This window comes from Salibacterium qingdaonense, assembly GCF_900114715.1.
GTDB lineage: Bacteria > Bacillota > Bacilli > Bacillales > Marinococcaceae > Salibacterium > Salibacterium qingdaonense.
Map to the genome: position 1 here is coordinate 126957 of NZ_FOTY01000001.1, position 57671 is coordinate 184627.

Sequence of the window (57671 nt, forward strand, 5' to 3'; positions counted from 1 at the left end):
TTGTCTCTGACATACAGCAGCACGGCGCGAAAGCAATCGCGCAACTGATGCACGCCGGTGCCCAGTCCCAGGGAAATTATTACAAAGACACATCGGTCGCTCCCTCGGCCTTCCAGCCGCCCGGCGGAAAAGTATCGGTGTACGGCGGCGAAGGGGAATTTCCGACAGCGGAACCTCTTTCCAAAGAAGGTATTGATGAGGTGAAACAGGGATTCCTCCAGTCGGCACGTCTTGCCCGTGATGCAGGATTTGACGGCATCGAACTGCATGGTGCCAATGGCTACCTTCTGGACCAGTTCTTGTCGGAAACCATCAATGTCCGGGAGGATGAATACGGAGGATCCGTCGAAAACCGGCTCCGCATGCTGGTTGAAACGATTCATGACGTGCGGGCGGAAGTCGGTTCGAATATGATGCTTGGCATCCGCATCTCCCAGCTGAAAGCAACAAACCCGCATTTCCGCTGGTCCGGCGGTGAAGAAGATGCACGAATCATCTTTACCGCACTTGGTGCCTCCGAAGTCGACTACATTCATATTTCAGATATGGACGCAACGGCTCCGGGATTCGGAGAAAATACGATGACGATGACCGAAGCCGCCCAAAAACACAGCGGCAAGCCTGTGATAGCATGCGGCAGCCTGTCTGATCCGGAGACAGCATCATCGCTTATTGAAAACAACGTCGCTGATTTCATCAGTATCGCCCGTCAGGCACTGGCCAATCCGGATACACCAATCCGCGTCAAGCGGGGGCTTTTGCTGGATGAGTTTGATAAAGAAGCGATCATGAAGCCGAAAGCCTACATTAAAGACAGTGAGCTTGAAAAAGAGCTGGCCGAAGATAGATAAAGACATGTTTTTGATCAACCGTACAATGGTGCCATGCTCTGCATGTGCTGTTGTACGGTTTTTTGATGGAGGACTGACTGTTTGATATCTGCCTCTTTTGCCACCCCAATCAAGCGGATGATGTGACATGACGGATATGCTGACGGATAAAATGTCTGCAACGTTGAGGTTAGACCCATTTTACATATGAAAATGGGTCTAAAATAAATATAGTGGACATTTTGGGAGCTTCCGGCTGTGAAAATGGCTGTAATATTATTTTTACGGCCATTATCCTGTGAAAAATGTCCATAAAACGTTTCCATCCGTCAGGAGAGCTCTTTATGAAAAACAATGCAAAACCCTGTGGCATAGAAACTCAAAGAAATCATGAGAAAAAAAGAGAAACGAAGGGATGACGAACGCTTTCATTTCTGATGTTTTCGTTTTCATGCCTAACACCTGCTTTTGAGATTTCAGCCGGTGTAAGACATAATGAAAACAGCATAAACGAAGAAAGTGGGGATGAATCATGAAAAAATTTCTTAAATCCGTAGGCAGCATTATCGTAGATGCAAGCGAACTGCAAAAAGAAGCAGAAAGACGCTTTCCACATACAAACGTTCAATAAATAGATAGAGGAGTTTTCCCATAAAGGAAAGCTCTTTTTTTATGCCCGATTCTCCCAAATCAGTGTGGTCCGTGCGACGGTAACGCCGGCTGTGCTGTTCCATGTTATAATAAGCCCAGCATGCCATGAAGGAGTACACGCTGGATGATGTATAAACAGATTGAAACGAAAAAAATCGCAGAAATTGTCCGCGAGCAGATTGAGGACATGATTAAAAACGGCGATCTGCAGCCGGGAGATAAACTGGAATCTGTCGTCACGCTGTCGGAACAATTTCAGGTCAGCCGTTCGGCGGTGCGCGAGGCACTGAGTGCGCTCCGTGCGGTCGGCATTGTAACGATCAAGCAGGGCGAAGGCACGTTTGTGAACCAGTATGATTTCTCCGGCGTACTTGATCCGATGAAACCGGAGCGTATTATTTCCAACAAAGAAATGCTGGAACTATTTGAAGTGCGTAAAATCATGGAAGTGGGCGCCGCCGAACTGGCCGCTGAAAAACATACGACGGAGCAGCTGGAACAGATGAAGCAGGCGCTTGCGGAGATGGATACTGCCTCGGAGGAAAACAATGTTGGTGAAGCGGCGGATGTTGCTTTTCATATGGCAGTGGCCGAAGCGTCTCATAACCAATTGATGCTAGACATGATGCACGAGCTTTCGGACACGCTCCGCAGGACGATGTTTGAAAGCCGCCGCATCTGGCTGTTCTCGGAAAAGAAAAGCCTGCAGCGGCTTTATGATGAACATGAGAGAATTTTAAAAGCAATCAAAAACCGGGACGCTGCTGCTGCTAGAACGGCAATGCTGGATCATCTTACACAAGTGGAAGCTGCGCTGCAGCTCCAGCAGACGGAAGGGCAGGAAGGATAAACGATCCGGAACAACCGAATAGAGGTCAGCTCATAATCCGAACCATGACACAGAATGCGGTTCTTGGCATATGTCATCGTTCGGATATTTTTGTCGATAAGAATATGCAGCATATTGCATTTTTGGTCATCAGCTTCAGTCCCGGCTGCTCGAAGGGAAAGGGATAATAGGGACCCGCCAATACGTCAAAAGAGATAATCAGCAGCGAGATCCCATAAAAAAGACGGAAGCGGGATTCTGCTCCCCAACTCCGTCTTTTCTAATAAACTCTTTTGTCCCGGTATTTCTCTATTACGGTATCTTCCGTGATAAGGCGCCGGTAACCCAGAACACGGCGGCAAAGATGATCAGTGCTGTGGCAGCAGGGCCGACTGCCAGGTTGACGAACTGATACGTCCATGGATCCTGGAAGTTCACTATATAACCCGCAGCACTTCCCGCAGCGCTGATGACAACAGGAATGTAGACGGCTTTTCTTCTGCGGCGCAGCAGAAAGATGAGCGAAATCCCGAACATCAGATACAACGCGGCAGTGACCGTATTGTTCATGAAAAAGCCGGCAGTCGCTCCCAGGAGAACATGCTTTTGTATTCCTGTTACTTCCGGTTCGAGAGTTGTGGCATTGCCGCTTGCTACATCCATGGACCGGAGGTGGTAGTCTGTGGCTGCCTTTGGCCAGTTCATGTCCTCCATGTAGAGGATGCTGTTCGATTCATGATAAAACACCGGTGACTCCACGTTGGTCGCAGCCGACGTTAATCGCTGCGTCTGTCCATCGTTTTGATCGAGCAGAAAAAGGTCATATTGGAAGTTCCCATTGCTGCTTGTATCTGTCACGGCGGTGTAAGCAACATGTTCTCCGTTTGGTGAAAGGGAAGCGCCGTACATTCCACTTGGCAGCTGCCGGTAAGGGACAGGAATGTCTGTCCCTTCCGTAAGCGGCGTGGTTTCGACGCTTTCTTCGGTTCCGCTGCTTACTGTGAACATGAGATAATCACCGGAAGGGGAAACGGATAAATTGTTCATTAAGTAGTAATCCTGTTCTGTGATCTGGGATACATCGCCGGATTCTCTGTCTATTTCATAAATATCGAATCCGGTGGACGATTCTGCGCTGGTGGCCATCCATTCATCTGCGGGCATACCAATGGCATATACCGACTGTCCGTCTGGAGAATATACAGCGTCTTCGAAGTGCATCTCTTCTCCTGATGGGTGCAAGATTTCGGTTTCCCTGTTTTTTACCGTATACAACGATTGGATATCCGTTGTCGATGTCCCAAGAAACAGGAGTTCAGAGCCGTCTGGTGAAAAAGCCGGAGCCGTTTCTTTGATGCCGGCTTTCCTTGTTACGCGTTCAGCTTCTCCACCATCGATGGAAGTTCGATACAATTTGGTGGTACCCTGGACATAATAAGTGAAAACAATGCCCTCATCCTGCGGCGCAATCGCTGCTTCCTCGCCCATGCCGGAATAAAACCTATCGTTATCAAAAGCAAAAGATAAAAGAAGGGAGACAGTCAGCAGGACGCCGGTCAGTAAGGCAAATGAAGGTATCAAAAAAGAACGTTTCATATGTAACCGCCTGCCTTTGATATCATTCCAACCTCTATCATAGCACTTACGCGATAAAGAACATAGTTGTCCTTCTGTTTTTAGGAAAAAGGATGGAGAAAAATAACCGAAAGGAACGATGGATATGATACAAACGAGAAGATTGAGCGTGGAAGATGCCGACGCTTGCGCTGCGCTCCGTGAAGAAGCACTGCTTGCTTCTCCGGAGGCTTTTGCGGTAACACACGAAGAAGAAGCAGTAGATGGCGATTTTATGGGAATTGTGCAGGAACGCTTGTTGTGGAGACACGCGGTGACGATTGGCGTGTTTGAAGACGACACTTTGGTCGGCACAGCTATGCTTTTAAAAAACACACTGCAGAAAATGGAGCATAAAGCAGATCTGGAGGGGATGTACATTACCACGTCTTTTCGCGGGAGAGGAGCGGGTTCCAAACTGATGAACGCTCTCCTGGAGCAGGCACGCCTTTGGGACGTGGAACAGCTTCAACTGGCGGTTGTTTCTTCGAATAAGCAGGCGAAATCTTTTTACGAGTCGGTTGGATTTCAGACGTTTGGTACCGAATCCAGGGCTCTTAAATGGCAGGGAAGCTACTGGGATGAAGAACATATGGTTCTGTTTCTTTGATGAACCACCACACACATCGGCGCTTTCAAGCGTTTTCCGCAAATTGTGGAACAAGATGAAAACGTTCTGTGCCGGTATTTGCTATACAATAAAAGTGTAAGGGATTTCAAAAAAGGAGGGAGGTGAAAAGGTGGAACAGCTGAATGCACGGCAGGTCCGGTTATTGCTTTATCTGCTTCATTATGAAGGGTTTCATGCATCCCAGGAACTCGGGAGGGGTTTTCAGGTTACATCCCGCACGGTCCGTAATGATGTGGACCGGATCGCGGAGTTTATCGATGATTTGGAACTTGATGCAGAAATCACCAGAAAACCAAGTGAAGGGATTCAACTGCAGACATCCATCAAAACAGCTCAGATTATAAAAATGGCATTGCGTCCGCATCCGGATACGCTTGATAAAACGTTAAGAGACCTTCTTTTCGAATTCGCTTCCAAGGCGTCTTACATTCATATGCAGGATGTGATGGATCGTTATTTTGTAAGCCGCTCCAAAGCAGTTCAGCTATTGGGTGAATTGGAAACATGGCTTAAGCGTTATGGTCTGGAGCTGGAACGCAGGAAACAAAAGGGCTTCCGTCTCCTGGGGGAGGAGTGGCAACTAAGGCAGATGATGAAAGACGTCTCTATAGAAGAGAAGAAAAGTCATAACTCGGATTACGATTTTCAGTTGGTTTTTCAGGAATTTAAACAAATGGAACAGCACCTTCAATTCCCTCTGACAGACCGGGCTCGTAATAATCTACTGTATCATACGCTAATATTTATACAACGCCTGAGACTGGGGAATGTTATTGAAGAAGATGAACGAAAAGCGGACGATTCGTTGTACCGTCATCCTGAGTATCAAACGGCCTGTCACTTTGTCTACCGCCTTGCCGACCTTCTGCAGATTCGGATTCCCTCACAGGAGGCAGATTATTTTGCCCTGCATCTGCTTGGCAGCAAGCGCGAGAGAATGAGTACTCCGGAAACAAATGATAAGGGCTGCTGGAATCTTTTTGACAATAAAGCAACAGCAATGATGGAGACATTTATAGAAGCGGTTGCTGCTGACTTTTCAGAGGATATGGCTCGTGACGATGATTTTAAAAGTGCACTGATTCTTCATTTTCAAACGACACTGCACCGTCTTCGGTATGGCCTGCGTGTGGAAAATCCAATTCTTCAGGAAATAAAAGAAGAGTATGAATCGTCATTTGATTGGGTGAATTATTGGCTGCAGAACGTGGAGGATCCACTTTTGAAAGATGTTCCGGAAGATGAAGCAGGATTTCTTGCGATTCATCTTCAATCGGCTATAGAGAGACACCGGCAGATGAATGAACCAATCCGGAAAGTACTCATCGTCTGTGAAAGCGGCATGGGAACCGCCTATCTGATAAAAGAAAAATTCAATAATCTATTCCCCGGAACGCGGGAGACGGAGGTCTCTGCGGTCCATGAGTGGAAAAGAAAAAAGGAGTGGATGCATCCGGACTTGATACTTTCCACAGTAGCGATTGACGATGAGCACGTGTTTCAGGTCTCTCCGGTCTTTTCCAGAGAAGATCAGAAAGCACTGATCCGTTGGATGAATACAAAAGAAGAGACAATGCCCGCTCTGATTAAATACGGCAGTGCTTCGCTGTTTTTCTCCGGTATGGAGGCTGTTTCCAGAAACGATGCGATTGAACAACTCGCAGATGCCTTGGTTGAACAGGGGTATGCACGTTCCTCCCTGAAAGAGCATGCACTGGAACGCGAAACACTTGGAAGTACTGCTATCTCCTCCCAGATAGCCATCCCGCACGGACACAAGGAAGATATTATTCATTCGGTCATAGCTGCAGCGCTGTTAAAAAAGCCTGTTAACTGGGGAGGTCAGGCTGTTTCGATCTTATTTTTTATTTCTGTTGATTACCATTCCCCGGGTGAGGCGGAAGCTCTTTTTAAAGAACTTTTTCACCTATCCGGGAATGAAGATCTAACCGCCGCTTTAAAAAAAGCGGCAACGTATGAGGAATTCACTGCAACGCTGAGACAGAGAGAGGAGAGTTCGTGATGAAACTAGTCGGTATTACATCATGCCCCAACGGTATTGCCCATACGTATATGGCAGCAGAAGGCCTGAACAAAGCTGCGCAGGAAAAAGGCATGGACATCAAAGTGGAAACGCAAGGATCTATAGGGGTTGAAAATGAGCTGACAGAAGAAGATATTGAACAGGCGGACGGTGTCGTGATAGCAGCGGATAAATCGGTTGAAAAATCACGTTTTCAAGGGAAACCGGTGCTTGAAACGGATTCTTCGGAAGCTATTAACAATGCAGGAGAACTGCTCGCCAGATTTGAAACCGGAGATGTGGAAGTATACGGTCAGCAGTCAGGCAAAGAAAAAGCAAAAGAAAAAATAGATGAAGAGAAGTCAAAAAAGAAGAAAAAGCAGAATCCGGTATACCGGCATTTGATGAACGGGGTCTCCTACATGATTCCTTTTGTTGTAGTAGGCGGCTTGTTAATTGCCATTTCTCTCAGCCTGGGCGGAGAACCGTCCGCAGACGGCCTTGCGATTCCGGAGGACTCTTTCTGGAGTTCCATTAATCAAATGGGAAGTACAGCATTCAGCCTGATGGTACCGATTCTGGCAGGATTTATTGCGATGAGTATTGCAGACCGTCCGGGTCTTGCACCTGGTATGATCGGCGGCTTTATCGCAAACGACGGAAGTTTTTACGGAAGTGAAGCAGGTGCCGGCTTTATCGGAGGTATACTTGCCGGGTTTCTTGCGGGGTATATTGCGAAATGGATTAAGGAAGTGAAAGTACCGGAAATCATTCAGCCGATCATGCCGATTCTCATTATTCCCATTTTGGCATCGCTTGCCGTTGGTCTGATTTTCATTTATGTTCTGGGAGCACCGATTGCCGGTTTGATGGAAGCACTGACAAACGGGCTGGAAGGAATGGAAGGCGGAAGCCGGATATTACTTGGTATCATACTGGGTGCTATGATCAGTTTTGATATGGGAGGACCTTTCAATAAAGTGGCTTTCCTGTTTGGTGCCGCCCTTATCACCCAGGGGCAGCCTGAAGTGATGGGAGCTATTGCTGCAGCAATCTGTACGCCTCCTCTCGGCATGGGTCTGGCTTCTCTTATGTTTAAAAGGAAATTCAAAAATGATGAACAGGAAGCCGGCAAGGCCGCTGTAGCGATGGGACTTGTCGGTATAACAGAAGGGGCCATCCCGCTTGCTGCAGCCGATCCATTCCGTGTCATCCCGAGTATTATGGCTGGAGGAATGACCGCCGGTGCCATTGCCATGATGGGAGGCGTTGCCGACCACGTGCCGCACGGCGGACCGATTGTCGCGGTGTTTGGTGCAATAGACAATGTTCTCATGTTCTTCCTTGCCATTATCGTCGGTACGATTGTAACAGCTGTTCTTGCGAATATCCTGAAAAAACCAACTGTGGAGGGATCCTGAGATGGACATCGAAGCACTATTACACAAAGAATCCGTAGATACATCGCTTGAGAACACGGGTAAAGAAGGAGCGCTTGAGGAAATGGCGGGATTACTGCCGGAAAAGGTGCTGAGTGATAAACAACAGTTTCTGCGTGACGTGCACGCACGGGAGAATGAAGGAAGCACCGGTATTGGATTCGGATTTGCCATCCCCCATGCCAAATCAAGTGGCGTCAAGGAGGCTGCTATAGCGGTTGGGAAGTCTCCTGCCGGCATTGAATGGGCAAGCATGGACGGTCAGCCGGCCGAAGTTGTCTTTTTAATTGCCGTTCCTGAAGAAAGCGCCGGGGATGAACACCTGAAAATACTGCAGCAGCTGTCGAAAAAAATGATGGACGAAACATTTCGCAGCGAACTCAAGCAGGCCGGAACGAAAGAGGCCGTCATCGATATCCTATCCGGGATATAATCACAAAAGCGGAGGTGCCGTGAAGCGCCTCCGCTTTTTAAATGATGTCAACATACATGTTGCCTTATTCCATCTTTCATTTTATTGATATCACTGCCATTAAGCCTATATGATGAGACTATACGCTATTCATCTTAGATATTGTCATGATTTATTATAAGGAGGGGTTTATGTGAGTGCAGAAGAAAACCAGAAGTCCGGGGGAGCGATCCGGGCGAAGGTGCAGAAGTTCGGAAGTTTTTTGAGCAGCATGATTATGCCGAACATCGGTGCTTTTATTGCCTGGGGGATTATCACCGCGCTGTTTATATCAGACGGCTTCTTCCCAAATGAAAACCTGGCTTCGCTCGTCGATCCGATGATTAATTATCTGCTGCCGTTGTTGATTGCCTACACCGGCGGTAAGATGATACACGATACCCGGGGCGGTGTCGTTGGTGCGATCGCAGTGATGGGTGTCATTGTAGGAGCGGAAGACCCGATGTTTCTCGGTGCCATGATTATGGGACCGCTGGCCGGGTGGATCATGAAGACATTTGACGATGCCATTGACGGAAAAATCCGCCAGGGTTTTGAAATGCTCGTCAACAACTTCTCCGCCGGTATCTTCGGCGGTGCGCTCGCTGTTCTTGGCCTTTATGCTGTAGGTCCTGTTATGGGAGCCTTCAGCAGTGCTCTTGCTGCAGGCGTGGAAGCCATTATGAACGCCGGACTGCTCCCGCTTGCCAGTATTCTGATTGAACCGGCGAAAGTACTGTTCTTAAATAATGCCATTAACCACGGTATACTCACACCGCTTGGACTGCAGGAATCAAACGAAACGGGTACGTCGGTCCTGTTTATGCTGGAAAGTAACCCGGGACCAGGTCTTGGTGTCCTGCTTGCTTACACGGTGTTCGGCCGGGGAGCTTCGAGAAGTTCAGCACCGGGTGCAGCATTGATTCAGTTTGTGGGAGGTATCCACGAAATTTACTTCCCGTATATCCTCATGAAGCCGCAGCTGCTTCTTGCGGTCATCGCAGGCGGCATGAGTGGTGTTTTCACGTTTGTTCTGTTTGACGTCGGACTTCGTGCCGCAGCGTCGCCGGGAAGTATTCTTGCCTACTTTGCTATGACACCGCCGAATAAGTATGTGTTCATGGTACTTGGTGTTCTCGTTGCTGCTGCGGTTTCCTTTATCATTTCCGCTATCATTTTGAAGGCGGGCCGTTCTGACGAAGAAGATCTTGGATCCGCTGCGTCGAAAATGGAAGAAATGAAAGGGAAAGAAAGCAACGTTACGTCCGGCTTGAAAGAAGAAGGAGCCGAAAATCAGGAAAGCAGCGAATCAGAAGAGCTTTCCGGAAAAGATATCAACAAAGTGATCTTTGCCTGTGATGCCGGCATGGGATCAAGTGCGATGGGAGCTTCCGTCATGAAAGACAAAGTGAAAAAAGCAGGTCTTGATATGGAAGTGACCAACTCTGCAATCAATCAGATTCCAGATGATGCGGATGTTATCATTACCCACAAAGACCTGACCGACCGGGCCAGAGGCAAACGTCCTGATGCCGAACATGTTTCGGTGGATAATTTCCTCGGAAGTCCGAAATACGATGAGCTGGTCGAGCGCTGGAAGTCAGATCAGGAACAATGATAGGATGGTTAAAAAGGGGGTATGCCCTTGGCTGTCGATTATATGACTGCCCGGGAACGGGAACTGATCCGGTACCTGCTGCATCAGGACAAAGAGATTCCGGTGGCAGACGCCGCAGCAGAGCTGGAGGTCAGTTCCAGAACCGTCCACCGGGATCTGAAGGGACTGGGTAAAACCCTCCGTCGTTATAACCTGAACTTGATAAAATCCGCCGGTAAAGGCGTGAAAATCGAAGGAACCCGCGAAGATAAACAAGAGCTGGAGCTGTCGCTGCTCCAGCCTTCGGTCGTCGAGTACACCGCAGAAGAAAGGCGCACGCTGATTCTCTGCCGCCTGCTCGAGAGTGTGGAGCCGCTGAAACTTCAAACTCTCGCCCGTGAGCTCAAAGTAACAAGTGCAACCATTAGTTATGATTTGGATCAGTTGGAGACATGGTTTGAAACAACCGATTTATCGTTAACGAGAAGACGGGGCTACGGCGTTACAGTAAGCGGATCGGAATCAGCAAAGCGGGCCGCAATGAGCAGCCTGCTCGCAGAAAATTTCGGTGAGAATGATTTATTTCGTCTCATGAGGGAAAATATTAAGAGTAAAAACGGATCCCCGGAGTCCGGAGAGATATCACAGAGACTTCTCGGGCTGGTCGAGCAGGATAAATGGCTGACCGTGGAGAAAATACTGGCAGATATGAAAGATGAGCTTCCATACCATTTTGCCGACAGTGCCTATGTCGGGCTGGTCGTTCATCTGACGCTGGCGATCGAGAGAATTTCGCAGGGCGAAAAGATAGAAATCAATGATTCCTATCTCAAAACGCTCGAGGATACGAAAGAATATGATACCGCCGTACTGCTCATTGAAAAGCTCGAAAAAGTATTTCGGCTCTCCATCCCAAAAGCGGAAATCGGCTATATTACGATGCACCTGCGCGGGGCGAAAATCAGGGAGGACCAGGATTACCTTCCGGATCTTGATCATCTGTCGGCAGCGGTCTATGCCAAAGCGTTGATGGATTATATGCAAAGCGCAACCGGACAGCCGCTGAAAGAAGATGATTCCTTGTACCAGGGGCTCGTGGCCCATCTTGATCCCGCGCTGTACCGGATCAGCGAAAACATGCGTATTTACAATCCGCTGCTTAACCAGATCAAATCGGATTATAAAGACTTGTTTCTTCTTGTGACAGAAGCAGTGGAGGAATCGCTGGACCGGACACTGCCGGAATCCGAAGTGGGGTATCTCACGCTGCATTTTGGTTCAGCGCTTGAGAAACTGCAGAACGACGGCAGAGTGAATGCGCTCGTCGTCTGCTCCAGCGGTATCGGATCCTCCAAAATGCTGATGACAAGGCTGCGGAAAGAAATACCGGAAATCGAAAGTCTGAAAAATATCTCTATGATGGATCTTGAAGAACACCAGGGAGCCGGTTATGATATCGTGATTTCCACGATGGAGCTGCATGACGATGTGTTTCCGTATATTGTCGTCAATCCGTTTCTGACAAAAAAAGATATTGAAAAAGTGAAGCTGTTCATCAGAAAGCTTCCGCCCTTCGAATCAAGCAGCACCCGGACAGACAGTCAGCATGGAACCGAACCTGAAGATCTGACCGGACAATCCGGTGACGTGTCAGAGGAACTGCGCCGGATACAGGTGTATACCGAGCTGATTGTACAAGTGATGGAAACATTCAAGGTGCTGCCGCCGGTCGAAGGCGGTGATATCTATCAGATACTGACAAAGGCCGAAGCGGGTGTACAACAGGAAGGAACGCTGCAGGACAGCGAAACGGCCGCTGATGCACTCTGGAATAGATACCAAAAAGGCGGGACGGCGGTTCCCCAAACGAACCTCGCTCTTTTTCATGCCAGAACCGAAGCGGTACATGCCCCGTGTTTTCATATCCAGCCGCTCATCCGGCCGGTCTCCCTGAAGGCGATGGACGGAACAAAAACAGACGTGGAGCATCTGTTGATTCTGCTTGCCCCGGCTGGAGACAAACCGGAAACATACGAGGTGTTGAGTGCGGTAAGTGAACAGCTCGTGGCAGGGAAGAAGACGCTTGATTTATTCGCTTCCGCCGATGAAGACAAAATAAAAAGCCACATGGGACAGGCGTTCCGTACGTGGTTAAAAGAAAAACTATAATATGATAGGAGTGGAGTATCATGGCAAAACCAATTCTGCAGGAAGAAAACATTGAAATAAACGCATCCTTAAAAGGGAAAGAAGAAGCCATCCGCGAAACAGGGCGTATTCTGGTGGAGCAGGGCTATGTGGAAGAAGCTTATATTGATGCCATGCTGGAGCGCGAAGAAATGACATCGACCTACATGGGGAACTACGTGGCTATTCCGCACGGTACCGAGGAAGCGAAGTCTCTTATTAAAGAATCCGGTCTATCTGTCGTGCAGGTTCCCGAAGGGGTGGACTTCGGCGGGAGCACGGTGAAAGTGCTGATCGGCATAGCCGGAAAAGAAAACGAGCACCTCGAAATTCTGCAGAAAATTGCGCTTATCTGCTCCGAAGAGGAAAACATCACAAAGATGTTGCAGGCACCGGATAAAGCATCTCTCCTGGCACAGCTGAATGAGGTGAATTAAATGAAAGCTCTGCAGATTGGAGCCGGTAATATCGGCCGGGGATTCATCGGACAGCTGCTGTATGAAGCAGGATGGGATCTTTGTTTTGCCGATATTAACGACGAGTTGATTCAGAAACTGAAAGCAGAGCAGCAGTACAAGGTGGAACTGGCCGGAGAAGAGCAGCAGGTCGTGCAGGTGGATGAGGTCGACGCGGTGCACAGCGCAGAGGAAGAGGAAGAACTGCTTACGCGTATCGCCGAGGCGGATCTCATCACAACCGCCGTTGGACCGAATGTGCTGAAAGGCATAGCTCCGGCAATGGCCGCCGGCCTCCGGAAACGGCTGGATGCCGGAGCCGCTCCGGTTAATGTTATCGCCTGCGAAAACATGGCAGGCGCTACAGACCAGTTGAAATACTATATTTTCGAGAACGTTACGGCCGAAGAGCAGGAGCAGATAGCTTCCTTCACCGGATTCGCAAACGCCGCAGTCGACCGCATTGTGCCGCAGCAGCCGGCTGAAAATGAACTGGACGTTACGGTGGAGCCGTTTTTTGAGTGGGTGGTCGAAACCCCTGCATTAAAAGGCGGTCCCCCGGATATTCCTTCTGTTACCTTCGTGGACGACCTTACTCCGTATATGGAGCGGAAGCTGTTCACCGTTAACACCGGTCACGCCGCGCTTGCCTACCATGGATTCGCCGCAGGCATCAGTACCATCAAGGAAGCAGCAGAAAATCCAGCGGTCGCAGAAAAACTGGACAACGTGCTGCAGGAGACAAGCACCCTGCTCGAACTAAAGCATGGATTTTCCGCCGAAGAGATGGAGAGGTATCGTTCCAAAATCACAGCCCGTTTCCGTAATCCACATATTTCAGACTCTGTTGAACGCGTCGGGAGGGGTCCGGTCCGAAAGCTCGGCCCAAGCGACAGACTCGTCCGTCCGGCGCTCGAGCTGATGGAGCGCGATATTACGCCGGATGCGCTTGCCGGTGTCATCGCCGCGTGCCTGGAGTTTGACGTGAAGGAAGACCCGGAATCTGTGGAACTGCAGCAGAACATACAAAAAAACGGAAAAAAACAGACGCTTGCCTATTACACAGAACAGGACGTGCATCATCCGCTGCTTGAGAAAGTATCTGCAATGTAATATTCCCCCTGCCGCTGCCACCTGGTTCTGACCGGAGGCAGCGGCTTTTTGGTTTTGTATTCAAACCATTTACAGCTGTAGTATACTATAAGTAAACGACGCTCCGGATGGGGGGAGGGAACCTTGGCATGACAAAAAAGTCAGGAGAACAACAGGTACGTGAAGTTAAACTTTATGAAAGCAAACATAAGGAAAAAGATCTGGTGCAGACCCACCACCATACAACGCATCAGATACTCTATGTACTGGATGGAACCGGGCGGTGCACGCTGAATCATAAAGATCATACGCTGGAATCGGACAACGTGGTGCTCATCGCGCCGTACACGAATCATTCGATTCTTTCCTCATCAAAAATGACTGTTCTCGTGCTGGAATTTAACGAATCGTTTTTAAGTGAAGAAGTACGCACCGAACTGCTGCCGCTTGTATTCGAAACGTCTGATGTACTTAAGATGAGCCTGTTTGACAGCAGTGAACTCCGGCAGCTGCTCCGCAAAATGCTGTATGAGCAGTCTCACGGGGATAACCTGCGTATGCTGGCAATGAAGACTTTTCTGGCAGAGCTTCTGTTTGTCATGAAACGCTCGTACCAGTCGAATCAGATCGCCGATACGAACAAGCTGCGGGTTGAATGGCTCCGGAATTACATCAATACCCATTATTACGAAATCACCGCGTCGGAAGATCTTTCGAAAAAAATGGGAATGAGTACGCGGTACGTGCACAGCATATTCAAGGAATACTACGGCAGAACACCGATGCAGTATCTGACGGAAGTCAGGCTCGAACTCGTCAAGGACATGCTGCTTGAAACCGACAATGACATTGCTTCCATCTGTTTTGAAGTCGGCTTTGAATCCGTGTCGACATTTTACAGAGTGTTTAAAAAATATGTCGGTATCCCCCCAAACCAATACCGTACCTCTCACCACGAACCAGGACACGGAGAAGACTGAGCGCTTCTTCGTGTCTTCTTTTTTTGTTCCGATTTTGAGACGGCGGTTCCCTAACTAATAAGACATAATGTATGCGTTTTTATAAGATATAGGTACATTGAATAGAAAAGAGGGGATTCTCGATGGCTGTACAGAAAATCGGCATTATCATGAATGGTGTAACAGGCCGGATGGGCACGAATCAGCATTTGATCCGTTCCATCAAGGCAATACGGGAACAAGGCGGCGTAGCACTTGGAGATGGAGAATATCTCATGCCGGACCCGGTTCTTGTCGGACGCAATGAGAAAAAACTGCAGGTGCTTGCCGAAGACCACAATATTGACCGCTGGACAACGGATCTTGATGCGGCACTTGAAGATTCCTACAACCAGATCTATTTTGATTCCCAGACAACGGTCCGCCGCGCAGAAGGCATCAAGCAGGCCATCGCAGCCGGTAAACACATTTACTGCGAAAAACCGACAGCCACTTCTGTGGAAGAATCCATTGAACTGGCGCGGCTCGCCAAAGAAGCCGGCGTGAAAAACGGTGTCGTGCAGGACAAACTGTTTCTGCCGGGTCTCATGAAACTCAAGCGTCTCATTGATGCCGGTTTCTTCGGAGAAATGCTCTCCGTACGCATGGAATTCGGCTACTGGGTATTTGAAGGAGATTGGCAGGAAGGACAGCGTCCGTCCTGGAACTACAAAAAAGAAGAAGGCGGCGGCATTATCGTCGACATGTTCGCCCACTGGAGATATGTAATCGATAACCTGTTCGGTAACGTCCAGTCGCTCTCCTGCATCGGTGCGACCCACATTTCTGAGCGGGTGGATGAGAACGGCAAGCGGTATAAAGCTACAGCCGACGATGCAGCGTACGGGACGTTTGAACTCGACAACGGGGTTATCGTCCAGGCGAACTCGTCCTGGGCGGTACGTGTCAACCGCGATGACCTCCTGACCATCCAGGTTGACGGCACCGAAGGAAGTGCCGTGGCGGGACTGCGTGAATGCAAAACGCAGCACCGGGTCAATACACCGAAACCGGTATGGAATCCGGATATCGAAAATCCTTTTGATTTTGAAGACCAGTGGCAGGAAGTACCTGACAATCAGGTTTTTGACAACGGTTTTAAAGTACAGTGGGAAATGTTTCTGAAGCACGTACACACCGGCGAGCCGTTCCCGTGGGATCTTCTTGAAGGCGCGAAAGGCACCCAGCTGTCTGACCTCGGCCTGCAGGCCTGGGAAGAACGCAAATGGGTGGACGTACCGGAAATCAAACTGTAGGAGGTTGAAAATCATATGGTTCAATCATTGATACTGCCAAAAGCGGGTGGAGAATTATACACGTATACCCCTTCGGAGAAACCGGCTTTTAAAGTGGAAAAAGGGAAGTCGTTTGAAAAACGGACGGCGTTCTCAGCTGCCCACGTGGTCTGCGATCCGATGGCGGATGCCGATCCGCTGAATAACGCACAGATTGACTGGCAGGCGACGATGGAATATCGTCATTATCTGTGGTCTCTCGGCTTTGGTGTAGCAGAAGCGATGGACACGTCGCAGCGCGGCATGGGGCTGAGCTGGGAAAGCGCGAAAGAACTGATCCGCCGTTCTATTCCGGAAGCCCGTTCTGTAGGCGGACGGATCGCCTGCGGCACCGGAACGGACCAGCTCACCCCGTCTCCGGACCTGACTCTTGAACAGGTGGAACAGGCGTACATGGAGCAGTGTGAATTCGTAGAAGGCGAAGGTGGTCAGATCATTATGATGTCGAGCCGCGCGCTTGCTGCCTGCGCCAAAAGCCCTGAAGATTATGAAAGGGTCTACGGCAAAGTTCTCGGCAGTGTCTCCCAGCCTGTGATTCTGCACTGGCTCGGCGACATGTTCGACCCGAACCTGAAGGGGTACTGGGGATATGAAGACCTCGACAAAGCAACCGAGGTATGCCTGAAAGTCATTCAGGACAATGCGGCCAAAATCGACGGTGTGAAAATATCCCTGCTGGATAAAGACCGCGAGATTGATATCAGAAACAGACTGCCGGAAGGTGTGAAAGTATATACCGGTGATGACTTTAACTATCCCGAATTGATCAAAGGCGACGAAAACGGCTACAGCGATGCGCTTCTCGGTATTTTCGATGCTATCGCGCCAGCTGCCGCAGCCGGCCTGCAGGCGCTCGATGAAGGCAATATAGAACGCTACCACGACATTCTGGATAAAACGGTGCCGCTTGCCCGGCATATTTTCCAGCATCCGACGTTTGCCTACAAAACCGGCGTCGTCTTCATGGCGTACCTGAACGGGCATCAGTCCCACTTCCGCATGATCGGCGGCGCGGAAGGTTCACGCTCCATAATCCATCTCAGCGACCTCTTTGTGATGGCAGATGAAGCCGGACTTCTTGAAGATCCTGAGATGGCCGTTGCGCGGATGCGTCCGGTATTCGAGCAGGCGGGAGTGAAACAGGGGGTGCAGACGTCATGAGTGGTACACCATCTTTGGACCGGATCAGCCTGAATCAGATTACAACCGAGCACTGGTCGCTCGAAGAAGCAGTGGAAGGATGCCTTCGTCATGATGTGCCCTGGATTTCCGTCTGGCGCCACAAGATTCATGAAATTGGTCTTTCCAAGAGCCGGAAACTTATTCAGGATGCCGGTTTGAACGTATCAAGCATCTGCCGGGGCGGTATGTTCCCGGCTCCGACACCGGAAGAGAGACGAGAGCGGATTGAAGATAATAAACGCGCCATTGAAGAGGCCGCAGAGCTAGGTACTGATGTACTTGTACTCGTCTGCGGCCCGGCTCCGGACAAAGATATCGACAGCGCCCGGAAGTGGGTGGAAGAAGGAATCGAAGAATTAATTCCGTTTGCCCGGGAGCATGGCATCAAGCTCGGTATAGAACCGCTTCATCCAATGTATGCCGCGGATCGTTCCGTCATTTCCACCCTCGGCCAGGCCAATACCATCAGTGAAAGACTGCAGTCCGATTATGTTGGTGTGGTTGTGGATGTTTTCCACGTCTGGTGGGATCCTGATCTGTACCGTGAAATAGAACGCGCACGAGGCAGCATTCTCGGCTTTCACGTATCCGACTGGGTCGTCCCGCTTCCTGATATCTTTAAGGCAAGAGGTATGATGGGAGATGGCGTGATTGAATTAAGACGGATGCGCCAAGCTGTTGAAGCAGCCGGCTACCACGGCCCGATTGAGGTTGAAATCATAAACGACGCCATTTGGAATCAGCCCGGTGACGAGACATTGAAGCAGATGAAAGAACGGTATGTAGAACACGTTTAGGCATGTAACAAGAAAAAGAAGCTCCTTTTCTCTATAATAGATGAAAAGGAGTTTTTTTCGTCTTCCATTGTTTTTTCTTCTTTTTGAAATAGGTGCGATAGAAATGTCGATTCCACTTAAATACAGAAATACTTCTGAAAATGATAAAACAGTTCTTATAGTAATAAGAATAGACCAACATAAACAGATATAATTAAAAACAAACAAATGCAAAGGTCTTTGTAAGGGGTTTCAGATTTTTCTTGGTAAAAACTATTTATGGAGGAATCAATGTGAAAAAACTATTTCTTTCAAGCATTTTCGTCATGCTGATGCTGATAGGTGCTGCCTGCGCTTCTTCCAGTACAGAGACATCCGGTGCGGGTGAAAATGGAAGCGATAACACAGGCATTCAGGAACGCAGTCTTACACTCGCCCATATTCACGGATCGGCCAGTCCGGTATACGAAAGTCTGGAGAACTTTGAAAAAAAGGTTGAAAATCGTTCCGACGGCAAGATTCAGATTAATATCTACGGCCAGGGGACTCTCGGAGGAGAAACAGAAATGCTGGAACTTTTAAAGACGGGAGTTCTTGACATGGCGAAAGTGAATGCCGGTAAGCTGGAAAGTTTTTCAGAGCAGTTTTCCGTATTCAGCCTTCCGTATATATTTGAAAACACTGAGCATTTTCAGAGTGTCATGCATTCGGATACAGTAGAGCAGATGTATGCTGATCTGGAATCGAAAGGTTTGCGTGGCATTACTCATTATAGAGCAGGAAAGCGCAGCTTTTATACAATAGATACTCCGATTGAGAAACCAACTGATCTGGAAGGTCTGAAAATCAGGGTTATGAATAACGCTACGTCGATTCGGACGATGGAACTGCTTGGGGCGTCCCCTACTCCGATGGCGGCTTCAAACGTATACTCCGCCATGCAGCAGGGTGTCATTGACGGTGCGGAAAGCAGTCACATTGCACTGACTGATGCGAACCACGGCGAAGTCGCCAAAGCTTTCTCTTATGACGAGCATACACGGATCCCCGACTTTTTGACGATGAGTGAACAGACGTGGAACAGTTTCACGAACGAGGAAAAGCAGTTGATCCAGAAAGCTGCGGATGAAACGTCCGATGGTCACAGTAAGCGCTGGGAAGAATTAATGGCCCAAAGTAAGGAAAAAGCCAAACAGGAAATGAATGTAACATTTTATGAGAATATCAATAAGGAACCATTCCGTGAAAAAGTACAGCCGCTGATTGAAGAACGTCGTGAGAATGATAGAATTGCACAGATTTTGGACAGGTTTAACAGTTTGAAAGAAGAAAGCAGCCAATAGAAGCTGGAAGGAGGAAACGTACCTATGCAGAAAACTAAAAAAGCTATCGACAACTTTCTACTGATTACAGCCAGTATCCTGCTTTTGGTTTTGACTCTGGTGACGCTTTGGCAGGTATTCACCCGTTTTGTGCTGGGAAGTCCGAGCGTGGCAACAGAAGAAATAGCAGGCTTTTCCCTCATTTGGATAGCCATGCTCGGCGCAGCGTATGGGTTTGGCAGTGATGAGCATTTATCGCTGGATTTTATCAGGGAAAGATTCCAGGGAAGAGCGTATCTTGGAGTTCGTGCCGCTATAGATGCAGTGGTGCTGCTGTTTGCCCTGTTTGTACTGGTCATTGGAGGAGGTATCCTGGTCAACGTAACATGGAGTGAAGTATCTCCGATCATGGGTTTTTCCATGGGGGCCGTGTACAGCATCGTGCCGATTTCGGGAGTATTCATTATCATTTATCAGGTAATGAATGTCTTGACTAGAAACAGTGCAAAAGGGGAGGAACAAACATGAGTGTTACCATTTTGACAACTATCGTATTATTTGGAGTATTCTTTATCCTACTGTTTGTAGGGGTTCCGATATCGGTCAGCATCACTGTAGCTACTATTTTGGCCGGCCTGATTGTACTGCCGATGGATTCCTCTCTGCTTGTCGCATCCCAGCAGATTATATCAGGCATTGACAGTTTCGTGTTGGTGGCGCTTGTCTTTTTCATGCTTGCGGGAAGTATTATGAACAACGGGGGGATCGCTCAGCGCCTGATTAATCTGGCAAAACTGGTCGGCGGAAGAATGTCCGGCTCCCTGGCCCATACGAACGTTGTAGGTAACGTGTTGTTTGGATCCATTTCCGGTTCAGCCATCGCATCTGCTGCCACGATGGGAAAAGTGATGGGACCGCAGCAGAAAAAAGAAGGATATGATCCTGCCTATTCTGCAGCGGTGAACATTGCCTCTGCTCCAACCGGACAGATTATACCACCAAGCGGTATTCCCATTATCTACTCTCTGCTCAGCGGTGGAACATCTATTGGGGCACTCTTTATAGCAGGATATGTGCCGGGGATTTTGATGGCACTGCTTGTGATGGTTGTGGCCTATATTCTCGCCAAACGTAATAATTATCCGGTGAGCGGCGGGGCAACCATGAGCGAAGCGGTCAGAGTGATCCTGCAGGCCATCCCGAGTCTATTTTTGATTGTAGTCGTTATCGGCGGTATTGCAGGAGGAGTATTCACTGCAACAGAGGGCTCCGCGATTGCTGTATTGTACGCTTTGGTGCTTAGTATGATTTATCGTGAAATATCGTTTAAGGATATACCGAAGATCATGAAAGAAACGGTCGCATTCTCCGGTATGATTCTTCTTCTTGTCGGAGCTTCCACTGCAATGTCCTGGGTTATGACATATGCCCAGATTCCACAAACGTTAACCAATGCGCTGCTTGGACTTTCGGAAAATTACTACGTTATTATGCTGATTATCGCATTGCTGCTATTGTTCGTGGGAATCTTTATGGACGTAGCTCCGGCACTGCTTGTGTTCACACCGATCTTATTCCCGGTTGCAACAGAGCTTGGCGTAGATCCGGTTCACTTCGGCATGATCATGACGATGGGGCTTGCTATCGGGGTGACAACACCACCGATTGGAACCGTCTTGTTTATAGGAAGCAGTGTCAGCGGAGTAAGTATCGAAAGGATAGTAAAACCTTTGCTCATATTCTATATACCGCTGGTCATTGCGTTGCTGCTTGTTACATTTATTCCTCAAATTAGTCTATGGCTCCCGAGAACTTTGGGAATACTGGGATAGACGCAGCCAAGAAGCCGGAACAGATTTATTCTGTTACCGGCTTTTTTAAGTTTAAGCTTTACTTATATACATGTTCCAGCCAGGTGGATGCCATCAGCATATCTCCTTTTGTGTTCATATGAACACCGTCTGTCGTCAGCGCCGTATCGGTTTTTGTATTCAGATAATTGAGAAACGCCTGGTGGGTCGGTACAAGTACCGCTTCAAATTGTTCTGCCAGGTGTTGTACTGCTTTCACGTACGGCTGGAGAAGCTTATTGCCTTCTGAAGAAGAGTCTTCATGGATAATGGTGGGTTCCATCAAAATCAGCCCTGCATTGGTATGTTCTTTCGTCTGCATAAGCAGTTTTTCATACATTTCTTCGAAAGCTTCCGGGTAAACCTGGTCGATCCAGGGACGATCCAGCTGTCTCCATACATCATTGATTCCGATGGAAATGCTCAGCCAGTCCGGCTTTAGTTCCAGCACATCTTTTTTCCAGCGTTCTTTTAAATCAGTAACACGATCTCCACCGATGCCTTGATTAAGAATATCAAGCTGCAGAGAAGGATGCCGTGTCAGCAGATAATCGTGAATCAATCGAACATATCCCTGCCCGATACTTTCTGAATCCTGCAGTCTCCCGTTTTCGGTAATACTGTCTCCTATCAATACAAGTCGGTCTTTTGTACCCCAGTTCATCATCATCATTCCTCCCTTTTTAAAATAGCAATGTATTCAGATGAATTCGGGGTGAGAAGGGGGAACACCTCCTTTTTTCGTTCAAAAAAACTGTATGATGGCATAAAGGTAAAAATCTGTATATTCCAGAATATACTTAAATATGGTAGGCTACAACAAACTATATTAAATTAATGAACAAAAAAGGGAGTGATTTTGTGAAAGCGATTTCTGATATTCTTCCCCACATAGCCTATGGCGGCGACTATAACCCGGAACAATGGAACGAAAAAGTGTGGTATGAAGATGCGGCTTTGATGCAAAAGGCAGGGGTCAATCTCGTGTCAGTCGGGATATTCAGCTGGGCGGTGCTTGAAAGAGAAGAGGACAGGTTTGATTTCACCTGGCTGGATAAAGTGATGAACATATTGCATGAACACGGCGTCGGAGTATGTCTTGCGACAGCAACGGCATCTCCTCCCGCGTGGCTGTCACGGAAATATCCTGAGACGCTGGCGGTTGATGATAAAGGGGTACCGTATTCGTTTGGCTCGCGTCAGCACTATTCCCCGAACAGCTCCATTTACCGCCGTGCGGTAAAGAAACTGGTGACGAAGCTGGCAGAGAGGTATAAAGATCATCCAGCGCTGAAGATGTGGCATATCAATAATGAATACGGGTGCCACGTGTCTGAATGCTACAGTCAAGATTCACTGGAAGCATTCCATGCCTGGCTCCGCCGTCGTTATCAAACCATCGATACATTGAACGAAAAGTGGGGAACAAACTTCTGGAGTCAGCGCTATAATTATTTCGATGATATCACATTCCTGAGTAACACACCGACATTTCCCAATCCCGGTCAGCAGCTGGATTACAAACGGTTTATGAATGACTCTCTGCTTGAGCTCTATATGGTGGAGAAAAAAATACTTCGCGATATAACTCCGGATGTGCCGGTATTTACGAACTTCATGTTTGAATTCAAGCCGCTGAATTATTTTTCCTGGGCACCGGAGCTTGATGTTGTTACATGGGATACGTATCCCGATCCACGTGAAGGTACACCGGAGGCACATGCCCTGCAGCATGATTTGATGCGGAGTCTGAAACACGGACAGCCGTTTCTCGTGATGGAACAGGTGACAAGTCACGTGAACTGGCGCGATATTAATGTACCGAAAAAACCTGGAGAGATGCGGTTGTGGAGTTACAGCGCGATAGCCCGGGGCAGTGACGGTATTATGTTTTTCCAGTGGAGGCAGAGCCGGGCCGGCGCCGAAAAATTCCACGGCGCGATGGTTCCGCATTCGGGGGATGAACAAAGCAGAACGTACCGGGAAGTGCAGCAGCTCGGACAGGAGCTCAAGCAGCTGGATTCCCTGACCGGCGCCGTTGTGCCGGCGAGAGCAGCCATCATTTTTGACTGGGAGAACTGGTGGGCTGTAGAGATGGAAGGGAAGCCTCATAACAAGTTGTCCTATCTGGAACAGGTGAAAGCCTATTACCACACGTTTTACAGACGAAATATCGCTGTGGATTTTGTCCAGCCGGGTGGTGATTTGTCTTCTTACGATCTTGTCGCAGCACCGATGCTGTATATGGTAAAGAACGGAGAAAAGAAAAACCTGGAACAATTTGTAGAGAACGGAGGGACGCTGGTTGTCAGCTTTTTCAGCGGTATAGTAGATGAAAATGATCGTATTCATCCTGATTACTACCCGGAACCGCTGCGGCACATTCTCGGGATACACGTAGAGGAATTTGTCCCCATGGCCGGAGGTGAGTGGAACCAATTATCAGCAGGCACAGACCATTACCGCTGTACCACCTGGAGTGATGTGATACATCTGGAGACTGCAGAAGCCGCAGCATATTTTACCGAGGACTGGTATCAGGGCAGACCGGCTGTTACGACGAATTCGTACGGAAAAGGGAAAGCAGTGTATGTAGGTACGGAACCTGAGCAGGCCTTTATTGATGATATTTTAACAGGTTTGATGCGGGAAAAAGGCATAACGGCACCGGCTTCCGCTCCTCCAAATGTAGAAATCGTGGAGCGCACATCCGGGAAAGGAAATCACCTTGTTATAGTAAACCATAATCAGGAAGAGGCGCGTATCGAACTGGATTCAGGCCGTTCGTATGTCGATCTTTTGGCTGGCACAAAGGTGGAAAATGAGGTGATTGTGCAGGCGGTGGATGTACTTGTGCTGCGTCAAACAGAGCAAAAATAAAAACGAATAAACACAACGATTAAAAATGTGTTACTTTTCAAAATATAGTTAACATTTGTTATATACTTTTTATTTTCGAAAGCGCCTATAATGGAAATGTAAGCACTTACAAAAAAGAGGGGGACTGGTGTTGAGAAAATGGAAAAAGTGGGCCGCTGTTTCACTTTTGACAGTAATGGCTGCCGGATGTAGTCCAGGGGGGCCGGATGAAACCAGTGATGCAGGAGCTGATGGGGAAAGTTCAGGTGAAGGGCAGACTTCCATACGGTTTTCCTGGTGGGGAAATGATGAGCGCCATGATTTGACGCAGGAAATGCTGGATTTGTTTGAAGAAGAGCATCCGGATATTACGGTGGAAGCGGAATTCACCGGCTGGGACAGCTACTGGGAAAGACTGACGACCCAGGCAGCCGGAAGCAATCTTCCGGCAGTGGTGCAGATGGATAATTCCAAACTCACAGAATATATCTCCAATGGTCTGGCTCTCGATCTGAATACGATGATTGAAGAAGGAACCATTAACATGGAAGATGTCAATGATGTGTATCAGGATATGCTCGTCGTGGATGGAAGTACCTATGCAATATCAGGAGGCTCCAACGGTCTTGCCACGATTTATAATCAGGATTTGTTTGAAGAATATGATATAAACCTGGAACCAGGGTACACGTATGAAGAACTGGGAGAGGAAATGGCCCGTGTATCGGAAGCAGAGGGAGAAGGTTTCTGGGGTTATGACTTTGTGAAGGCAGATTATGAAACATTCCGCCATTATGCCCGCCAGTTTGATCAGCACTTCTATAACGAAGATGGCACAAGTGTAGGCTTTGAAGCAGAGGTGCTCGAGGGCTTTCTTACGACCGTGACTACGTGGATAGATGAAGGTGTTGCCACACCATATGATGTGACGGCGGAAGTTAATGAGAGCGGCGAATCTATGGTTGCCAATGAAGAAGCAGCAATGGCAAGCGCGGCAAGTAATGGTCTCGTTGGGGTTCAGACACTTGCTGAAGCAGACCTTGGCTTGAATGTTATGCCGAGTGCTTCGGATGGAGAAAAATCAGGAAACTGGGTGCGTCCGAGCATGTCCTTTATGATCTCCAGCAATGTCAGTGAAGCGAAGCAGGAAGCCGCCGCCGAGCTCATTGATTTTATTACCAACAATCAGGAAGCCAATGAAATTCTACGGGCGGAACGCGGGGTTCCAATCGCTGCTTCCGTAAGAGAAAGCCTGGCTGGTCAGGTGGATCCAACAGTTCAGGAAACATTTGAATTTCTTGAGGTGCTGGAAGAGAGAGCCGGGGATCCGGAACCACTGCCGCCTCCTGGAGAATCTGAAGTCCGGGCTGCCTTTGACCGGATGCTGGAAAGCGTGAAATACGATGAAATGTTGATAGAAGAAGGAATCGACAGCTTTATGCAGGAAGCGGATCAGATTTTAAATCAATAGTTACAGCGGCGCCGGGCGAATAGTTTTCAAAGAAGAAAAAAGGCGTTGAATATAAAGGCGGGCTCATAATGGCGGGTCTGCCTTTCTCTTTTGCTTTTTGCATCGGTACAGACGTGAATGAATGGTATAGGAGAGGTGATTATGAAAACGAGTGAACCGTTGACAGAGAAAGAAATCACGCCTGAATTTGTAGAAAAAGAACGGAAAAGAAGAAACCTGCGGGAGTCGCTCACAGGGTACGCGATGATTTCGCCGTGGCTGATCGGTTTTTTTGGATTGATTATCGGCCCGATGATTTATTCTTTTATTCTGTCTTTCACCGACTATGATATGTTAAGTGCCCCGCAGTGGACTGGTTTTTCCAATTACGTGGAACTTTTCACAAATGATCCCAGGTTTATTCAATCGCTGCAGGCGACATTCACCTTTGTTGTGATTGCCATTCCATTGAAACTCGCCTTTTCGTTATTTTTGGCGCTTTTGTTTAACACCGGCAGGAAGGGTTCGGGAATATTTACGACCATTTATTATGTACCCTCCATTATCGGCGGGAGTGTGGCTATATCTGTTGTATGGCGGCAGATGTTCGGCAGAGACGGTGCCGTCAATACGATGCTGGATGCCTGGGGGCTCGATACGATCAGCTTCTTCGGGAATTCTTCTGCAGCGATGTCCATCCTGATTATTTTGATCGTGTGGCAGTTTGGTGCGCCGATGATTATTTTCCTTGCCGGGCTGCGCCAGATTCCCGATGATTTGTATGAAGCAGCCAGTGTAGACGGCGCGGGAATGATAAGGAAGTTTATAAAAGTTACGATTCCGATGCTCACGCCGATTATATTTTTCAATCTCGTGATGGAAACCATCAATGGCTTTATGACATTTACGCAGGCTTTCCTTATTACGGGCGGCGGACCACGGGATTCCACCCTGTTCTACGCCGTGTACCTTTATGAAGTCGCTTTTGAATTTCTGAACATGGGATACGCGTCAGCGATGGCATGGATTTTATTGGTTATAATCGGCGCCTTTACGCTTCTCATCTTCAAATCTTCCACGTTCTGGGTCCATTATGATTAATAAGAAAGGAAGGAAAGACGATGAATAGACGAACCACACTCTCTGATGTCATCTATTATATCTTTGTCATTGCTTTCAGCTTCTTGATGCTGTATCCCATACTGTGGATGTTCGGTACTTCGTTTAAGCCGGAGACCGAAGTCTTTTCCAACGCTGCATCCCTTATTCCGATGGACTGGGACTGGCTGAACTATCCAGAAGGATGGGACGGCTTCGGGGGAGTTGGTTTTGATGTGTTTTTCCGTAATTCCCTGTTTGTCACGGGGAGTGTTGTGATTGGATCTTTGTTATCGTGCAGTATTGTCGCTTACGGGTTTGCCCGGATTAATTTCAGGTTCCGGAAGCTTTTATTTGCGTGTCTGATTTCCACTGTTTTGCTTCCCATTCAGATTATACTCGTTCCACAGTATCTTTTGTTTGAACAGCTGAACTGGGTCAACACGTTTTATCCGCTGATTGTTCCGCACTTTCTCGGGGGAACGCCGTTTTTCATCTTTCTGCTTATACAATTCATCCGCGGCATTCCGCGTGAACTGGATGAAGCCGCGATTATTGATGGTTGTTCGAGGTTCGGGGTGTTCTGGAGGATTGTACTGCCGATGCTTAAGCCCGCGCTGGTGACTGTAGCCATTTTTGCTTTCATGTGGTCCTGGGATGACTTTCTGACACCTCTTATTTATCTGAACAGTGTCGAAATTCAGACTGTGTCACTCGGTCTGCGGAACTTTATGGATGCAGAGGCCGGTACTTCGTGGGGGCCGCTTCTGGCGATGTCTTCTTTGTCTTTACTCCCGCAGTTTATTTTGTTTTTGTTCTTCCAGCGCTACTTGGTAGAAGGAATTGCAACGACTGGTATCAAATAAGTATAAAGGGTGAAGAAAATGATCGAACGGTTGGGGAACGGGGCTTTTTCGATTTGCGAATGGCTGGCACGTCTTGCGGTTATCAATATGTTCTGGCTTCTCTTTACAGCGGCAGGGCTGGGATTGTTTGGCTGGGCTCCTGCGACAGCTGCCGCATTTGCGGTGATGCGCAGTGCCTTTTTGAATGGCGGGCTGGCTGATCAGGATACACGCTCGGTGTTCCGGGAGTTCAAATCCGTCTTTCAAAACGAGTTTGTTCCAGCGAACATTATAGGATTTCTGCTCTTGTGGGGAGGAGCCCTGCTTATTTTGAGCGGCTGGTCGATGGAAGCGATGGAAGTCTCCCTGCTCCCTCGTCTGGTTCTCATCGGTGCAGCCTCCATGTTCCTGCTCGTGCTGCTTCTCGTTTTTCCGGTACGCACCCACATGGAAACATCGATTCAGGGCGCGGTCCGGTATTCCCTGATGATCGGTCTTGCTAATCTTCCTTCCATGTTTATCGTATTGATTTCAGTGGCTCTGATGCTCGTACTTTTTGTCATGATTCCCGGCGTTCTTGTGTTTTATGGAGCAAGTCTGCCTGCGGCGGCTGTGATGTTTATGAGTCTGAAAATCTTTTCGAAAACAGGTTTGAATCCGATTTCCTATTAAAAAACAGCAGATGAAGCGGAGCTGACACGATGGAATTGTTTAAAAAATATAAAATCCAGAATATATTTTTTATAAGCTTTTTTCTGTTTGTGACGGTTCTGCTTGTGATCATTATCTATGTTACCTACCATTTGTCGGCACGGGAAAATATCACCACAACCATGGCACACCAGGAAGAAAAACTGAAACTGCTCGGGGAGGATTTGAGCAGCGAGCTGACCAATTACCATGAAACATCCATCGGGATGTCCCGCCAGAATGCATTTCATGATCTGCTCCACGGGGCGGGAGGCAGCGAATATGAGAAACGCCGCCTGCGCTCCTCCATGAATCTTGACTTTTCCAATATTACGTACAGTGTGCCGGGCCTTCATTCTGTTTCCATTTATATGAAGGAACCTCCAGTGAGCGGACCGCATCCTGTCCGTTATCATTCTTTTTCGGCACTGCCGGGAAGCTGGAAAGAAAAATTGAAAAATACGAGCTCGACATGGCTGGGAGAAAGAAGTGTGCAGCTCTCCTTTAACTTCGAAAATGAAGAAGTGGTCAGTTACGGAAGAAATGTCTACTCAGCCAGTGGAGAACTGCAGGCTGTATTAGTACTCAACATCAGAATATCATTCATTCAGGAATGGATGCAGAACCGGAGTGAAAGGTCCCGCTTGATGCTGATGGATGGGGAAACATCGGTATTATCCCGTACCACCTCTTTGTCGATACCGGCCGAAACGAGAGACTATATGGAAGAGACCGCCATGCGTTTTCAGGAAGAAAACGGACTCACGGATACAGCCGCCAGACAGGAGGGGCACCTGGTCGTTTCCGCGGCTGTTCCATCGGCGGACTGGACGTTGATCGAAGTTACACCGATGGAGGAATTGACGGCAGGAAGCCGGGAACTAACGGGCTGGCTGTTGTTGATCGGTGCGGTATCCGTTGTTGCTGCTTTTTTTGCCACGTTGTATCTGACAAAACGATTCACAGACCCAATCGTGTATTTAACCAAGGTTTTAAATCAATATCCACTGAAGAGTATCCCGGCAGAACTTCCCGATGACTACCAAAACGAATTCGGGCAGCTGTTCCAGGGATACCGGCAGTTAATGTACCGCAGTGACATGCTGTATCAGTCGTTAATTGATAATAACAGACGGCAGCGTAAAGCGGAGATACGGGCCCTTCAGGCTAATATCAATCCCCATTTTCTGTATAATACATTAGATCAGCTGAATTGGAGAGCCATGGAGCGCGGCGATGACGATATGAGCCGGATGATGGAACTGCTCGGCAGCATGCTGCGGATTGGATTGTCAAAAGGGGAAAGCATCATTTCTGTGCAGCAGGAAATTGACTATGTGCACCATTACCTTGAGCTGCAGAAAATCAAAATGGAGGACAGTCTTTCTTATGAAGTCATCATAGACGCGTCTGTTGAAACCTATTATATTCCAAAACTGACGTTGCAGCCGTTTGTCGAAAACGCGGTCATACACGGTCGCCCCGATACCGGCGAAGGAGTCATTAAGCTGACTGTCTCCGAAACGGCAGGCAGCATGCGCTTTGACATAACGGATAATGGTCCGGGTCTTTCATCAGACTCCGCCTCGTCCACCATTAATGCGGGAGGATACGGCATCAGAAATGTGAAAGAAAGACTGCATCTCTATTTCGGGCAGGAAGCTGTGATTTCCCTGCAGAATCAAAGTGATGGCGGTGCCGCTGCCGTCATTTCCATACCGAAAATTCAGGATACGTCTTTTTTTGATCAGAGCGACGAACACTATCTTGAACTCGAAAGGGAGAGAGGCGCAAAATGTGGAAAATCGTAATCATTGATGATGAAGACAAAGTGCTTCGCGGGATGAAACGAATTGTGCCATGGGAAGCGTTGAACTGCGAGTGGAGCGGGGAAGCTAAAAACGGACAGCAGGGGCTTGAGGTGATCCGCAGGGTGCAGCCGGACCTGGTTATTACCGATGTATACATGCCGGTAAAAAATGGACTGGATATGGTGGAAGAACTCCGAAACGAGGGATACGAAGGCCGGGTTGTCATATTGAGCGGGTACAGTGATTTTGAATATGCCAGAAAAGCGATGCGTCTTGATATTGACGATTATCTGTCCAAACCGGCATCCCGGACCACCATTGAAGAAGTGCTGAAAAATGTAGTGGCCCGTCTTGAAGAACGTACGATGGAGAAGCTTCAGTTTCTCGAACTGCGGAAAAAGGTTCAATGGTATGAGCCGCTTATTGAAAAGGAATGGATCAAGTCGATTGTGACGGGAACGAGTATGGGGACAGATCCTCCGGAAGCTCTGCAGCCGCTCTTAAAGCAGTGGGAGAAGCAGGATCACTTTATCATACTCCTCACCTATACGAATCAGCTGGAAGAATCCGATCTTTTCCAGAAAGACTGGTATTTGTTCCGTTTTGCCGCGGGCAATGTCATCAAGGAAGCGGTGCGGCAGCGGTTCCTTGATTTTGAGTTTATTGAATGCCATACGCACCAGACGGCGTTGTTCGTTCATGTTCCAAAGGGTTTCCAGGATGAAGAAAACATGCGTGAAACCGTAAAACAGGAGGTGAAGGAGAGTCTGCGGATCTACCTTCACCTTGACGTTATCATCACCTTCAGTTCCTTCACCGGGAACTGGGCCGACATTCATACGTCCACAAAAGAAGCAATCGAACATCTCCCGCTCCGATCGGATGTGCCGCTTCTTCCGGAAGTCAAAGAAGAGACAGGCTGGACAGGACAACTGCCGGTATTAACCGATTCGATGGAATGGAATCAGCAGCTCTCTTCTGCCATCCGCTATGCAGATGAGGGAAAGGCGTGCACGATCATTGACGGTTTATTCGAAAAGCTGCGGCATGAAACGTTCCATCAGCCATCCGCTGTTCATCTTGGCATCGAAATGTGGACGATGATGACCTATGCGTTGTTTGATATCGGCATCCGGATCCGTGACATGTTTCCGGAGCATTTCGACATATACAGCGTGCTGTCCAGGCAGCAGTCCTGGGAAGGCACGGCTTCTGAACTGAAAGAGATTGTCATGAAAATCTGCCATCACCAGAAATGGGATGAAAACCTGAAGCACCGGCAGCTGGTAGAGCAGATGACAGCTTTTGTCCAGGAACGGCTTCATGAAAACATCACACTTCATGATTTATCAGATGAACTATTCATTTCCCGGAACTATTTAGGCAGGATCTTTAAGAAAGTGGCGGGCGAATCGTTCAAAGATTATCTGACAAGGGTAAGGATGGAAAAAGCAAGCAATATGATTCAGGAGGGGCACTATTTAATCTATGAAATCGCGGAGAGAGTAGGGTACGGGAACCCGGCCTACTTTTCAAGCCTGTTTAAAAAATATACCGGATATACCCCGACTGAACTGATTCAAAAAAGAACCGTCGGGCAGTAAAGACAATCCCCGCGTTAACATAGTACCCATTTCATATCAGGTTAACGAGCTGCCGCCGTCGATATAAATGTCTGATCCGGTAATGTGGGACGCTGCACCGGAGGCAAGAAACTGAATGAGCCCGGCTACCTGCTCCGCATCGGCGGGCGGAAACGTATTTAAATCTGTTTTACGGGAGGCACCTGCATCGGAGAGGTCTCCGGTACGGTGAAGACTGTTCTTAAACTCCGTGCGCACTCCTCCCGGGCATACCGCATTGACACGGATATTCCAGGGCGCGAGTTCTCTGGCAGCCATTTTCATGAAAGCAATCTGTCCGGCTTTGGCGGTGCTGTATGCGGAAAAACCAGGCTGGGAAAAAGTCCGGTTTCCACTCACCGAACTGGTGATAACGATACTCCCGCCTTGTTGTTTCATAAATGGGACAGCGTATTTCACAGTAAGAAATGTTCCTCTCAGATCGGTTTCAATGGTCCGGTCCCAATCCTTGGGTTCCAGGGATTCAATCGGAGCCATTGTGCCTGCGATCCCTCCGTTTGCGACCACAATATCAAGATGCTTATATGAGGCACGAAGCATGTCGAAGGCCTGTTTCATCTCTTCCGGTGAGGCAAGGTCCGCTTCAAGAACCACAGCCCTGCCGTTTCTTTCTTCGACAGCGGTTTTGGTTTGTTCGGCTTTGTTACGGTTTATGTCGAGAATGGCGATGTCCATATTTTCACCGGCCAGTAAAAGGGCTGCCGCTCTGCCAATGCCGGAACCTGCCCCGGTAATCAATGCTTGCATCATTCAGCCTCCTGTTTTTTAAAAAAGCGTTTTCACTGAAGATGAAAGTTTACTATAAGAACTTCGAATTGTCTATATCAGAAATCAACGAAATCTATTGCTCTGCAATAATGTTTGTTATTTTTTGAAATGGAGAATGGAAGAAGTATATGTTTGTTTGAATGCGCTATCAAAAATTTAAATAAATATATTCAAAAATAAAACCAAATTTGTTATGATGAAAACAAGGAAATAGAGACTTACAAAGTGGAGGTTCGAGATGACTGAAAATTTATGGAATGACACAGAAGCAAAAAAGATGGAAACGATGCTCGAAGAATTGGTTTACCGCTCCAACCTGCTCGGATCGGATCGATCTGTCGCCAACTTCGGCGGCGGAAACACCTCGGTCAAGACGACCGAAAAAGATTTCCGCGGCCGTGATACTGAAGTGATGTGGGTGAAAGGCAGTGGATCGGACCTTGCTACGATGGGTGGAAAGCACTTCACCAGCCTGAGAATGGATGATATCCAGCCGCTGATGGAACGGGATGAAATGACGGATGAAGAGATGGTGGAATATCTTGGACACTGCATGGTGGACAGTAAACATCCGCGCTCTTCCATTGAGACCCTTCTTCATGCTTTTCTTCCGTATACCCATGTTGACCATACGCATCCCGATGCAATTATCAGTATTTGCTGTGCGGATAATGGTAAAAACATTGCAGAAGAGATTTTTGGTAACCGGTTTGTCTGGGTGCCGTACGTAAGACCCGGTTTCAAACTATCCAAGATGATTGCAGACGGCGTGAAAAACAACCCGGAGGCCGAACTTGTATTGATGGAGAAGCACGGTCTTGTCACGTGGGGAGAGACGTCGAAAGAAAGTTATGACCAGACGATTAAGGTCATCCAGAAAGCAGAAGCTTATCTCCAGGACAAAATCAAACAGCAGAACAATTTCGGAGGGCAGAAATACGAAGCGCTGACCAAAGAGAAACGGGAAGCTGTGCTGGCAGAAGTACTGCCTTATCTCCGCGGGCAGGTCAGCGATGAGAAAAAGATGCTTCTGACATATTCTGATGATGACAACGTTCTCGAATTCGTAAACAGCCGGGACGCCCAGTCGTTATCACAGGTGGGAGCAGCCTGCCCGGACCATCTCGTGCATACGAAGAGAGTACCGCTTTATGTCGACTGGGACCCGTCTTCTGAAGACGCAGAAGCGTTGAAAGAAAAAATCCAAGACGGCGTTGCTTCTTTTAAAGAAGAATATGAAAAGTACTTTGAGAGAAACAAAAATGAAGACGATGAAATGTTCGAACCGGCCCCGCGTGTCATCCTCCTTCCGGGCATCGGCATGGTGAACACCGGTAAGAACCTGAAAATGGCGAATGTGAGCGGTGATCTATACCACCGCGCGATTGAAGTTATGAAAGGAAGCACGGCACTTGGAAACTTTGTATCTTTGGATGAAAATGAATCGTATAACATAGAGTACTGGCCGCTCGAGCTGTACAAGTTATCCCTTGCCCCGCCGGAAGCGGAATTCTCAAGAGACGTTGCCTTTATTACCGGAGGAGCCGGGGGTATCGGCAGTGCTTCGGCACGGGAAATGCTGGAACAGGGTGCCCACGTCGTACTGGCCGACTTGAATGAAGAAGGCGCACAGGAAAAAGCCGCGGAATTCAATCAGGAGTTCGGATCAGGACGGGCCGCCGCCGTCAAAATGGACGTGACGAAAGAAGATCTCGTTCAGAAAGCCTATGAAACATCGATTCTCACTTACGGCGGCATTGATATTATTGTCAATAATGCCGGTCTGGCCACATCCAGCCCGCTTGAGGAAACAACGCTGGATGAATGGAACCTGAATATGAACGTGCTCGGCACCGGCTACTTCCTTGTTGCGCGTGAAGCCTTCAAGAAAATGAAGGAACAGGGAACAGGCGGAAGCATGGTCTTCATTGGTTCGAAAAACTCCGTTTATGCCGGTAAAAACGCATCTGCCTACAGTTCCGTCAAAGCGCTTGAAGCTCACCTTGCCCGCACGATTGCCGCAGAAGGTGGACAGCACAGCATCCGCGTCAACACGGTCCTTCCTGATGCTGTACTGCAGGGGTCCAATATCTGGACGTCGGAATGGAAGAATGAACGTGCTGCGGCGTACGGCATCCACCCGGATGAGCTGGATGAACATTACCGGAAACGGACGACACTGCAGGTTAATATTTATCCAAAAGACATTGCTGAAGCGGTCGCGTTTTTCGCATCATCGAAGTCACTTAAAACAACCGGTGCGATGATTACCGTAGACGGCGGTGTACCTGCCGCTTTCGCAAGATAGGAGGAAACACGCATGGCCTTACAGAAAAAAGGAGAAACCCATTGGATTATTCCCGATGGGTTCATCCCTCCTGAAAGCAGCGGCACGCAGACAAGTCATGAATCCATCTGCGTGTTGAATATGCAGGAAACAACAGCAAATGTAAGTATAACCGCTTATTTTGAAGACAGGGAGCCGTTAAAGGATATCAAGGTGCAGGTGCATGCAGAACGGGCTTCTCATATCCGAACCGCAGGTCTTGAAAAAGACGGGCGGACTATCCCGGAGAATGTGCCGTATGCGATTGCGGTGGAAAGTGATGTACCGGTGGTTGTGCAGTACAGCCGCCTCGATTCCACGCAGCCGGAACTGGCTTTGATGAGTACGATGGCTTATCCGCTGAATACGTAATAGAAAGGCTGTGAAAAGAATGAGTGATAAACAGTACGCCCTGTTTGAAGAACAGCAGAAAGCACGCGGTATCGATCTTGATAAGGTGAAAAACAAAATAAAAGGGTTGGAAGTGGAAACGCCTTCATGGGGGTTCGGCGACTCCGGCACCCGCTTCAAAGTATTTGAACAGGAAGGCATTCCCCGCGACCCGTTCGAAAAAATCGAAGACGCCGCCCAAGTGCACAAATTCACCGGAAGCAGCGGTGCGGCAGCCATTCATATCCCGTGGGACAAAGTAGATGACTACAAAGCACTGAAGTCCCATGCCAAAGACCACGGCATAGCCATCGGTGCGGTAAACCCGAACGTATTTCAGGATGATGATTATAAGTTCGGCAGTGTTACCAATTCCGATCCTGCTATCCGCCAAAAAGCAGTCGATCACCTGCTTGAATGTGTAGACATTGCAAGAGAAGTCGATTCCAAAGCGATCAGCCTCTGGTTCGCTGACGGCACCAACTATCCAGGCCAGGCTGATTTCCGCAAACGCAAGAACTGGATGCATGAATCGCTTCAGACGCTTTACAACGCCCTGGATGAAGACATGCGGATGCTGATTGAATACAAGTTCTTTGAACCCGCTTTTTATCATACAGATCTTGCCGACTGGGGAATGGCATTTAACATGGCCAATAAATTGGGTCCGAAAGCAGACGTCCTGGTCGATACCGGCCATCACCCGCAGGCAGCCAATATCGAACACATTGTAGCGTATCTGCTGGACGAGAAGAAGCTCGGCGGCTTCCATTTCAACAGCCGGAAATATGCTGATGACGATCTGATTGTCGCAGCCCATAATCCGCACGAGATCTTTCTGATTATGCAGCAGATTGTGGCAGCCGAAGAAGACGGCGCGGATCCGGCCGCGGCGAAGACCGCCGGCAACATCGCCTATATGCTCGATCAGTGCCACAACATCGAGCCGAAAATTCCTGCTATGATCCGCTCGATTATGAATGTCCAGAACCTGTATGCCAAAGCCTGCCTCGTCAACCTTGATGAACTCCGGGAAGCTCAGGAGAAACAGGATGTGCTGTGGGCCGAAGAAGTTGTGAGGGAAGCGTATGAATTTGATGTAACACCGCTTCTGAAAGCTGTCCGTGAAGAGATGGGAGCCGCGCCGGATCCGATGAAGGCTTACCGCGAGAGCGGCTACGCCGAAAAAATTCTGAAGCGGGGCAAAGGCGGTGCAGGCTGATGAGTGTATTAGCTTTTGATATCGGCGCCGGGAGCGGGCGTGCGATTCTGGCCGACGTGCAGGATTACCGCCTGCACATGAAGGAAATTCACCGGTTTGATAACACACCTGTACAAATCAGGAAGCGCCTGCACTGGGATGTGTACCGGCTGTTCCATGAAATAAAACAGGGAATTTGGAAGGCGGTGCAGGCAGGAGAGAATGTCGAAGCGATTGCGATAGATACGTGGGCAGTCGACTTCGGCCTGCTTGGAAAAGACGGCGAACTTCTCCGCGCTCCGTATCATTACCGGGACCACCATACCGACGGTGTTATGGAAGAATTTCAGAAATCCAAAATAAGCCGCAGAGACATTTTTGAAAAAACCGGTATTCAGTTTCTCCCTTTTAACACCATTTATCAGCTGGAGGCGATGAGCCGGGCGGAATCACCGATTCTGAACGAAGCCGTGGATCTTCTTTTAATGCCGGACCTGCTCCGCTACTTTTTGACCGGTGAAAAGAAAACGGAATTTACGAATGCGACAACCACCCAGCTCTTCAATCCGAAATCGATGGAATGGGACCGCGAGCTGGTGGAGGCGGCCGGGGTGAGTACGGATCTGTTTCAGGAGGTTGTGACACCGGGCACAGTCATCGGGGAACTGAGCGTAGAGCTGTGTGAAGAACTCGACACCGAACCGATTCCTGTCATAGCTGCCGGAGAACACGATACAGCATCGGCTGTAGCAGGTATCCCGGCATTGGATCAGAATTTTGCCTACGTGAGCTGCGGGACCTGGTCTTTAATGGGAACAGAAGTGGAAGATGCGGTGATTAATGAAAAGGCTTTTGAATGGAACTTCACGAATGAAGGCGGCGTGAATGACACGTTCCGTCTCCTGAAAAATATTATGGGGTTGTGGATTCTCGAAGAATGCAGGCGGATCTGGGAATTCGATGAGAAGGTAGATTATGGGAAGCTTCTCGAAGAGGCGGAAGCGGCACCTGCCTTTGCTTTCTTCATCGACCCGGATGATTTCAGGTTTCTAAACCCGGCTCATATGCCGAATGAAATCAAGGCCTACTGCAATGACACCAATCAGTACGTGCCACGGACCCGCGGCGAAATCACAAGAGGTGTGCTGGAAAGTCTTGCGCTGAAATATCGGTATGTGTTTGAGAGGACGCAGTATCTTGCGGGAACTCCGTTCTACGGACTGCACATGGTCGGCGGTGGTATTCAGAATGAGATGCTGTGCCGGTTCACTTCGAATGCTCTCGGCAAACCTGTCTGGGCCGGTCCCGTGGAAGGCAGTGCCATCGGCAACGTGATGTTACAGCTGATGGCGTCCGGAAAGGTGGAGAACCTTGCCGATGCCCGGATGGTTACGTTCAAGAGTACGGAAATGGCTTTTTATTTCCCTGAGGAAGAAGACACGTGGCATCGTGCGTATAAAACATTTTGTGATACGATAGGAGTAAATAACGGTGAAGACCTCACCGTATAGAAGGAAAGTAGGGAAAAGAGTGTTAGTGGCAGAGAGGTACGAGCGAATTCTACAGACGGTCGATGAAAAAGGGAGCGTCCGTGTTTCTGAACTGAGCGAGCAGTTCGGTGTAACAGAAGAAACGATAAGGCGGGACCTGGATCATCTCGAAAAGGAAAACAAAATCAAGAGGAGCCATGGAGGCGCCGTTTCCAATAAAAATGACAAAACGGAAACACCGTATTCCAAGCGGGAAATTACGAATGTCGAAGAGAAAAACGGCATTGCCAGAAAGGCGCTCGAGTTCGTGGAGGAAAACGACCGTATCATTCTCGATGCCAGTTCCACCGCCTGGTATATGGCTAAAGGTCTGCCGGATATCCCGCTCATTGTGCTCACTAATTCGATGAAAGTGTCCGCCGAATTAAGTGAAAAACAGCATATCCAGGTGATATCCACCGGCGGCATGCTGACACCGCGCTCGCTTTCCTTTGTCGGACCGCTGACCGAATACAGCATCAACATGTATCATGTAGACAAAGTCTTTCTTTCCTGCCAGGGGATTCATGCGGAAAAAGGATTGAGTGATTCGAGCGAACTCCAGGCGCATGTGAAACAGAAAATGATCGAAGCCGGTGACGATGTTTACGTACTTGCCGATCATACGAAATTCAACGTACAGTCTTTCAGCCGAATCGCCAACTGGGACGCTGTGGATACGTTTATTACAGACAAGATGAAAGACGACGACCGCATGCATCTGCAGGAAAAGAACATCGATGTATATACGCTCTGAAAAACACAAACGACCTTTTAATAAAGAAAATCCTTCCTGTTCGGAAGGGTTTTCTATTGAATCATGCCGTCAGTGGGAGCAGCAGCCTGGGAGGTTTCAACATTTACAACCCCCGAACCTGTTGGTATAATAGGGTTTGTGACATTGAGCCCCAGTAGCTCAGGGGAAGAGCAACAGCCTCCTAAGCTGTAGGTCGCAGGTTCGATTCCTGCCTGGGGCGCCAAGAATTACAATATCATGCAGGTTATCACAATGAATAAAGCCGGGGCAGTTCACGATCTGTCTTCCGGCTTTTTTTAGTGATACGGCGCCTGTGAACCAGTATCGGATTTTTCGATGAACTTTTGAAACCCATAGTTCACCAGGGCAAGCGAAAAGCTGATAATAAACATAGCGGCCGCGTTCATATTTTTAAATTTGTAATGCCCGATTTTTTGAAAAAGTTTGTTCAGCGGATAGGCGAAAAGAAGGTCTATCAAAAAATTCACAACGACGTATAGGGCGAGTCTGCCGTATGTAAAATGAAACACCCATAAATTGATGGTGAAAAAAACACCGAAAATAAAAGAAAGAGCATCAAACACCATTTAAACGATGTTGGAGGGAGAAAAAGGACGTTGATAATCCATAAAACGATGACATACCCTATTCTGAAAACATTCGCTGACATAACATCACCCTGGGTTTTTCTTTTAGAATGAGAAGGCATCCTTTGTTTTATTCCTGCATCTCAAAAAAAGGTTCTACCCGAAGCGGTTTGTCCTTTAAGATGAAAGGAGAATAAAGGAACAAAGGGAAGGGGAAGCGTATGACAGCCATATTTACCCGTCGTCCGGTCGTGGCGGGACTTTTGATACTGATGTTTTGTGTCATGATGATATCGGTCTATCATCTATATAAGAAAGTGCCGGATCACACATCTGTTGAAGGAGACGTTCACCGCACCAATGATATCGAATTTCTGTACGACCTGACCTATCAGAAAAGCGGAGAGCAGCAGCAGGAACAGGTGATTTTTGACCGCGTCTTTGAGATGATTCAGGAAGCGGAAGATTTTATTGTGGTGGATATGTTTTTGTTTAATGGGCAGTATGACCAATCGATGAACTTTCCCGCGGTTGCAGGAAGTCTGGCCGATGCGTTGGTAGAAAAGAAACAGAACCATCCGAACATGGATATTGTCGTGATAACCGACCGGATTAACACGTTTTATGGTTCGTACAAGACAGATACTTTTACAAGCATGAAAGAAGCTGATATTCCGGTGTTCTATACGAACATGAAGCCGCTCAGGGATTCAAATCCGGCGTACTCGGGGGTATACAGAACGTTTTTTCAGTGGTTCGGTACCGGGGGAAAGGGTTGGCTGCCGAATGCTTTCAGCCCGGATGCTCCGGATGTGACACTGCGCTCTTATCTCGAACTTCTGAATTTCAAAGCCAACCACCGGAAAACGGTAATCACCGAAGACCGGGGACTGGTCACGTCTGCTAATCCACATGATGCCAGTGCCGACCATTCCAATATCGGATTTGAAATAAAGGGCGGCATCCTTGAAGATATGCTGAAAACAGAGCAGGCTGTGGCGGAAATGGCCGGCGCTGATCCGTCCCTGTTTTCGTCTATGGAGGTGGAAGACGATTCTTCAAAAGAAGGACCGTATCAGCTTCAGCTGCTCACCGAAGGTAAGATTGAAAAACATACGTTGAAAGAGATAAGGGAGGCAGGAGCGGGAGACCGCGTGACAGTTGGTGCGTTTTACCTTTCAGACCGCGATGTGATCAGCGCGCTGTTGAAAGCAGCAGACAGAGGAGTGGATGTCCGGCTTGTGCTTGATCCAAACAAAGACGCGTTTGGAAGAGAAAAGAACGGCATTCCCAACCGCCCGGCCGCCGCGGAACTGGTGGAGGATTCCGGTGGAGATGTAGAGGTGAAATGGTACCATACAAACGGGGAACAGTTTCATACGAAGATGGTTTTTGTAGAAAAAGAAACCGAGGATGTCCTGATCGGAGGATCGGCCAATTACACAAAACGAAACATCGGAGATTTTAATCTTGAAACGAATGTGAAAATAAGTGCGGCGTCAGACACCGAAGTGATGGAGAAGACGGACGCCTATTTTCAACGGGTATGGAACAATGAGGAGGGTCGTTATACCGAGGATTACGAAACATTCGCCGATGAATCGGCTCTTTCGTACTGGCTCTACCGCTTTCAGGAATGGAGCGGTCTTTCCAGCTTTTAAATGGCAGGACATCCATTACGCATTGGTCCGCCGAAAGCTCAACGTTGCAAGTAAAACGAGGATCGTGGTGAAACCAATCATGAACAGCACTTCTTCGGCCACGGTAATGCTGCGCCCGAACAAAGTAAGGTTCAGTCCCATCGCTTCCCGGATAGCCGGAGCCAGGGACTGGGTATCTATCATGACTTTTTTCATGATATCCACCCCGTATGTGACCGGGTTGATTTTCACCACGATGTCCATCCATCCGGGCATATTGTTAACCGGGAACAGAGCGCCGGATAAAAACACCATCGGCATAACGAGAAGCTGGACAATAAGCTGGAATCCCTGTGTGGATTTCAGAAAGCTCGCGATGAGCAGACCGACGGAAGACAGGGCACAGGCAAGCAGGAACATAAACGGAATCACCTGGATTATCGAAGCAAGAGGGTAGCTGATGCCGAGAAAGGGAATCAAAAGAAACATCATAACCCCCTGGATACAGGCGACGGTGGAGGCACCGAGCATTTTCCCGACAGCGATACTCACCCTGGAGACCGGAGAAACAAGAATTTCTTTCATGTAGCCGAAATCCCGGTCTTCAATGATAGATAAAGAGGAGAAGACAGATGTCATAAGCAGTGTCATCGCTACAATACCCGGAAAGACAAACTGAATATACTGAAAGTCCGCTCCTTCCGGTACCGTTTCGCTGATCAGGCCTTCCATCGTTCCACTAAGTCCCCCTCCGAAGATGAGCAGAAATAATATGGGCATACTGAAAGAACCGAATAACCGTGCCCGATCCCGCAGAAATTTAATTACATCGCGCTGCCATATGGCAAATATTCCTTCCATGGTGTACCCCCGTTTCAGCTTTCTGAATGTTCGATGTCACGGCCGGTGAACGATAAAAAGACATCATTTAATGTCGGCTTACGGATGTTCAGATGAGTAATAGGCACAGACAACTCTTTCATCAACCCGGAAATAATGCTGTCACTGTCGGCGGTTTTTATTTGAATGGTGCCCTCCTGCCGGATGATTTCTCCTTCTTCGATGTACTGCTTCAATTCGACTTCCGCCTGGTCATTATCTTTTGCTGCCAGCTCAATGATGTCGCCGCCGACCTGTTTTTTCAGCTGGGCCGGGCTGTCGATTGTAATAATGCCCCCGTGGTTCATGATTGCGATCCGGTCACTGATTTCGGCCTCATCCAGATAATGCGTGGTCAAGAACATGGTAATCCCTTCTTTTCGTTTTAAACGCAGAATGTATTCCCACATATGGGCGCGGGTCTGAGGATCAAGGCCGACGGTCGGTTCATCCAGAAAAAGAACTTTTGGGTAATGCAGCAGTCCGCGTGCCATTTCAAGTCTGCGTTTCATGCCTCCTGAAAAGGTTTCGACTTTCTTGTTCCGGCTTTCGGTCAGATCGACAATCTGCAGTACTTCCTGAATCCGTTCTTCCCTTTTTTTCTTTGGTACACGGTAGAAACGGCAGTGCAGCATTAGATTTTCTCCGGCGGTCAGCTTCTCATCAAGTGTATTTTCCTGAAAGATAATGCCGATGCTTTCTCTTACCTTACTGCGCTGTACAGTGGCATCAAACCCGTTTATCGTAATAGTTCCGCTTGTCGGAGCAAGCATCGTGCAGATCATATTGATTGTTGTGCTTTTCCCTGCCCCGTTCGGTCCAAGGAAACCGAAGATTTCTCCTTGACCGACATCAAAAGAAACATTTTTCACTGCATGGGTATCTTTGTATTGTTTATTCAGCCGGTCGACTTCAATAATAGATTCCATGTCTTCCCCTGCCTTTTTTTAGATTACGCGGCTAAAATAGTTATGTTATTATAACTGTATTATCAGGTGCAGGGAAATGCTTGTCAAATTTTGAAATGAAGAAGGGATTATCATGAACAAGGAAGAAAACCAGGAAATAGCGAGAGATCTTCTGACCTTGTTTCCGATGATCAAAAGAAAACTGCTTCCGCCTGCCAAAACGAATCAGGGCAGCGAATTAAGCGTCACTGACTTTTTTATATTAAAGACATTGGAAGATTTCGGCGATTTAACATCAACGGAGATCGGAAAAAAATTACGTATCCAGAAATCCAATCTAACTCCTCTTGTACAGAAACTCGAGGAATCGGGATTTGTGATTCGTACGCCCTCTTCTGCTGACCGGCGTGTGAAGTATATGAGCCTGACCGGCGAAGGGGCCGGCTGCCTGCAGAGAATTGCTGTGAAACTGGAGGAGGGGATGGAAAAAAGGCTGGAACATCTTCAGGAAGAAGATCTGATAAAACTGCAGGAATCGGTACTCAATATGCATGATATTCTGGCGAAACTCGATCAGGAGGAGGAGTAAACATGCACGTACAACGTAATGGAATTGCGGTGGAATGTCTGCAGGGAGACATTGCCCGCCAGAAGGATATGGAGGCGGTTGTTAATGCAGCGAATGCGGAATTGATGATGGGCGGGGGAGTTGCCGGCGCGCTGCACCGCGCGGCAGGTCCTGAACTGGCGGAAGCAGGAGCGCCAATGGCTCCTATTCAGCCGGGAGAGGCCGTAACAACGGAAGCATTCAACCTGCCGAATGATTATGTCATTCACTGCCTCGGTCCGGTATATGGCAGAGACAGACCCGAAGAGGAGCTGCTCCGTGCCTGCTACCGAAACGCGCTTAAGAGGGCGGAAGAACATCGCATCCAGAGCATTGCTTTTCCCTCTATTTCCACCGGAGCGTTCGGGTATCCGGTCGAAGCAGCGGCATCGGCTGCAGTCAAAGAGGTTTATGAACAGAGCCGGCACCTGAAATCGGTGCAGGCAATCCGCTTTGTTTTGTTCAGTCAGGAGGACTTGAAGAGGTACGAAACGGCTTGGCAGCATCTGGTTTAATTATGAAGTGTGGAAGGAGAGCATGTTGATGCTGAAACAAGAATTACAGAATCTTTCCGAAAACTGTTATGAAGGTTGTCCGCTTCCCGTGGAACACATGGAAGTCGAAAAAAACAGTCTTGATCATATTACAGGTTATGTGAGAGAGAAAGGCTTCCATAATATTGTCATCATAGAAGATACGAACACGAAAAAAGCTGCTGGAGATAAAATGGAGCAGTTGTTCAGTGATGCAAATACGGCTTTGGAGACTGTACTTGCGCCTGAAAATGAGCACGGCCAGGTGACAGCGGACGAACGAACCATCATGCAGATGTTTGTTCAGATTCCGGAACATACGGATTGCCTGTTGGCGGTTGGTTCCGGAACCATTCATGATATCACCAGGTTTGTAAGCGCTAAAATGAAGATCCCATTTATTTCGGTTCCGACCGCAGCCTCTGTTGATGGATTTACATCCAAAGGAGCTCCTCTTATCCTCGGTGGAGTAAAGCAGACCGTTCAGGCGGCTGCCCCTCTGGCAGTATTTGCTGATGTGAACGTACTCCGTGGCGCCCCGCAGGAAATGGCGGCGGCAGGATTTGGTGATATGGCGGCGAAGTCGACTTCTGTATTTGACTGGGAGATTTCCCGGCTTATTGCAGAAGAAACCTATAACGAGTGGGCGAGCCGTGCGATGCAGAGGGCCTGGTCAACATGTAGAAACGAAGCAGAACGTATTGCACAAGGGGAGGAAGAGGGACTTAGAATATTAATGGAGAGTCTGCTGCTTTCGGGACTGGTCATGATGACACTGGACCATTCCCGGCCAGCTTCAGGGGCTGAGCACCATCTCTCTCATTACTGGGAACTGATTTTTCTGAAAGAGGGAAGAAAGCAGAAGCTGCACGGCGCCAAGGTCGGCGTTGCCACGTCTATTATTTCTGATTTGTACAAAGGTTATTTTACCAAACCGGAAGAACTTCCGGTGGAGGAACCGGTGTATAAGAGAAGACTGGAAGAGCATGCCGAAACCATCAAACACTGGATCGGTAATATGCCGTCTTCCAGTGAAATAAGAGAACTTCTCAGAAAAGTGGGCGGCCCGGAACTTCCTGAAGAACTGGGCATTCATCATGAACTGGTGCAGGAAAGTCTTGAACAGGCCCATCATTTACGGGAACACCGCTATACCGGACTGAAAATGCTGCATATGTCCGGGTGGGGCGTTCCGTCGTATCCTTTCACGAAGCAGGAAACATAAAAAAGTATTTTCGTGAAGGGGAAGGCTGAGGACACGAAATGCCGAAGAACTGCCTTTAGTATCCGCTGCGAATCTTTCCATAAAAAAACGGGGCTCTGGATCATTTCCCAGAGTCCCTTTTTTTATTATGTTTATGTTGCAATGGAGCTGGTTCCGCTGGCAGGGGCGGCGGTGGAGTTGCGGAGCACGAGTTCCGGTTCATAGACAATAGATTCTGCCCTGTCTTCGGAAGCTCCCTCTATTCTGTCGACAATCAAAGCGGCGGCATCTTCTCCCATTTTTGTTTTGGGATGTTTGATGGAAGCAAACTTGATTTCTGTTGTTTCGGTCAGGGAGGAATCGTCAAAGCCGATAATGGAAATATCATCTGGAACAGAGAGTTTTTCCTCTCGAATGACATCCAGCACCTGAATCACAAGCTCATCGTTGTAGCAGACAATAGCGGTGGGACGCTGCGATGCCTCTTTCAGCAGCTGCTTGATTTTTTCCACCGGCTTCCCGAACTTTTCTGCTGTGCTATATGTGATAATCTGGTTTGGATCAACAGGCGTCCCAGCTTCCCGGTGCGCTTTTAGAAAACCTTTCATCCGGCGCGTTCCCTGGATATCGTCATTTTTAAAAATTCCGGCAATCTTTTCATGGCCGAGATCGAGAAGATGGCGTGTCTGCATGTAACCGCCTTTTTCATCGTTCATGACAAGGTGGAACGGCTCCAGTTCTTCGTAAAAGGCGTTAATCATCACGAAAGGAATCTGCTGGTTTTCGAGATTTAGATAATAATTAATATTCGGGTTGGTAAAGGCACTGCGGGTCGGTTCTACGATAATACCTTCTACACGCTGGCTTAAGATGTTCTCAAGTGCGGATTTTTCTTTTTCCAGGTCGTTATTTGTATTAAATAAAATAACATTGTAGCAGGCATCACTTAAATAACTTTCCGCCCCGCGTATAATGTGGGGGAAAATATAATCGGACATGTATGTTGTAATGATGGCGATACTTTTTCTGACGGGCTGCTGAAGAAACCGGGAACGATCGGCACAAAATGTTCCGACTCCGTGTTCCCTGTACAACCAGCCTTCACTCACGAGTTCACCGATCGCCTGGCGGATGGTATGGCGGCTGACGTCAAAGTAGTTTACCAGCTCATACTCGGAGTGTATTTTCTGATGGGGCTGGTACGACCCGTCGAGGACTTTTGATTTAATAAACTGCTTTACATTTTTGTATTTAGGAGTCATAGTACACCTCACTGCAAGACTTTCTTCATTTTACTATACCACACTTGAACGTACAACTTTATCTCGTAAAAACATGATGTACTGCTTTGCTGTAATATATACCCATAGGTGAATTTTTAAAAAATTATAAGAAAGCGATTGCAAAAAAGGGTGATATATGGTTCAATAGTAACTAGCTTATACGTACAAGTTAAAGAAAAGATTTCATATATCCCGCGTTGTATGAACAGGGAGCGCTTATGAAATCAAAATCAGGGAGGGGAACATATTGAAAAAATCATTAAGTTTGCTGCTGATTCCAGGACTCTTTCTTGCTGCCTGCGGGGGAAATGGCGGAAGTGAAGGAGCTGGTGGAAGCGAAGCAGAAGACACTTCTGTTATCGGACCGGACAGTGAAGAAGCGACAGAGTTGACATTCTGGACATTCAATGAACAGCATATTGGGGTCTATGAGCCGGCCGTAAAGCGTTGGAATGAGGAAAATCCCGACCGGCAGATTCAGCTGACTGCTGAAGTGTTTCCGATTGATCAGATGAATAACAACTTAAGGCTTGCGCTGCAATCCGGAGAAGGGGCGCCGGACATTGCCGACATTGAAGTCAGTCATTTTGGAAGCTTTCTGGAAGGGGACGTTCAATTCGAGTCCATGAACGACCAGGTTGAACCTGTTCTTGAAGACATGGTGGAAGGAAGACTTGATCTATATTCCAAAGATGATAATTATTATGGTCTCCCGTATCACGTAGGTGCCACGGTCATGTATTACAATGAGGAAATCATGGATGAAGCAGGCGTCGATATTGATTCCATAGAGACGTGGGATGACTATGTTGAAGCAGGTAAACAAGTGACTGAAAACACGGACTCGATGATGACTACGGTGGAGACGACAGATCAGTTTACGTTCTGGCCGCTCATCGCTCAGCAGGGATCCGACTATTTCAATGAAGATGGAGAAGTCATACTTGATAATGAAACCAACGTGGAATCCCTTCAGTTTATGAATGATATGGTCCATGAACATGAAATCGCAGAGATTGCTCCAGGCGGTGACCACCATGAAGAACAGTACTACGGCTACATGAATGACGGCGGTGCCGCTTCACTGATGATGCCGATGTGGTACATGGGCCGGTTTATTGACTATATGGAAGACCTTGAAGGAAAAATACAGATCCGCCCGCTGCCAAGATGGGAAGAAGACGGGAACCGCACCTCCGGAATGGGTGGTACCGGTACAGTGGTAACGAACCAGACAGAAAAACCTGAACTGGCTAAAGAGTTTCTGGCAGAAGCGAAGTTGACCGAAGAAGGCAACATTGATCTCTGGACAGAGCTTGGTTTTGATCCACCGATGTACAGTGTTTGGGATAGTGAAGAAATGGGTGAAAGTAACAAGTATTATGAATATTTCCACGATGATATTTTTGACATGCTGCTTGAGTTGAACGACGAAGTGGAAGGATTGAACATTACACCTGAAACGTCGGATGTAACAAACGAAATTAACACGAATGTGCTGAATAGTGCTGTCCGTCAGCAGAGCAGTACACCGCAGGAGGCACTCGAACAGGCCGCAGAATCCGTACGGAGTGGGATGAGCGAGTAATGAATTCCTGTCTTTGAGAAAGGGGGAGGTGCTCTGCCTCCCCCTCCATTTTCATAAACGTTGAAAGGAGGTACTGACTTGGAGCCATCAACTTCCACTTCAGTAAATAAAGTAAAAACGAAACAATCATCGAAACTGTCCAGGTTTCTCACTTCACGAAAAGCAGCTCCATATGTTTTTGTGACTCCTTTTATTGTGTCGTTTTTACTGTTGTTTTTGTACCCCATGATCCAGGCAGTCATCATGAGTTTTCAGCAGGTGCTGCCGGGACAGGTAGAGTTTATCGGCCTTCGGAACTATGAACGGCTGCTTAACCCGGAGTTTTACCGGGCTTTGCTTAATACGAGCATCTACGTGGTGTTCACTGTATTGATACTCGTTGCTCTGCCTGTTATTTTAGCTGTCTTTTTAAATAGTAAATTATTAAAATTCCGTAACTTCTTCCGTGCCTCTTTGTTTGTACCTGCTTTGACTTCCGTTATCGTGGCCGGTGTTATTTTCCGGATGATGTTTGGAGAGTCTGAAACCGCTGTTATAAACGAGATTATTGGATTTTTTGGAATATCACCGGTTGAATGGAGATACGGCTCTGTTTCCGGAATGTTTTTGATGGTTATGCTTGCCGCGTGGCGGTGGATCGGCGTCAATATTCTTTATTTTCTCGCCGGACTGCAGAATGTATCCGAAGAACTTTATGAAGCGGCGGATATCGATGGAGCCAATGCTTTTCAGAAATTTTTCTCCGTTACGCTGCCATCCTTAAAGCCGGTCATCATTTTTGTATCCACAATTACAATCATTAATGGTTTCCGGATGTTTGAAGAAAGCTTCGTTTTCTGGCAGAACAATTCTCCCGGTAATATTGGATTGACTGTGGTCGGGTACATATACCAGGAAGGAATATCCCAGAATGATATGGGCTTTGGTGCCGCGATCGGGGTCGTACTGATGATTATCATCTTTATTGTCAGCATAATCCAGCTTAAATTTGTCGGAGCCTTTAAGGAGGATTGAAGCAGAAGATGACTACGAAAAAGAAAAAATGGATATCCATTGCCGTTACATTTATATTTGCTGTTATTACACTAACCGCCTTGTTTCCGATTATCTCTCTGGTCGTTGCATCGCTGCGTCCGGCGTCGGGATTGATGAGGGAAGGACTGTCTCTTTTATTCGATCCAGCTGAATTAACATTCAGCAACTACTTATCCATTTTCTCAGAAAGCGGACAGCAGTATTGGCGCTGGTACCTCAACAGTCTTTTGATCAGTGGGATGTTGATTGTTTTGTCCCTGTTCTTTTCGTCCATGGTAGGTTATGCGCTTGCGATGTATCAGTTTAAAGGAAGAAATGTATTGTTTGTGCTCGTTCTTTTTATACTGATGATACCATTTGAGATTTTGATGCTGCCGTTGTATCAGCTGATGATTGATCTTAATCTCATTAATTCCTACTTTGCCGTTATGCTGCCATTGATTGTGGCTCCTATCGCTGTCTTCTTTTTCAGACAGTATTGTCTGGGACTGCCGAAAGAATTAATGGAATCGGCAAGGATAGATGGGTGCACGGAATACGGAATATTCTTTCGTATCATGGCACCGTTAATGGGGCCGTCTTTTGCAGCAATGGCTATCCTGCAGGGATTGACCAGCTGGAATAACTTTCTGTGGCCTCTTCTCGTTCTTCGTTCGAGTGATATGTTCACACTGCCAATCGGCCTTTCTACATTAATGACACCTTACGGCAATAACTACGAATTGCTGTTTTCCGGTTCAGTGCTGACGATTATTCCGATTATCATTCTGTTTTTGTTCTTTCAGAAATTCTTCATATCCGGCCTTACCGTCGGTGGAGTGAAAGGATAATACGTCATGAAAGAGGGGGAAATGCATGCTTGAAAAAACGGTCACAGGTCTGGATGGGGCCTTCCAATGGCTGTCTCGGCTGGCTTTGTTAAATATGCTCTGGCTTCTCACCAGCCTCGCAGGTCTGGTGGCTGCAGGGCTGTTTCCGGCAAGTTCGGCTATGCTGGCTGTCACAAGAAAATGGCTGATGGAAGGAACAGAGTTTCCAACAATAAAAACGTACTTCCGTCAGGTGAAGCAGGATTTCTGGAAAGCCAATCTAATCGGATGGATTCTCACAGCGGCGGCAGGACTGCTTTATTTTAATTTTGAAATTCTTCTCCAATGGAACGATGAATTTTCAATGATAGTGACGGCGGCGTTTTATTTCATTGTTTTTCTGTTTCTCCTCGTCTGTGTGAATATTTTCCCGTTGTTTGTCCATTACGAAGCCGGTGTTAAAACCTTGTTCAAAAATGCATTTATTATAGGTCTGGCACGACTTCCGATGACATTGGCCATCCTGGTTATTCTCAGTGGTATGGTATATTTCAGTGTTGTCCTGCCTGCGGGTTTTCTATTCTTTTCAGGCAGTCTTGTCAGTTACACTGTCATGAAACTGATGTTGTGGTCTCTGAGGAATATAGAAGCCGGTATTTCCGAAACAGAACAGGTGGAATATCCGGGATAAATCTGAAGAAAGAGGTGCTTTAATGAAGAGCAAAAGAGTGAAAGGTACAGTCCTGTCGCTTGGTGTGCTGATTGGTGGTTTAGTTGTATATCAAATGGATGCCGATGCAGCTCACTGGAATGTGGAAGAAGATACAATTGCACATGATCCGACATTGATCAGAGAGAATGGAACCTGGTACACCTTCTACACCGGCGAAGGGCTGCAGTTGACTGCCTCCGGAAACGGAATGAATTGGAACCTGCAGGATCCGGTCTTTGATGAGCCGCTGGACTGGTGGGACAATTACGCGCCGGAACAGAATTACAATGATATCTGGGCTCCTGACATCAGCAGATATAATGGGAAGTACTGGCTCTATTACTCCGTATCGAGTTTCGGATCGAATGATTCCGCAATCGGTCTTGTTTCCTCGGATTCCATTCAAAATGGGAACTGGACAGATGAAGGGGTGGTGGTTCATTCGTCGGCAGGTGATAACTTCAACGCGATTGATCCTAATATGACAGTAGACGAAAATGGAGACCCCTGGCTTGCATATGGTTCCTACTGGAGCGGTCTCAAGCTGACACGGTTGAATGAAAACACGATGAAGCCGGAAGGGGAAGTGCATTCCATCGCCCAGCGTGAAGTAAATGACAGATCTATTGAAAATCCAATGATTACGTACAGGGACGGTTCCTATTATCTTTTTGCCTCTATTGATTACTGCTGCCAGGGAGCAGACAGCACCTACAAGATTGTCGTTGGACGGTCGGATTCTATTACCGGACCCTATGTTGATAGAACCGGCGTCCCTATGATGGAGGGAGGCGGAACGCTTATCGACAGCGGTAATGAAAAGTGGGCCGGTCCCGGCGGGCAGTTTGTTTATCAAAACCGCATCATAGCCCGGCACGCTTACGATACCGAAGATGATGGTGCTCCGAAACTGTTAATCAGCGACCTTCAATGGGATGCAGAAGGCTGGCCTTATTATTAACAACAGCTTGTGCGTATAAGTAATAGCTGCCTGGTATTCAGGCGGCTTTAAAAAATAATGGTAGAAAGAGGCGGTAACATGGCACAGCAGCTGACCAATGCAAAAATGGTCGTAGATAAGGATTTTAAAGTATCGGAAATTGACCCGAGAATTTATGGTTCATTCATTGAACATTTAGGGCGCGCAGTGTACGGCGGCATTTATGAACCGGGACATCCGGAAGCTGATGACAGCGGTTTCCGAAAGGATGTACTGGAATTGGTGAAAGAACTGCAGGTTCCCATCGTCCGCTATCCCGGCGGCAATATGGTGTCGGCTTATAACTGGGAAGACGGGGTGGGGCCGAAAGACAAACGTCCGAGCCGCCTCGAACTGGCCTGGCGCTCCATTGAAAACAACCAGGTCGGTACCAATGAGTTTATGGACTGGGCGAAGAAAGCAGGTACAGACGTAATGATGGCGGTGAATCTCGGAACACGCGGGATTGATGCGGCAAGAAATCTTCTCGAATATACAAACCATCCGGGAGGCACCTATTACAGCGACCTGCGCCGCAGTCACGGGTACGAGCAGCCTCACAAAATTAAAACATGGTGCCTTGGAAATGAAATGGACGGACCGTGGCAGCTCGGTGGTAAAACAGCGGAAGAATACGGACGAACCGCCTATGAAACAGCGAAAGCCATGAAACTCGTGGATCCGGATATTGAACTGGTCAGCTGCGGCAGCTCCAGCTCCAACATGCCTACATTCCCGCAGTGGGAAGCCACGACACTCGAACATACTTATGAATATGCGGATTACGTATCCCTGCATCAGTATTACACGAATTATGAAAACGACACGGCCAATTTTCTGGCAAAGTCCATGGAGATGGATCATTTTATTGGAACAGTGGTTTCTACATGTGATTACATCAAGGCAAAAAAACGGAGCAATAAGACGATTAATCTCAGCTTTGATGAATGGAATGTCTGGTTTCACTCCACGGCAGAGGATCAAAAGGTGGAACCATGGCAGACGGGGCCGCCGCTGCTGGAAGATGTGTATACGTTTGAAGATGCGGTGCTTGTCGGAAGTCTGCTGCACACCCTGCTTAAACACTCCGACCGGGTGAAGATGGCCTGCATGGCGCAGCTGGTGAATGTCATAGCTCCGATCATGACCGATAACGGAGGTCGGGTTTGGAAACAAACGATTTTCTACCCTTATTACTACACATCGCTCTACGGCCGCGGCACCGCCCTGAATCCGGTCATACATTCACCGAAATACGACAGTAAAGAGTTCACCGATGTGCCGTATCTTGATACGTCTGTTGTTTATAACGAAGAAAAAGAAGAGCTTGTTGTTTTTGCAACAAACCGTCACCTGGAAAACACGTTGAAAGTGGATTGTGATATTCGCTCGTTTGAAGGATTCGTAGTAACAGAACATGTGGTGCTCGAACATGACGATCCAAAAGCCGTGAACACAGTAGGAGAGGAACAGGTTAAACCACATCATAACGGAAAATCTTATATGGAAAACGGGCATCTTCAGGGCATCCTGCCGAAAATGTCATGGAATATGATCCGGCTTCATAAACAGAAATAAAAAACAATAGAGAAGAGGGATCGATCATTGATCAAATCAAAAACTTATGAAATATGGTTTGTCACAGGAAGCCAGCATTTATACGGCCCGGAGACGCTTGATGCAGTGAAGGCTGACTCGGAAGATATCGTCGAGGGCCTGAAAAAAGATGAAACCATTACGACACCAATACGTTTCAAACAGGTGGTCACTACCTCCGATGAAATTTTGACACTCATGCGGCAGGCTAACAGCGATGACAGCTGCGCCGGCATCATTACGTGGATGCATACGTTTTCCCCGGCAAAGATCTGGATTGCAGGTTTGAAAGCACTGCAAAAGCCGCTTTTGCACCTTCACACGCAGTATAATGCCGAGATTCCGTGGAATGAGATTGATATGGATTTCATGAATCTCCACCAGTCTGCCCACGGTGACCGTGAATTCGGCTTTATGACCGCACGTCTGGATATTCCGAGGAAAGTCATCGCCGGCCACTGGCAGCAGCCTCATGTAAAAAAGCGTATCGGGCGCTGGGCGAAAGCAGCGGTGACAGCATCTGAAGGCCGTAATATCAAGGTGGCGCGTTTTGGAGATAATATGCGAAACGTTGCCGTAACAGAGGGAGATAAAGTCGAAGCGGAAGCTGTGTTCGGCTGGATCGTGCAGGCTCACGGTATTGGAGATTTAGTCGATTATATGAATCACGTGAAAGAAGAACATGTGGAAGCTATCCTGACCGACTACAAAGAGCGGTACCATATTCCGGAGGATATCCTGAATAATCAGGAAAAGTGGGATGCGGTACGGGAACAAGCCCGCATTGAAGCCGGCATAGAAACGTTTCTTGATGACGGCGGCTACACGGCGTTTACGACGAACTTTGAAGATCTGCACGGCATGAAACAGCTTCCGGGACTTGCCGTACAGCGCCTGATGGAGAAAGGATACGGATTTGGAGGAGAAGGAGACTGGAAAACAGCTGCACTCGTCCGTGCCATGAAGGTAATGGCAGAAGGAAAGGAAACCACCTTTATGGAAGACTATACGTATCATTTGGAAGAAGGGAGAGAACGGATTTTAGGGTCTCATATGCTGGAAGTCTGCCCGACCATTCAGGAGTCGGGGAGCAAACCGGAAATTCAGGTTCACCCGCTCTCTATGGGGGACAGGGAAGATCCTTCCCGCCTCGTCTTTGACAGTCGTGCCGGGCACGCGGTCAATGCATGCATCATTGACCTTGGGGATCGGTTCCGCCTCGTTCTAAACGAGGTCGAAGCAGAAGAAATCAACGAAAATATGCCGCACTTACCGGTAGCCCGGGTGCTCTGGGAACCGAAGCCGAACCTGCAGGATGCAGCCGAATCCTGGATTCTTGCCGGAGGGGCCCATCACACCTGTCTATCCTACGAATTGACAAGTGAAGACCTGCAGGACTGGGCGGAAATAAACGGGATAGAATGCATCGTCATTGATGAGACGTCCAAACCAAGAGAGATTCAAAAGGAAATCCGTCAGAATGAATTCTACTGGAGCAGCAAAAAGTAACCAAAGAAAAAAGGAGGGTGCCCCGGCACCCTCCTTTTTTGATTAATAACTGATATAACGCTTTTCCGGCTTCCAGATCGTTTCGATTTCTTCGAGCGATTTGTTTTTCGTTTCTGGAACGATGGTCATGACGAAGATATAACAGATGGCACAGATGACGGCGAATATCCAGAATGTGAAGGCGCCGCCTACGTTGTTAATGAGCATTGGCGTGAACTGGCCGATACTGAAGTTCGCTCCCCATAAAAACATCGTAGCAATGCCGACTGCTTTGGCACGCAAGTAGTTTGGGAAGATTTCCGGAATCATAATCCACGGAATCGGTCCCATGGAAATACAGAAGGCCGCCGTGAATCCCATAATAGCAAGCAGTCCCCAAATTCCCTGAACATCAAAGTAGAAAACAAGACCAATTAAAACCATGAAGACAGCCATAAGACTGGAACCGACAGCCATCAACCGTTTTCTGCCTGCTTTATCAATCAAGAAAATAGCAACAACAGTGAAAATAACCTGAACGGTTCCAATTAAACTTGTAGCGAGAAATTCAGTATTATTTTCAAAACCCATCATGTTGAAAATCGTAGGGCCGTAGTATGTTACTGCATTCATACCTATCACTTGGTTAAATAGAGCCAAAAAGATGCCCAGAAGCATCGCCTTACGAAGCCCCGGCTTCAGCAGTTCTCTTATGGAGGTGCTGGTTTCCATGTCGATTGAAGCCTGGATGGAGTTCAGTTCCTTTTGGGCGGTGTCCTGGCCATTGATACGCTGTAATGTATCCAACGCTTCGCTGGTTCTGTCGTTTTTAACCAGAAACCGCGGGCTTTCCGGTATGAAAATAAGAATCAGAAAGAATAAAATACCTGGTATAACACCATAACCAAGCATCCATCTCCACCCTGTTTCCAGTCCCCACTGATAGCTTCCAGAGTTTGCTACAGCGAGGTTAATATAAAAGGTGGCGGAAATGCCGATGATGGTGAATAACTGATACATCGAACCCAGTCTTCCTCGAATATGAGGAGGGGCACATTCAGCGATGTATGTAACGGAGAGCGCAGAGGCAAACCCGATACCAAGACCGCCAAGGAATCTGGCAAGGATAAGAGAAAGAACGCTGCCGGCCAATGCAGACCACAAAGCAGAGATCGCGAAAATAATACCTGACACCATTAGAATCTTTTTCCTGCCTACTCGATCGCTTAAAAAGCCTGAAATGCCGACACCAATAACTCCACCTACCATAACACTGGAAATAACAATACCTTCCATAGCCGGTGATAAGCTGTACAAATCCCGAAGGAAAGTGATGGCTCCGGATATGACAGCGGTATCAAATCCATATAAAAAACCGGCCATTCCAGCTGCGCAGGCAATTAAAATAATATACCACACGGACTGATCGCTTTTCATATTGAAACACTCCTTATTTGTAAATGTAAGCGATAACTACAAGATATTACATGTACGTACTAGTGTCAATGAATAATAAGTATATCGTTCTTTTTGCATACAAGAACAAGGCGGAATGAATGTATTGTACTACTAATAAAACGTCATAAAATTTTATTGTGAAAGAGAAAAGAAACATTAACAAGTAACGGTATAGATGATATTATCTTATACGTACAAGTTATTAGGTGAGAGGAGACAAAGACGAATGATAAAAGCAAAACAGAATGAAATTTGGTTTATCACCGGAAGTCAGCACCTATACGGTCCGGAAACCCTTGAAGCAGTGAAAGCACACTCAGAAGATATCGTAGAGGGACTGCAGAAAGGGGAGGCAATCACAACGCCAATCCGCTTTAAGCAGGTGGTGACCACCTCTGATGAAATCCTGACACTCATCCGTCAGGCAAACAGCGATGACAGCTGCGCCGGCATTATTACATGGATGCATACATTTTCGCCGGCAAAAATCTGGATCGCAGGCTTAAAAGCACTGCAGAAGCCGCTTTTGCACCTTCACACGCAGTACAATGCCGAAATTCCGTGGAATGAAATTGATATGGATTTCATGAACCTCAACCAGGCCGCCCACGGTGACCGTGAGTTCGGCTTCATGACAGCGCGTCTGGATATCCCGCGGAAAGTTGTTGCCGGCCACTGGCAGCAGCCTCACGTGCAAAAGCGGATCGGGCGCTGGGCAAAAGCGGCGGTTACAGCTTCTGAAGGCCGCAATATCAAGGTGGCTCGTTTTGGGGACAATATGCGCAACGTTGCCGTAACAGAAGGTGACAAAGTAGAAGCTGAAGCTGTATTCGGCTGGATTGTGCAGGCTCATGGCATTGGCGATCTGGTGGAGTACGTAAACAAGGTGGCCGATGAGGAAATTGATCAAATTGTAAGGGAATATGAACAATCCTATACAATACCGGAAGAGACGAGAAATAATGAAGAGACATGGCAGGCTGTACGCGAACAGGCCCGTATTGAAGCCGGCATGGAAGCATTTCTTGAGGACGGCGGCTACACGGCGTTTACGACGAACTTTGAGGACCTGCACGGTATGAAACAGCTTCCGGGACTTGCCGTACAGCGCCTGATGGAGAAAGGATACGGCTTCGGCGCGGAAGGAGACTGGAAAACTGCAGCGCTCGTGCGTGCCATGAAAATGATGACAAACGGCAGCAATACAGCGTTTATGGAAGATTACACTTACCATCTACAGGACGGAAAAGAACGAATTCTGGGGTCGCATATGCTTGAAGTATGTCCGAGCATTAAAAAAGAAGACGAAAAACCGGAAATTCAGGTTCACCCATTACCGATGGGAGGAAAAGAAGACCCGGCACGGCTTGTATTTAACAGTAAAGCAGGCAGCGCGGTGAACGCATGTCTCATTGATCTGGGAGACCGTTTCCGCTTGATTCTGAATGAGGTGGAAGCAGTGGAAATAGAAGAAGACATGCCGCACCTCCCGGTAGCCGGAGTACTGTGGAGACCGGAGCCGAATCTGGAGGATGCAGCCGAATCGTGGATTCTCGCCGGAGGCGCGCACCACACTTGTCTTTCCTATGACCTCACCAGTGAAGACCTGCAGGACTGGGCAGAGATAAACGGTATTGAATGTATCATCATAGATGAAACATCCAAACCAAGAGAAATACAAAAAGAAATCCGCCAGAATGAAGCGTACTGGTCTAAATAGAAAAAGTCATATGGTCTCTTCCAAAGAGGCTGGGACAAAACTTCTATAAGATAGAA

Annotated in this window: 48 protein-coding genes, 1 tRNA gene and 1 pseudogene (1 of these 50 only partly in view); 42 read left to right on the forward strand and 8 right to left on the reverse strand. The window is 47.9% G+C overall.

The features are described from left to right. Both BM058_RS00575 and BM058_RS00585 read left to right on the forward strand, forming a co-directional pair. Window positions 1–851, forward strand: partial view of an oxidoreductase gene (locus BM058_RS00575; protein ID WP_090925094.1) — the 3' portion only. The gene continues 271 nt to the left of window position 1, outside the view; only the last 851 of its 1122 coding nucleotides appear in the window; the start codon falls outside the window, past its left edge; the stop codon is at window positions 849–851. 754 nt (window positions 852–1605) lie between these two features. Further along, complete coding sequence (locus BM058_RS00585) at window positions 1606–2331, forward strand: FadR/GntR family transcriptional regulator (RefSeq protein WP_090925096.1); 726 nt, start codon at window positions 1606–1608, stop codon at window positions 2329–2331. Window positions 2332–2622: 291 nt separating this feature from the next. On the opposite strand, the gene BM058_RS00590 is transcribed toward BM058_RS00585, so the two are convergent. Next, complete coding sequence (locus tag BM058_RS00590) at window positions 2623–3906, reverse strand: TolB family protein (protein ID WP_090925097.1); 1284 nt, start codon at window positions 3904–3906, stop codon at window positions 2623–2625. Window positions 3907–4030: 124 nt separating this feature from the next. On the opposite strand from BM058_RS00590, the gene BM058_RS00595 reads away from it, so the two are divergent. From BM058_RS00595 to BM058_RS00665, 15 genes are all read left to right on the forward strand, one after another. Continuing rightward, window positions 4031–4534: a GNAT family N-acetyltransferase gene (locus tag BM058_RS00595; RefSeq protein ID WP_177195369.1), complete on the forward strand. Its 504-nt coding sequence runs from the start codon at window positions 4031–4033 to the stop codon at window positions 4532–4534. 130 nt (window positions 4535–4664) lie between these two features. Beyond that, window positions 4665–6578, forward strand: a complete 1914-nt coding sequence (locus BM058_RS00600) for a BglG family transcription antiterminator (RefSeq protein ID WP_090925099.1) — start codon at window positions 4665–4667, stop codon at window positions 6576–6578. Continuing rightward, the gene (locus tag BM058_RS00605) at window positions 6578–7999 is read left to right on the forward strand and encodes a PTS fructose transporter subunit IIC (RefSeq protein WP_090925100.1); all 1422 of its coding nucleotides are present in this window, start codon (window positions 6578–6580) and stop codon (window positions 7997–7999) included. Before BM058_RS00600 ends, BM058_RS00605 begins: the two co-directional genes overlap by 1 nt. Window position 8000: 1 nt before the next feature. Then, entirely contained in the window at window positions 8001–8450 is a 450-nt protein-coding gene (locus BM058_RS00610) for a PTS sugar transporter subunit IIA (RefSeq protein WP_090925101.1), read from the forward strand. Window positions 8451–8700: 250 nt separating this feature from the next. Beyond that, entirely contained in the window at window positions 8701–10086 is a 1386-nt protein-coding gene (locus BM058_RS00615; RefSeq protein ID WP_090925271.1) for a PTS mannitol transporter subunit IICB, read from the forward strand. Between the two features lie 27 nt (window positions 10087–10113). Next, on the forward strand, window positions 10114–12234 hold the full coding sequence (locus BM058_RS00620) for a BglG family transcription antiterminator (RefSeq protein ID WP_177195370.1): 2121 nt from the start codon (window positions 10114–10116) through the stop codon (window positions 12232–12234). 20 nt (window positions 12235–12254) lie between these two features. Next, window positions 12255–12689, forward strand: a complete 435-nt coding sequence (locus BM058_RS00625) for a PTS sugar transporter subunit IIA (RefSeq protein ID WP_090925103.1) — start codon at window positions 12255–12257, stop codon at window positions 12687–12689. Next, window positions 12690–13820 (forward strand): mannitol-1-phosphate 5-dehydrogenase, encoded by a 1131-nt coding sequence (locus BM058_RS00630; protein ID WP_090925104.1) that lies wholly within the window; start codon window positions 12690–12692, stop codon window positions 13818–13820. A 128-nt stretch (window positions 13821–13948) separates the two neighbouring features. Continuing rightward, on the forward strand, window positions 13949–14779 hold the full coding sequence (locus BM058_RS00635) for an AraC family transcriptional regulator (RefSeq protein WP_090925105.1): 831 nt from the start codon (window positions 13949–13951) through the stop codon (window positions 14777–14779). 122 nt (window positions 14780–14901) lie between these two features. Beyond that, window positions 14902–16053 (forward strand): Gfo/Idh/MocA family protein, encoded by a 1152-nt coding sequence (locus BM058_RS00640; protein ID WP_090925106.1) that lies wholly within the window; start codon window positions 14902–14904, stop codon window positions 16051–16053. 15 nt (window positions 16054–16068) lie between these two features. Continuing rightward, window positions 16069–17253: a dihydrodipicolinate synthase family protein gene (locus tag BM058_RS00645; RefSeq protein ID WP_090925107.1), complete on the forward strand. Its 1185-nt coding sequence runs from the start codon at window positions 16069–16071 to the stop codon at window positions 17251–17253. Beyond that, window positions 17250–18071, forward strand: coding sequence for a sugar phosphate isomerase/epimerase family protein (locus tag BM058_RS00650; protein ID WP_090925108.1), 822 nt, complete (start codon window positions 17250–17252; stop codon window positions 18069–18071). The genes BM058_RS00645 and BM058_RS00650 overlap by 4 nt, the downstream gene beginning before the upstream one ends. A gap of 272 nt (window positions 18072–18343) precedes the next feature. Further along, window positions 18344–19393: a TRAP transporter substrate-binding protein gene (locus tag BM058_RS00655; RefSeq protein WP_245736752.1), complete on the forward strand. Its 1050-nt coding sequence runs from the start codon at window positions 18344–18346 to the stop codon at window positions 19391–19393. Between the two features lie 24 nt (window positions 19394–19417). Beyond that, complete coding sequence (locus BM058_RS00660; protein WP_090925109.1) at window positions 19418–19900, forward strand: TRAP transporter small permease; 483 nt, start codon at window positions 19418–19420, stop codon at window positions 19898–19900. Continuing rightward, window positions 19897–21204, forward strand: a complete 1308-nt coding sequence (locus tag BM058_RS00665; protein ID WP_090925110.1) for a TRAP transporter large permease — start codon at window positions 19897–19899, stop codon at window positions 21202–21204. The genes BM058_RS00660 and BM058_RS00665 overlap by 4 nt, the downstream gene beginning before the upstream one ends. A gap of 58 nt (window positions 21205–21262) precedes the next feature. On the opposite strand, the gene BM058_RS00670 is transcribed toward BM058_RS00665, so the two are convergent. Then, window positions 21263–21886, reverse strand: a complete 624-nt coding sequence (locus BM058_RS00670) for an SGNH/GDSL hydrolase family protein (RefSeq protein ID WP_090925273.1) — start codon at window positions 21884–21886, stop codon at window positions 21263–21265. A gap of 197 nt (window positions 21887–22083) precedes the next feature. Here BM058_RS00670 and BM058_RS00675 point away from each other — a divergent pair, with 197 nt between their 5' ends. The 7 genes from BM058_RS00675 (at window position 22084) to BM058_RS00705 (ending at window position 31579) form a co-directional block, all read left to right on the forward strand. Then, on the forward strand, window positions 22084–24102 hold the full coding sequence (locus BM058_RS00675) for a beta-galactosidase (protein ID WP_245736753.1): 2019 nt from the start codon (window positions 22084–22086) through the stop codon (window positions 24100–24102). A gap of 130 nt (window positions 24103–24232) precedes the next feature. Then, window positions 24233–25552, forward strand: coding sequence for an ABC transporter substrate-binding protein (locus BM058_RS00680; RefSeq protein WP_090925112.1), 1320 nt, complete (start codon window positions 24233–24235; stop codon window positions 25550–25552). Window positions 25553–25693: 141 nt separating this feature from the next. Then, window positions 25694–26632, forward strand: coding sequence for a carbohydrate ABC transporter permease (locus BM058_RS00685; RefSeq protein ID WP_177195371.1), 939 nt, complete (start codon window positions 25694–25696; stop codon window positions 26630–26632). A 20-nt stretch (window positions 26633–26652) separates the two neighbouring features. Beyond that, window positions 26653–27495: a carbohydrate ABC transporter permease gene (locus BM058_RS00690; RefSeq protein ID WP_090925113.1), complete on the forward strand. Its 843-nt coding sequence runs from the start codon at window positions 26653–26655 to the stop codon at window positions 27493–27495. 18 nt (window positions 27496–27513) lie between these two features. Then, the gene (locus BM058_RS00695) at window positions 27514–28146 is read left to right on the forward strand and encodes a YesL family protein (RefSeq protein WP_090925114.1); all 633 of its coding nucleotides are present in this window, start codon (window positions 27514–27516) and stop codon (window positions 28144–28146) included. A gap of 29 nt (window positions 28147–28175) precedes the next feature. Next, window positions 28176–29975, forward strand: a complete 1800-nt coding sequence (locus BM058_RS00700; protein WP_090925115.1) for a cache domain-containing sensor histidine kinase — start codon at window positions 28176–28178, stop codon at window positions 29973–29975. Continuing rightward, entirely contained in the window at window positions 29960–31579 is a 1620-nt protein-coding gene (locus tag BM058_RS00705) for a response regulator transcription factor (protein ID WP_090925116.1), read from the forward strand. The genes BM058_RS00700 and BM058_RS00705 overlap by 16 nt, the downstream gene beginning before the upstream one ends. A 36-nt stretch (window positions 31580–31615) precedes the next feature. Here BM058_RS00705 and BM058_RS00710 read toward each other — a convergent pair whose 3' ends face one another. Beyond that, window positions 31616–32368, reverse strand: coding sequence for an SDR family oxidoreductase (locus BM058_RS00710; protein WP_090925117.1), 753 nt, complete (start codon window positions 32366–32368; stop codon window positions 31616–31618). Window positions 32369–32621: 253 nt separating this feature from the next. Here BM058_RS00710 and BM058_RS00715 point away from each other — a divergent pair. The 6 genes and pseudogenes from BM058_RS00715 to BM058_RS00740 all read left to right on the forward strand — a co-directional run. Next, window positions 32622–34694, forward strand: a pseudogene (locus BM058_RS00715) (bifunctional aldolase/short-chain dehydrogenase); the annotation flags it as partial. 12 nt (window positions 34695–34706) lie between these two features. Then, the gene (locus tag BM058_RS00720; RefSeq protein WP_090925119.1) at window positions 34707–35084 is read left to right on the forward strand and encodes a sensory rhodopsin transducer; all 378 of its coding nucleotides are present in this window, start codon (window positions 34707–34709) and stop codon (window positions 35082–35084) included. Between the two features lie 19 nt (window positions 35085–35103). Continuing rightward, the gene (gene rhaI / locus BM058_RS00725; RefSeq protein ID WP_090925120.1) at window positions 35104–36324 is read left to right on the forward strand and encodes an L-rhamnose isomerase; all 1221 of its coding nucleotides are present in this window, start codon (window positions 35104–35106) and stop codon (window positions 36322–36324) included. Beyond that, the gene (locus tag BM058_RS00730) at window positions 36324–37814 is read left to right on the forward strand and encodes a rhamnulokinase (RefSeq protein WP_090925121.1); all 1491 of its coding nucleotides are present in this window, start codon (window positions 36324–36326) and stop codon (window positions 37812–37814) included. The genes rhaI and BM058_RS00730 overlap by 1 nt, the downstream gene beginning before the upstream one ends. A gap of 19 nt (window positions 37815–37833) precedes the next feature. Further along, window positions 37834–38589 carry a DeoR/GlpR family DNA-binding transcription regulator gene (locus BM058_RS00735; protein WP_090925275.1) on the forward strand — a complete coding sequence of 252 codons (756 nt, stop codon included), beginning with the start codon at window positions 37834–37836 and terminating at the stop codon, window positions 38587–38589. 148 nt (window positions 38590–38737) lie between these two features. Next, window positions 38738–38812: transfer RNA gene (locus tag BM058_RS00740), tRNA-Arg, on the forward strand. 73 nt (window positions 38813–38885) lie between these two features. Here the strand turns inward: BM058_RS00740 and BM058_RS00745 are convergent. Next, on the reverse strand, window positions 38886–39176 hold the full coding sequence (locus BM058_RS00745) for a hypothetical protein (RefSeq protein ID WP_245736754.1): 291 nt from the start codon (window positions 39174–39176) through the stop codon (window positions 38886–38888). Between the two features lie 221 nt (window positions 39177–39397). Here BM058_RS00745 and BM058_RS00750 point away from each other — a divergent pair, with 221 nt between their 5' ends. Beyond that, window positions 39398–40837, forward strand: a complete 1440-nt coding sequence (locus BM058_RS00750; protein WP_090925122.1) for a phospholipase D family protein — start codon at window positions 39398–39400, stop codon at window positions 40835–40837. Window positions 40838–40852: 15 nt separating this feature from the next. On the opposite strand, the gene BM058_RS00755 is transcribed toward BM058_RS00750, so the two are convergent. Together BM058_RS00755 and BM058_RS00760 are read right to left on the reverse strand one after the other, a co-directional pair. Next, window positions 40853–41677, reverse strand: coding sequence for an ABC transporter permease (locus BM058_RS00755; RefSeq protein ID WP_090925123.1), 825 nt, complete (start codon window positions 41675–41677; stop codon window positions 40853–40855). Window positions 41678–41691: 14 nt separating this feature from the next. Beyond that, window positions 41692–42624, reverse strand: a complete 933-nt coding sequence (locus tag BM058_RS00760; RefSeq protein WP_090925124.1) for an ATP-binding cassette domain-containing protein — start codon at window positions 42622–42624, stop codon at window positions 41692–41694. Between the two features lie 112 nt (window positions 42625–42736). On the opposite strand from BM058_RS00760, the gene BM058_RS00765 reads away from it, so the two are divergent. The 3 genes from BM058_RS00765 to BM058_RS00775 are packed head-to-tail and all read left to right on the forward strand — an operon-like array spanning window position 42737 to window position 44968. Beyond that, window positions 42737–43192, forward strand: a complete 456-nt coding sequence (locus tag BM058_RS00765) for a MarR family winged helix-turn-helix transcriptional regulator (RefSeq protein WP_090925125.1) — start codon at window positions 42737–42739, stop codon at window positions 43190–43192. A gap of 2 nt (window positions 43193–43194) precedes the next feature. Beyond that, window positions 43195–43725 carry a macro domain-containing protein gene (locus BM058_RS00770; RefSeq protein WP_090925126.1) on the forward strand — a complete coding sequence of 177 codons (531 nt, stop codon included), beginning with the start codon at window positions 43195–43197 and terminating at the stop codon, window positions 43723–43725. Window positions 43726–43753: 28 nt separating this feature from the next. Continuing rightward, window positions 43754–44968, forward strand: coding sequence for a sn-glycerol-1-phosphate dehydrogenase (locus BM058_RS00775; protein ID WP_177195372.1), 1215 nt, complete (start codon window positions 43754–43756; stop codon window positions 44966–44968). 131 nt (window positions 44969–45099) lie between these two features. Here the strand turns inward: BM058_RS00775 and BM058_RS00780 are convergent, their stop codons facing one another. Beyond that, window positions 45100–46209: a GntR family transcriptional regulator gene (locus BM058_RS00780; protein WP_090925128.1), complete on the reverse strand. Its 1110-nt coding sequence runs from the start codon at window positions 46207–46209 to the stop codon at window positions 45100–45102. 265 nt (window positions 46210–46474) lie between these two features. On the opposite strand from BM058_RS00780, the gene BM058_RS00785 reads away from it, so the two are divergent. The 7 genes from BM058_RS00785 (at window position 46475) to araA (BM058_RS00815) (ending at window position 54458) form a co-directional block, all read left to right on the forward strand. Then, window positions 46475–47818 carry an ABC transporter substrate-binding protein gene (locus BM058_RS00785; RefSeq protein WP_090925129.1) on the forward strand — a complete coding sequence of 448 codons (1344 nt, stop codon included), beginning with the start codon at window positions 46475–46477 and terminating at the stop codon, window positions 47816–47818. A 78-nt stretch (window positions 47819–47896) separates the two neighbouring features. Then, window positions 47897–48832: a carbohydrate ABC transporter permease gene (locus BM058_RS00790; RefSeq protein ID WP_090925130.1), complete on the forward strand. Its 936-nt coding sequence runs from the start codon at window positions 47897–47899 to the stop codon at window positions 48830–48832. 8 nt (window positions 48833–48840) lie between these two features. Continuing rightward, window positions 48841–49683 carry a carbohydrate ABC transporter permease gene (locus BM058_RS00795; RefSeq protein ID WP_090925131.1) on the forward strand — a complete coding sequence of 281 codons (843 nt, stop codon included), beginning with the start codon at window positions 48841–48843 and terminating at the stop codon, window positions 49681–49683. 25 nt (window positions 49684–49708) lie between these two features. Further along, window positions 49709–50353, forward strand: a complete 645-nt coding sequence (locus BM058_RS00800) for a YesL family protein (RefSeq protein ID WP_090925132.1) — start codon at window positions 49709–49711, stop codon at window positions 50351–50353. A 22-nt stretch (window positions 50354–50375) separates the two neighbouring features. Further along, on the forward strand, window positions 50376–51335 hold the full coding sequence (locus BM058_RS00805; RefSeq protein WP_090925133.1) for a glycoside hydrolase family 43 protein: 960 nt from the start codon (window positions 50376–50378) through the stop codon (window positions 51333–51335). A 78-nt stretch (window positions 51336–51413) separates the two neighbouring features. Next, entirely contained in the window at window positions 51414–52931 is a 1518-nt protein-coding gene (gene arfA, locus BM058_RS00810) for an arabinosylfuranosidase ArfA (RefSeq protein ID WP_281244656.1), read from the forward strand. A 27-nt stretch (window positions 52932–52958) separates the two neighbouring features. Continuing rightward, window positions 52959–54458: an L-arabinose isomerase gene (gene araA / locus BM058_RS00815; RefSeq protein ID WP_090925134.1), complete on the forward strand. Its 1500-nt coding sequence runs from the start codon at window positions 52959–52961 to the stop codon at window positions 54456–54458. A gap of 42 nt (window positions 54459–54500) precedes the next feature. Here araA (BM058_RS00815) and BM058_RS00820 read toward each other — a convergent pair whose 3' ends face one another. Beyond that, window positions 54501–55874: a sugar porter family MFS transporter gene (locus tag BM058_RS00820; protein WP_090925135.1), complete on the reverse strand. Its 1374-nt coding sequence runs from the start codon at window positions 55872–55874 to the stop codon at window positions 54501–54503. Between the two features lie 247 nt (window positions 55875–56121). On the opposite strand from BM058_RS00820, the gene araA (BM058_RS00825) reads away from it, so the two are divergent. Further along, window positions 56122–57615 (forward strand): L-arabinose isomerase, encoded by a 1494-nt coding sequence (gene araA / locus BM058_RS00825; RefSeq protein WP_090925136.1) that lies wholly within the window; start codon window positions 56122–56124, stop codon window positions 57613–57615. Window positions 57616–57671 lie beyond the last annotated feature (56 nt).

Excerpts from the sequence above, each read along its gene's own strand:
- BM058_RS00585 (WP_090925096.1), top strand. The coding sequence starts at position 1,606 with ATGATGTATAAACAGATTGAAACGAAAAAAATCGCAGAAATTGTCCGC.
- BM058_RS00590 (WP_090925097.1), bottom strand. The coding sequence starts at position 3,906 with ATGAAACGTTCTTTTTTGATACCTTCATTTGCCTTACTGACCGGCGTC.
- BM058_RS00595 (WP_177195369.1), top strand. The coding sequence starts at position 4,031 with ATGATACAAACGAGAAGATTGAGCGTGGAAGATGCCGACGCTTGCGCT.
- BM058_RS00605 (WP_090925100.1), top strand. The coding sequence starts at position 6,578 with ATGAAACTAGTCGGTATTACATCATGCCCCAACGGTATTGCCCATACG.
- BM058_RS00610 (WP_090925101.1), top strand. The coding sequence starts at position 8,001 with ATGGACATCGAAGCACTATTACACAAAGAATCCGTAGATACATCGCTT.
- BM058_RS00615 (WP_090925271.1), top strand. The coding sequence starts at position 8,701 with ATGATTATGCCGAACATCGGTGCTTTTATTGCCTGGGGGATTATCACC.
- BM058_RS00625 (WP_090925103.1), top strand. The coding sequence starts at position 12,255 with ATGGCAAAACCAATTCTGCAGGAAGAAAACATTGAAATAAACGCATCC.
- BM058_RS00630 (WP_090925104.1), top strand. The coding sequence starts at position 12,690 with ATGAAAGCTCTGCAGATTGGAGCCGGTAATATCGGCCGGGGATTCATC.
- BM058_RS00635 (WP_090925105.1), top strand. The coding sequence starts at position 13,949 with ATGACAAAAAAGTCAGGAGAACAACAGGTACGTGAAGTTAAACTTTAT.
- BM058_RS00640 (WP_090925106.1), top strand. The coding sequence starts at position 14,902 with ATGGCTGTACAGAAAATCGGCATTATCATGAATGGTGTAACAGGCCGG.
- BM058_RS00645 (WP_090925107.1), top strand. The coding sequence starts at position 16,069 with ATGGTTCAATCATTGATACTGCCAAAAGCGGGTGGAGAATTATACACG.
- BM058_RS00650 (WP_090925108.1), top strand. The coding sequence starts at position 17,250 with ATGAGTGGTACACCATCTTTGGACCGGATCAGCCTGAATCAGATTACA.
- BM058_RS00660 (WP_090925109.1), top strand. The coding sequence starts at position 19,418 with ATGCAGAAAACTAAAAAAGCTATCGACAACTTTCTACTGATTACAGCC.
- BM058_RS00665 (WP_090925110.1), top strand. The coding sequence starts at position 19,897 with ATGAGTGTTACCATTTTGACAACTATCGTATTATTTGGAGTATTCTTT.
- BM058_RS00670 (WP_090925273.1), bottom strand. The coding sequence starts at position 21,886 with ATGAACTGGGGTACAAAAGACCGACTTGTATTGATAGGAGACAGTATT.
- BM058_RS00685 (WP_177195371.1), top strand. The coding sequence starts at position 25,694 with ATGAAAACGAGTGAACCGTTGACAGAGAAAGAAATCACGCCTGAATTT.
- BM058_RS00690 (WP_090925113.1), top strand. The coding sequence starts at position 26,653 with ATGAATAGACGAACCACACTCTCTGATGTCATCTATTATATCTTTGTC.
- BM058_RS00695 (WP_090925114.1), top strand. The coding sequence starts at position 27,514 with ATGATCGAACGGTTGGGGAACGGGGCTTTTTCGATTTGCGAATGGCTG.
- BM058_RS00700 (WP_090925115.1), top strand. The coding sequence starts at position 28,176 with ATGGAATTGTTTAAAAAATATAAAATCCAGAATATATTTTTTATAAGC.
- BM058_RS00705 (WP_090925116.1), top strand. The coding sequence starts at position 29,960 with ATGTGGAAAATCGTAATCATTGATGATGAAGACAAAGTGCTTCGCGGG.
- BM058_RS00710 (WP_090925117.1), bottom strand. The coding sequence starts at position 32,368 with ATGATGCAAGCATTGATTACCGGGGCAGGTTCCGGCATTGGCAGAGCG.
- BM058_RS00720 (WP_090925119.1), top strand. The coding sequence starts at position 34,707 with ATGGCCTTACAGAAAAAAGGAGAAACCCATTGGATTATTCCCGATGGG.
- rhaI (WP_090925120.1), top strand. The coding sequence starts at position 35,104 with ATGAGTGATAAACAGTACGCCCTGTTTGAAGAACAGCAGAAAGCACGC.
- BM058_RS00730 (WP_090925121.1), top strand. The coding sequence starts at position 36,324 with ATGAGTGTATTAGCTTTTGATATCGGCGCCGGGAGCGGGCGTGCGATT.
- BM058_RS00745 (WP_245736754.1), bottom strand. The coding sequence starts at position 39,176 with ATGGTGTTTGATGCTCTTTCTTTTATTTTCGGTGTTTTTTTCACCATC.
- BM058_RS00750 (WP_090925122.1), top strand. The coding sequence starts at position 39,398 with ATGACAGCCATATTTACCCGTCGTCCGGTCGTGGCGGGACTTTTGATA.
- BM058_RS00755 (WP_090925123.1), bottom strand. The coding sequence starts at position 41,677 with ATGGAAGGAATATTTGCCATATGGCAGCGCGATGTAATTAAATTTCTG.
- BM058_RS00760 (WP_090925124.1), bottom strand. The coding sequence starts at position 42,624 with ATGGAATCTATTATTGAAGTCGACCGGCTGAATAAACAATACAAAGAT.
- BM058_RS00765 (WP_090925125.1), top strand. The coding sequence starts at position 42,737 with ATGAACAAGGAAGAAAACCAGGAAATAGCGAGAGATCTTCTGACCTTG.
- BM058_RS00770 (WP_090925126.1), top strand. The coding sequence starts at position 43,195 with ATGCACGTACAACGTAATGGAATTGCGGTGGAATGTCTGCAGGGAGAC.
- BM058_RS00775 (WP_177195372.1), top strand. The coding sequence starts at position 43,754 with ATGCTGAAACAAGAATTACAGAATCTTTCCGAAAACTGTTATGAAGGT.
- BM058_RS00780 (WP_090925128.1), bottom strand. The coding sequence starts at position 46,209 with ATGACTCCTAAATACAAAAATGTAAAGCAGTTTATTAAATCAAAAGTC.
- BM058_RS00795 (WP_090925131.1), top strand. The coding sequence starts at position 48,841 with ATGACTACGAAAAAGAAAAAATGGATATCCATTGCCGTTACATTTATA.
- BM058_RS00800 (WP_090925132.1), top strand. The coding sequence starts at position 49,709 with ATGCTTGAAAAAACGGTCACAGGTCTGGATGGGGCCTTCCAATGGCTG.
- BM058_RS00805 (WP_090925133.1), top strand. The coding sequence starts at position 50,376 with ATGAAGAGCAAAAGAGTGAAAGGTACAGTCCTGTCGCTTGGTGTGCTG.
- arfA (WP_281244656.1), top strand. The coding sequence starts at position 51,414 with ATGGCACAGCAGCTGACCAATGCAAAAATGGTCGTAGATAAGGATTTT.
- BM058_RS00820 (WP_090925135.1), bottom strand. The coding sequence starts at position 55,874 with ATGAAAAGCGATCAGTCCGTGTGGTATATTATTTTAATTGCCTGCGCA.
- araA (WP_090925136.1), top strand. The coding sequence starts at position 56,122 with ATGATAAAAGCAAAACAGAATGAAATTTGGTTTATCACCGGAAGTCAG.